At 67.5% G+C, this 56470-nt stretch carries 61 protein-coding genes and 1 tRNA gene (1 of these 62 cut by a window edge); 56 read left to right on the top strand and 6 right to left on the bottom strand.

The features are described from left to right. Nucleotides 1–76: 76 nt before the first annotated feature. Entirely contained in the window at nucleotides 77–1132 is a 1056-nt protein-coding gene (locus ACFWXC_RS20780; RefSeq protein ID WP_384480675.1) for a UDP-N-acetylmuramate dehydrogenase, read from the top strand. Nucleotides 1133–1191: 59 nt separating this feature from the next. Here ACFWXC_RS20780 and ACFWXC_RS20785 read toward each other — a convergent pair whose 3' ends face one another. Then, entirely contained in the window at nucleotides 1192–1821 is a 630-nt protein-coding gene (locus ACFWXC_RS20785; protein WP_384480677.1) for an NAD(P)-dependent oxidoreductase, read from the bottom strand. A gap of 160 nt (nucleotides 1822–1981) precedes the next feature. On the opposite strand from ACFWXC_RS20785, the gene ACFWXC_RS20790 reads away from it, so the two are divergent. Both ACFWXC_RS20790 and ACFWXC_RS20795 read left to right on the top strand, forming a co-directional pair. After that, nucleotides 1982–2605 (top strand): TetR/AcrR family transcriptional regulator, encoded by a 624-nt coding sequence (locus ACFWXC_RS20790; RefSeq protein WP_384480679.1) that lies wholly within the window; start codon nucleotides 1982–1984, stop codon nucleotides 2603–2605. A gap of 18 nt (nucleotides 2606–2623) precedes the next feature. Beyond that, nucleotides 2624–3292 (top strand): hypothetical protein, encoded by a 669-nt coding sequence (locus ACFWXC_RS20795; protein ID WP_384480681.1) that lies wholly within the window; start codon nucleotides 2624–2626, stop codon nucleotides 3290–3292. Between the two features lie 21 nt (nucleotides 3293–3313). Here the strand turns inward: ACFWXC_RS20795 and ACFWXC_RS20800 are convergent, their stop codons facing one another. Both ACFWXC_RS20800 and ACFWXC_RS20805 read right to left on the bottom strand, forming a co-directional pair. Then, complete coding sequence (locus tag ACFWXC_RS20800) at nucleotides 3314–4354, bottom strand: adenosine deaminase (protein ID WP_384480683.1); 1041 nt, start codon at nucleotides 4352–4354, stop codon at nucleotides 3314–3316. A gap of 167 nt (nucleotides 4355–4521) precedes the next feature. Then, entirely contained in the window at nucleotides 4522–5748 is a 1227-nt protein-coding gene (locus tag ACFWXC_RS20805) for a pyridoxal phosphate-dependent aminotransferase (RefSeq protein WP_384480685.1), read from the bottom strand. 262 nt (nucleotides 5749–6010) lie between these two features. Here ACFWXC_RS20805 and ACFWXC_RS20810 point away from each other — a divergent pair. The 16 genes from ACFWXC_RS20810 (at nucleotide 6011) to ACFWXC_RS20885 (ending at nucleotide 30014) form a co-directional block, all read left to right on the top strand. Beyond that, nucleotides 6011–6083: transfer RNA gene (locus ACFWXC_RS20810), tRNA-Trp, on the top strand. 108 nt (nucleotides 6084–6191) lie between these two features. Then, entirely contained in the window at nucleotides 6192–6479 is a 288-nt protein-coding gene (gene secE, locus ACFWXC_RS20815) for a preprotein translocase subunit SecE (protein ID WP_053661906.1), read from the top strand. Between the two features lie 80 nt (nucleotides 6480–6559). Continuing rightward, nucleotides 6560–7462 carry a transcription termination/antitermination protein NusG gene (gene nusG / locus ACFWXC_RS20820; protein WP_384480688.1) on the top strand — a complete coding sequence of 301 codons (903 nt, stop codon included), beginning with the start codon at nucleotides 6560–6562 and terminating at the stop codon, nucleotides 7460–7462. A 166-nt stretch (nucleotides 7463–7628) separates the two neighbouring features. Beyond that, nucleotides 7629–8063 (top strand): 50S ribosomal protein L11, encoded by a 435-nt coding sequence (gene rplK, locus ACFWXC_RS20825; protein ID WP_037858373.1) that lies wholly within the window; start codon nucleotides 7629–7631, stop codon nucleotides 8061–8063. Between the two features lie 81 nt (nucleotides 8064–8144). Further along, complete coding sequence (gene rplA, locus ACFWXC_RS20830; protein WP_189268819.1) at nucleotides 8145–8870, top strand: 50S ribosomal protein L1; 726 nt, start codon at nucleotides 8145–8147, stop codon at nucleotides 8868–8870. Between the two features lie 189 nt (nucleotides 8871–9059). Further along, entirely contained in the window at nucleotides 9060–9917 is an 858-nt protein-coding gene (locus ACFWXC_RS20835) for a hypothetical protein (protein ID WP_384480691.1), read from the top strand. Nucleotides 9918–10248: 331 nt separating this feature from the next. Continuing rightward, entirely contained in the window at nucleotides 10249–10779 is a 531-nt protein-coding gene (rplJ, locus tag ACFWXC_RS20840) for a 50S ribosomal protein L10 (protein WP_351693785.1), read from the top strand. Nucleotides 10780–10926: 147 nt separating this feature from the next. Beyond that, nucleotides 10927–11310, top strand: coding sequence for a 50S ribosomal protein L7/L12 (rplL, locus tag ACFWXC_RS20845; RefSeq protein WP_351694530.1), 384 nt, complete (start codon nucleotides 10927–10929; stop codon nucleotides 11308–11310). A gap of 554 nt (nucleotides 11311–11864) precedes the next feature. After that, nucleotides 11865–15350, top strand: a complete 3486-nt coding sequence (rpoB, locus tag ACFWXC_RS20850; protein WP_382528382.1) for a DNA-directed RNA polymerase subunit beta — start codon at nucleotides 11865–11867, stop codon at nucleotides 15348–15350. Between the two features lie 102 nt (nucleotides 15351–15452). Then, entirely contained in the window at nucleotides 15453–19352 is a 3900-nt protein-coding gene (locus ACFWXC_RS20855; RefSeq protein WP_384480693.1) for a DNA-directed RNA polymerase subunit beta', read from the top strand. Nucleotides 19353–19577: 225 nt separating this feature from the next. Continuing rightward, complete coding sequence (locus tag ACFWXC_RS20860; protein ID WP_384480695.1) at nucleotides 19578–21818, top strand: hypothetical protein; 2241 nt, start codon at nucleotides 19578–19580, stop codon at nucleotides 21816–21818. 667 nt (nucleotides 21819–22485) lie between these two features. Then, nucleotides 22486–22857, top strand: a complete 372-nt coding sequence (rpsL, locus tag ACFWXC_RS20865) for a 30S ribosomal protein S12 (protein WP_003948652.1) — start codon at nucleotides 22486–22488, stop codon at nucleotides 22855–22857. Nucleotides 22858–22859: 2 nt separating this feature from the next. Then, a complete protein-coding gene (gene rpsG / locus ACFWXC_RS20870; RefSeq protein WP_007384059.1) occupies nucleotides 22860–23330 on the top strand; it encodes a 30S ribosomal protein S7 in 471 nt (156 codons plus the stop codon). Nucleotides 23331–23369: 39 nt separating this feature from the next. Further along, on the top strand, nucleotides 23370–25496 hold the full coding sequence (fusA, locus tag ACFWXC_RS20875) for an elongation factor G (protein WP_384480697.1): 2127 nt from the start codon (nucleotides 23370–23372) through the stop codon (nucleotides 25494–25496). 156 nt (nucleotides 25497–25652) lie between these two features. Then, nucleotides 25653–26846 (top strand): elongation factor Tu, encoded by a 1194-nt coding sequence (gene tuf / locus ACFWXC_RS20880; protein ID WP_351693772.1) that lies wholly within the window; start codon nucleotides 25653–25655, stop codon nucleotides 26844–26846. Nucleotides 26847–27032: 186 nt separating this feature from the next. Continuing rightward, the gene (locus tag ACFWXC_RS20885) at nucleotides 27033–30014 is read left to right on the top strand and encodes a glycosyl hydrolase 115 family protein (RefSeq protein ID WP_384480700.1); all 2982 of its coding nucleotides are present in this window, start codon (nucleotides 27033–27035) and stop codon (nucleotides 30012–30014) included. A 30-nt stretch (nucleotides 30015–30044) separates the two neighbouring features. Here ACFWXC_RS20885 and ACFWXC_RS20890 read toward each other — a convergent pair whose 3' ends face one another. Continuing rightward, nucleotides 30045–30887: an FkbM family methyltransferase gene (locus ACFWXC_RS20890; RefSeq protein ID WP_384480702.1), complete on the bottom strand. Its 843-nt coding sequence runs from the start codon at nucleotides 30885–30887 to the stop codon at nucleotides 30045–30047. 896 nt (nucleotides 30888–31783) lie between these two features. On the opposite strand from ACFWXC_RS20890, the gene ACFWXC_RS20895 reads away from it, so the two are divergent. Then, entirely contained in the window at nucleotides 31784–32254 is a 471-nt protein-coding gene (locus tag ACFWXC_RS20895; protein WP_384480939.1) for a hypothetical protein, read from the top strand. Here the strand turns inward: ACFWXC_RS20895 and ACFWXC_RS20900 are convergent. Both ACFWXC_RS20900 and ACFWXC_RS20905 read right to left on the bottom strand, forming a co-directional pair. Continuing rightward, nucleotides 32240–32782 (bottom strand): isochorismatase family protein, encoded by a 543-nt coding sequence (locus ACFWXC_RS20900; RefSeq protein ID WP_384480705.1) that lies wholly within the window; start codon nucleotides 32780–32782, stop codon nucleotides 32240–32242. The genes ACFWXC_RS20895 and ACFWXC_RS20900 overlap by 15 nt on opposite strands. A gap of 30 nt (nucleotides 32783–32812) precedes the next feature. After that, on the bottom strand, nucleotides 32813–33157 hold the full coding sequence (locus tag ACFWXC_RS20905) for a hypothetical protein (protein WP_351748618.1): 345 nt from the start codon (nucleotides 33155–33157) through the stop codon (nucleotides 32813–32815). Nucleotides 33158–33235: 78 nt separating this feature from the next. Between ACFWXC_RS20905 and ACFWXC_RS20910 the strand changes: the two genes are divergently transcribed. The 36 genes from ACFWXC_RS20910 to ACFWXC_RS21085 form a co-directional block, all read left to right on the top strand. After that, nucleotides 33236–33883: a hypothetical protein gene (locus ACFWXC_RS20910; protein ID WP_384480707.1), complete on the top strand. Its 648-nt coding sequence runs from the start codon at nucleotides 33236–33238 to the stop codon at nucleotides 33881–33883. 14 nt (nucleotides 33884–33897) lie between these two features. Further along, a complete protein-coding gene (locus ACFWXC_RS20915; protein WP_384480709.1) occupies nucleotides 33898–34356 on the top strand; it encodes a hypothetical protein in 459 nt (152 codons plus the stop codon). A gap of 15 nt (nucleotides 34357–34371) precedes the next feature. Beyond that, nucleotides 34372–34980, top strand: coding sequence for an SMI1/KNR4 family protein (locus ACFWXC_RS20920; protein WP_384480711.1), 609 nt, complete (start codon nucleotides 34372–34374; stop codon nucleotides 34978–34980). A 17-nt stretch (nucleotides 34981–34997) separates the two neighbouring features. Next, on the top strand, nucleotides 34998–35312 hold the full coding sequence (locus ACFWXC_RS20925) for a hypothetical protein (protein WP_384480713.1): 315 nt from the start codon (nucleotides 34998–35000) through the stop codon (nucleotides 35310–35312). A gap of 115 nt (nucleotides 35313–35427) precedes the next feature. Further along, nucleotides 35428–40011, top strand: coding sequence for a DUF6531 domain-containing protein (locus ACFWXC_RS20930; RefSeq protein WP_384480715.1), 4584 nt, complete (start codon nucleotides 35428–35430; stop codon nucleotides 40009–40011). Nucleotides 40012–40019: 8 nt separating this feature from the next. Beyond that, complete coding sequence (locus ACFWXC_RS20935; protein ID WP_384480717.1) at nucleotides 40020–40610, top strand: hypothetical protein; 591 nt, start codon at nucleotides 40020–40022, stop codon at nucleotides 40608–40610. Between the two features lie 214 nt (nucleotides 40611–40824). Then, a complete protein-coding gene (locus tag ACFWXC_RS20940) occupies nucleotides 40825–41091 on the top strand; it encodes a hypothetical protein (protein ID WP_384480719.1) in 267 nt (88 codons plus the stop codon). A 451-nt stretch (nucleotides 41092–41542) separates the two neighbouring features. Then, nucleotides 41543–41851, top strand: coding sequence for a 30S ribosomal protein S10 (gene rpsJ, locus ACFWXC_RS20945; RefSeq protein ID WP_003948644.1), 309 nt, complete (start codon nucleotides 41543–41545; stop codon nucleotides 41849–41851). 16 nt (nucleotides 41852–41867) lie between these two features. Next, complete coding sequence (gene rplC / locus ACFWXC_RS20950; RefSeq protein ID WP_352223084.1) at nucleotides 41868–42512, top strand: 50S ribosomal protein L3; 645 nt, start codon at nucleotides 41868–41870, stop codon at nucleotides 42510–42512. A 7-nt stretch (nucleotides 42513–42519) separates the two neighbouring features. Continuing rightward, on the top strand, nucleotides 42520–43176 hold the full coding sequence (gene rplD / locus ACFWXC_RS20955; RefSeq protein WP_384480721.1) for a 50S ribosomal protein L4: 657 nt from the start codon (nucleotides 42520–42522) through the stop codon (nucleotides 43174–43176). Further along, nucleotides 43176–43595, top strand: coding sequence for a 50S ribosomal protein L23 (gene rplW / locus ACFWXC_RS20960; protein WP_382528428.1), 420 nt, complete (start codon nucleotides 43176–43178; stop codon nucleotides 43593–43595). Before rplD ends, rplW begins: the two co-directional genes overlap by 1 nt. A 38-nt stretch (nucleotides 43596–43633) precedes the next feature. Beyond that, entirely contained in the window at nucleotides 43634–44470 is an 837-nt protein-coding gene (rplB, locus tag ACFWXC_RS20965; RefSeq protein WP_189268841.1) for a 50S ribosomal protein L2, read from the top strand. Nucleotides 44471–44482: 12 nt separating this feature from the next. Then, complete coding sequence (gene rpsS / locus ACFWXC_RS20970; RefSeq protein ID WP_003948639.1) at nucleotides 44483–44764, top strand: 30S ribosomal protein S19; 282 nt, start codon at nucleotides 44483–44485, stop codon at nucleotides 44762–44764. Between the two features lie 44 nt (nucleotides 44765–44808). After that, nucleotides 44809–45156: a 50S ribosomal protein L22 gene (rplV, locus tag ACFWXC_RS20975; protein ID WP_003974262.1), complete on the top strand. Its 348-nt coding sequence runs from the start codon at nucleotides 44809–44811 to the stop codon at nucleotides 45154–45156. Continuing rightward, nucleotides 45156–45983, top strand: a complete 828-nt coding sequence (gene rpsC, locus ACFWXC_RS20980; RefSeq protein ID WP_217549193.1) for a 30S ribosomal protein S3 — start codon at nucleotides 45156–45158, stop codon at nucleotides 45981–45983. The genes rplV and rpsC overlap by 1 nt, the downstream gene beginning before the upstream one ends. 5 nt (nucleotides 45984–45988) lie before the next feature. Continuing rightward, nucleotides 45989–46408, top strand: coding sequence for a 50S ribosomal protein L16 (gene rplP / locus ACFWXC_RS20985; protein WP_030788270.1), 420 nt, complete (start codon nucleotides 45989–45991; stop codon nucleotides 46406–46408). Beyond that, a complete protein-coding gene (rpmC, locus tag ACFWXC_RS20990) occupies nucleotides 46408–46632 on the top strand; it encodes a 50S ribosomal protein L29 (protein WP_010036720.1) in 225 nt (74 codons plus the stop codon). The genes rplP and rpmC overlap by 1 nt, the downstream gene beginning before the upstream one ends. Further along, a complete protein-coding gene (gene rpsQ, locus ACFWXC_RS20995; protein ID WP_384480725.1) occupies nucleotides 46632–46922 on the top strand; it encodes a 30S ribosomal protein S17 in 291 nt (96 codons plus the stop codon). Before rpmC ends, rpsQ begins: the two co-directional genes overlap by 1 nt. Before the next feature lie 131 nt (nucleotides 46923–47053). Then, nucleotides 47054–47422 (top strand): 50S ribosomal protein L14, encoded by a 369-nt coding sequence (gene rplN / locus ACFWXC_RS21000; protein WP_003992364.1) that lies wholly within the window; start codon nucleotides 47054–47056, stop codon nucleotides 47420–47422. A gap of 2 nt (nucleotides 47423–47424) precedes the next feature. After that, nucleotides 47425–47748, top strand: coding sequence for a 50S ribosomal protein L24 (gene rplX, locus ACFWXC_RS21005; protein WP_030967306.1), 324 nt, complete (start codon nucleotides 47425–47427; stop codon nucleotides 47746–47748). Next, nucleotides 47748–48305 (top strand): 50S ribosomal protein L5, encoded by a 558-nt coding sequence (gene rplE / locus ACFWXC_RS21010; RefSeq protein WP_089099429.1) that lies wholly within the window; start codon nucleotides 47748–47750, stop codon nucleotides 48303–48305. Before rplX ends, rplE begins: the two co-directional genes overlap by 1 nt. A gap of 5 nt (nucleotides 48306–48310) precedes the next feature. Continuing rightward, a complete protein-coding gene (locus tag ACFWXC_RS21015; protein WP_003948630.1) occupies nucleotides 48311–48496 on the top strand; it encodes a type Z 30S ribosomal protein S14 in 186 nt (61 codons plus the stop codon). Nucleotides 48497–48709: 213 nt separating this feature from the next. Continuing rightward, nucleotides 48710–49108, top strand: coding sequence for a 30S ribosomal protein S8 (gene rpsH, locus ACFWXC_RS21020; protein WP_089099428.1), 399 nt, complete (start codon nucleotides 48710–48712; stop codon nucleotides 49106–49108). A gap of 24 nt (nucleotides 49109–49132) precedes the next feature. Beyond that, on the top strand, nucleotides 49133–49672 hold the full coding sequence (gene rplF, locus ACFWXC_RS21025) for a 50S ribosomal protein L6 (RefSeq protein WP_384480728.1): 540 nt from the start codon (nucleotides 49133–49135) through the stop codon (nucleotides 49670–49672). 3 nt (nucleotides 49673–49675) lie between these two features. Then, nucleotides 49676–50059 (top strand): 50S ribosomal protein L18, encoded by a 384-nt coding sequence (gene rplR, locus ACFWXC_RS21030; protein ID WP_089099426.1) that lies wholly within the window; start codon nucleotides 49676–49678, stop codon nucleotides 50057–50059. 36 nt (nucleotides 50060–50095) lie between these two features. After that, nucleotides 50096–50701, top strand: a complete 606-nt coding sequence (gene rpsE, locus ACFWXC_RS21035) for a 30S ribosomal protein S5 (protein WP_016645168.1) — start codon at nucleotides 50096–50098, stop codon at nucleotides 50699–50701. After that, nucleotides 50701–50883 carry a 50S ribosomal protein L30 gene (gene rpmD, locus ACFWXC_RS21040; RefSeq protein WP_006376032.1) on the top strand — a complete coding sequence of 61 codons (183 nt, stop codon included), beginning with the start codon at nucleotides 50701–50703 and terminating at the stop codon, nucleotides 50881–50883. The genes rpsE and rpmD overlap by 1 nt, the downstream gene beginning before the upstream one ends. A gap of 2 nt (nucleotides 50884–50885) precedes the next feature. After that, nucleotides 50886–51341, top strand: coding sequence for a 50S ribosomal protein L15 (gene rplO, locus ACFWXC_RS21045; protein ID WP_007443991.1), 456 nt, complete (start codon nucleotides 50886–50888; stop codon nucleotides 51339–51341). Between the two features lie 190 nt (nucleotides 51342–51531). Then, nucleotides 51532–52845 carry a preprotein translocase subunit SecY gene (secY, locus tag ACFWXC_RS21050; RefSeq protein WP_384480731.1) on the top strand — a complete coding sequence of 438 codons (1314 nt, stop codon included), beginning with the start codon at nucleotides 51532–51534 and terminating at the stop codon, nucleotides 52843–52845. Beyond that, complete coding sequence (locus ACFWXC_RS21055) at nucleotides 52845–53510, top strand: adenylate kinase (RefSeq protein WP_384480733.1); 666 nt, start codon at nucleotides 52845–52847, stop codon at nucleotides 53508–53510. The genes secY and ACFWXC_RS21055 overlap by 1 nt, the downstream gene beginning before the upstream one ends. A gap of 104 nt (nucleotides 53511–53614) precedes the next feature. Beyond that, entirely contained in the window at nucleotides 53615–54451 is an 837-nt protein-coding gene (gene map, locus ACFWXC_RS21060) for a type I methionyl aminopeptidase (RefSeq protein WP_384480735.1), read from the top strand. A 275-nt stretch (nucleotides 54452–54726) separates the two neighbouring features. Beyond that, complete coding sequence (infA, locus tag ACFWXC_RS21065) at nucleotides 54727–54948, top strand: translation initiation factor IF-1 (protein ID WP_003948620.1); 222 nt, start codon at nucleotides 54727–54729, stop codon at nucleotides 54946–54948. Nucleotides 54949–55009: 61 nt separating this feature from the next. Beyond that, nucleotides 55010–55123: a 50S ribosomal protein L36 gene (gene rpmJ, locus ACFWXC_RS21070; protein ID WP_003998809.1), complete on the top strand. Its 114-nt coding sequence runs from the start codon at nucleotides 55010–55012 to the stop codon at nucleotides 55121–55123. 208 nt (nucleotides 55124–55331) lie between these two features. Beyond that, entirely contained in the window at nucleotides 55332–55712 is a 381-nt protein-coding gene (rpsM, locus tag ACFWXC_RS21075; protein ID WP_020941684.1) for a 30S ribosomal protein S13, read from the top strand. Between the two features lie 70 nt (nucleotides 55713–55782). Continuing rightward, nucleotides 55783–56187 carry a 30S ribosomal protein S11 gene (gene rpsK / locus ACFWXC_RS21080; RefSeq protein WP_003956432.1) on the top strand — a complete coding sequence of 135 codons (405 nt, stop codon included), beginning with the start codon at nucleotides 55783–55785 and terminating at the stop codon, nucleotides 56185–56187. A 124-nt stretch (nucleotides 56188–56311) separates the two neighbouring features. After that, a protein-coding gene (locus tag ACFWXC_RS21085; protein ID WP_003966937.1) for a DNA-directed RNA polymerase subunit alpha crosses the window boundary here: on the top strand, nucleotides 56312–56470 show its 5' end (the start). 864 nt of this gene lie beyond the right edge of the window; 159 of the gene's 1023 nt are visible here — the first part of the coding sequence; the start codon lies at nucleotides 56312–56314; its stop codon lies beyond the right edge, outside the window.

The following is a 56470-nucleotide window of genomic DNA, read 5'->3' on the forward strand; positions in this document are numbered from 1 at the left end:
CCGGTGGACGGGGCCCCACGCGCGCGTGCGGCTCGTGACGGAGGGAGTGTCGGTGGCGTCTCGTAGTCTTGGGCGCGTGCAGGAACTCCACGACGCCCCCCTCGCCCCCCTCACCACCTTCCGGCTCGGCGGCCCCGCCACCCGGCTGGTCACCGCGACCACCGACGCCGAGGTGATCGCCGCCGTCCGCGAGGCCGACGACAGCGGCACCCCGCTGCTGGTCATCGGCGGCGGCTCGAACCTGGTCATCGGCGACAAGGGCTTCGACGGCACCGCCCTGCGCATCGCCACCACCGGCTTCGAAGCACGCGGTACGACGCTGGAGCTGGCGGCCGGCGGGGTCTGGACCGACGCGGTCGCCCGCACCGTCGAGGCGGGCCTCGCGGGCATCGAGTGCCTCGCCGGAATCCCGGGGTCCGCGGGCGCCACGCCGATCCAGAACGTCGGGGCGTACGGCCAGGAGGTCTCCTCGACCATCACCGAGGTCGTCGCCTACGACCGGCGGGCCGGTGAGACGGTGACGCTCGCCAACGAGGAGTGCGCGTTCTCGTACCGGCACAGCCGGTTCAAGGCCGACCCCGAGCGCTACGTCGTCCTGCGCGTGCGCTTCGGGCTGGAGGACGCGGCCGGGCTGTCGGCGCCGGTGCGGTACGCCGAGGTCGCGCGGGCACTCGGAGTGGCGCAGGGGGACCGGGAGCCGCTGGCCCGCGTACGCGAGACCGTGCTCGAACTGCGCGCCGGGAAGGGGATGGTGCTCGACCCCGAGGACCACGACACCTGGTCGGCGGGGTCCTTCTTCACCAACCCGATCCTCACGGACGAGCAGCTCGCCGACTTCCACGCGCGCGTGCGTGAGCGGCTCGGGGACGAGGCCGAGCCGCCCGCTTACCCGGCAGGCCAGGGGCGTACCAAGACCTCGGCGGCCTGGCTGATCGACAAGGCCGGGTTCGGCAAGGGGTACGGCAGCGGGCCGGCCCGGATCTCCACCAAGCACACGCTGGCGCTGACCAACCGCGGCGCGGCCACGACCGAGGATCTGCTGGAGCTGGCGCGTGAGGTCGTCGCCGGTGTCCACAAGGCGTTCGGTGTGACGCTCGTCAACGAGCCGGTGACCGTGGGCGTGAGCCTGTAGCGGCCGTACCGAGGGGTGCGGGGCCCGTTTGAGACACGGCCCCGCCCTTGCGGGTCGCTTCAGTACGCCACCCCCACCCCCTGCTTCACCGTCCCCGCGTCCTCGATCATCGACAGCATGGCGTGGGCCACGTCCGCTCGGGCGATGAAGCGGCCCTTCGGGGGAAAACCGCCGACCACCGTGCGGTAGGTGCCGGTGAGGGGCTTGTCCTGGAGGCGGGGCGGGCGGACCGACGTCCAGTCGGTGCCGCTGCCGGACAGCTCCGCCTCCATCTCGCGCAGGTCGTCGTAGACCGGCTTGAGGACCTTGGCGACCAGGCCGCGCGCGGTGCGGTCCAGGAGGCCGTCGGCCGGTTCCGGGCCCACCGGGGCCGCGCTGACCACCACGAGGCGCCTTACCTCCTCGGCCTGCATCGCGGCCAGGACCGTGCGGGTCAGGCGGGCGGCGACCCCGGCGTCCCCCCGGCCGCGCGGACCCAGGCCGGAGAGGACCGCGTCCCGGCCGGTGACCGCGGGGCGGACCGCCTCGGGGTCGGTGAGGTCCGCGCGGACCACCTCCAGGCCGGGGCCGGTCACGGTCAGCCTGGCGGGGTCGCGAACGACCGCGGTGACCCGGTGACCGGAGGCCAGCGCCTGGCGGACGATCTCCCGGCCGATCCCGCCGGTCGCGCCGAAGACGGTGAGGTTCATGACTGCTCCCGTGTGCTCATGCGTGCACGTACGCCAGGGGGTGGGTGAGTGTTCACTCACCCCTGTTCGTCTCCAGAGTGGGTAAGTACTCACCCACCCGTCAAGGCTCTTCGGGACATCCGTCGCACCCGCAGGAAAGGGCATGTGATCCTTGGGCGTCATGGAGCAGAAACCGGCCCGCGTCCGCATCCTCGACGCCGCTCACGAGCTGATGCGCACCGCCGGGCTCGCCCGCGCCACCACCAAGGAGATCGCCAGGGCGGCCGGCTGCTCCGAGGCGGCGCTCTACAAGTACTTCCCCAGCAAGGAAGAGCTGTTCGTGCACGTCCTGTCCGAGCGGCTGCCCCGGCTGATCCCGCTGCTCGGCGAGCTCTCCCACGAACCCGGCCGGGGCTCCCTGGAGGAGAACCTCACCCGGATCGCACGCCAGGCCGCCCTCTTCTACGAGGAGAGCTTCCCGATCGCCGCCTCCCTCTACGCCGAGAAGCAGCTCAAACACCGGCTCGACGAGCAGCTGCGGACGATCGGCGCCGGCCCGCATGTGCCGATCGAGGCCCTCGACGCCTACCTGCGCGCCGAACAGGCCGCCGGCCGGATCCGCCAGGGCGCCGACACCTTCGCCGCCGCCTCCCTGCTGCTCGGCGCCTGCGTCCAGCGCGTCTTCGCCTTCGAGGCCACCCCGACCGGCCGGCGCCCGCCGGTGGACACGTTCGCCGCCCGGCTCGTCCGCACCCTGCTCGCCGGAATCTCCGTTGCCGAGGAACCCGGCCGCCCGCGACCCTGATGCCATGAGGCACTGCGTATGCGGCTGAGACTCCGCGAGTTCCGGCCCCGCACCGGTCCGCACGAGCACCGCGTCGTCCAGCCCCGGCAGCCTCTGCGCCACACCTCCCTGCGCGGGCCCGCGCCCGTCGGCACCCTCACGGGCGACCACGACGGGCTCAACCGGCTCGCCGGGCTGTTCTCGTTCGCCGCCCACTCACCGCACACGATCGTCCATGTGCCGCTGCGGGACGGGGTGCCGCCCGACGAAGGGCAGGGACCGCTCGTCGATCTCGTCCTGGCCCACGGCTCGCTGGGCCTGCGCGCCTCGCGGTGGCCCGAGCTGCGCCGGCGGCTGCGGCAGGGCGGCAGCCCGCTCACCGTCCGCACCGACGAGGCGCGGACCGCGCGGGACGCCGCCGCCTGGCGCGCGCGGTGGCGGTACCACGACCGCCGGGACGAGCTACGGCACACCACCCACGCGAACACCTTCTTCCTTTTCGGCGGCCGGGACGCCTTCGCCGAGACCGCCATGTCCCTGGCCTACACGGCTGGCTGGGGGCCCTGGCAGAAACGAGTGGCCGAGGGACACTCGGCACTGCTGTCAGGGCTGTGGGGGCTGCGACAGCCGCCAGGTGGCGGGCACCCCGTCGAGGTCCTGGTCTGCTTCAAGGCGTACCCGCCCTACGCCCACTTCCGGCGCCCCTGATCCGGAGACCGGCACCCGTGATCAGGACACCGGCGCGGTGAGCCACGCGTCGACGCCCGCCAGCAGTTTCGTCTTCACGTCCTCCGGCGCCGCCGAACCCCGTACCGACTGCCGGGCCAGCTCCGCGAGTTCGGCGTCCGTGAAACCGTGGTGCACGCGCGCGATGTCGTACTGGGCGGCCAGGCGGGAGCCGAACAGGAGCGGGTCGTCGGCGCCGAGCGCCATCGGGACGCCCGCCTCGAAGAGGGTGCGCAGCGGAACGTCCTCGGGCTTCTCGTAGACGCCCAGCGCCACGTTGGAGGCCGGGCACACCTCGCAGGTGATGCCCCGGTCCGACAGGCGCTTGAGCAGCCTCGGGTCCTCCGCCGCCCGCACACCGTGCCCGATCCGGGAGGCGTGCAGATCGTCCACGCAGTCCCGCACCGACGCCGGGCCGGTCAGCTCGCCGCCGTGCGGGGCCGCCAGCAGGCCGCCCTCGCGGGCGATGTGGAACGCTCGGTCGAAGTCCCGCGCCATGCCCCGCCGCTCGTCGTTCGAGAGCCCGAAGCCGACCACACCCCGGTCCGCGTACCGCACGGCCAGCCGCGCGAGCGTGCGCGCGTCCAGAGGGTGCTTCATACGGTTCGCGGCCACCAGGACGCGCATGCCGAGACCCGTCTCCCTGGACGTCGTCTCCACCGCGTCCAGGATGATCTCCAGCGCCGGGATCAGCCCGCCCAGGCGCGGGGCGTACGACGTCGGGTCCACCTGGATCTCCAGCCAGCCCGAGCCGTCCCTGATGTCCTCCTCGGCGGCCTCCCGGACCAGGCGCCGGATGTCCTCGGGCTCTCTCAGACAGGAGCGCGCAGCGTCGTACAGCCGCTGGAAACGGAACCAGCCGCGTTCGTCGGTGGCTCGTAGTCTCGGTGGCTCGCCGCTGGTCAGGGCGTCGGTGAGCGCCTCGGGGAGGCGTACGCCGTACTTGTCGGCCAGCTCCAGGACGGTCGCCGGCCGCATCGAACCGGTGAAGTGCAGATGCAGATGAGCCTTCGGCAGCTCAGAGACATCACGTACGTGCTCCATTCCAGGATCCTGCCGTACGCGGCCGCCGTACCGGTAGCCGATTCCCCGTTAGTGGCCTTGCTCGCACACGTAAGCGGGCATCCGCGAACAGGCACACGCGTGCGGGCCGCCTCCCCGGAGGGAGACGGCCCGCACGCGCGCGTGGGCGCGCACCTTCGTGGAAGACGTCAGTCCTGGGCTTCCGCCAGCAGCTTCTGCAGCCGGCTCACGCCCTCGGCGAGGTCCTCGTCACCGAGCGCGTACGACAGCCGCAGGTAGCCGGGCGTGCCGAAGGCCTCGCCGGGTACGACCGCGACCTCGGCCTCCTCCAGGATCAGTCCGGCCAGCTCCACCGAGGAGGCCGGGCGCTTGCCGCGGATCTCCTTGCCGAGCAGCGCCTTGACCGACGGGTACACGTAGAAGGCGCCCTCGGGCTCCGGGCAGACCACGCCGTCGATCTCGTTGAGCATCCGCACGATGGTCCTGCGGCGCCGGTCGAAGGCCTCGCGCATCTTCGCCACGGCCTCCAGGTCGCCGGAGACGGCGGCCAGGGCGGCGACCTGCGCCACGTTGGAGACGTTCGAGGTGGCGTGCGACTGGAGGTTCGTGGCCGCCTTGACGACGTCCTTGGGGCCGATGACCCAGCCGACCCGCCAGCCCGTCATCGCGTACGTCTTGGCGACACCGTTGACGACGATGCACTTGTCGCGCAGCTCGGGCAGGATCGCCGGCAGCGAGGTGAACTTCGCGTCGCCGTAGACGAGGTGCTCGTAGATCTCGTCGGTCAGCACCCACAGGCCGTGCTCGACGGCCCAGCGGCCGATCGCCTCGGTCTCGGCCTCGCTGTAGACCGCGCCGGTGGGGTTGGACGGGGAGACGAAGAGCACGACCTTCGTCCTCTCCGTGCGCGCCGCCTCCAGCTGCTCCACGGAGACGCGGTAGCCGGTCGTCTCGTCCGCGACGACCTCCACCGGGACACCGCCGGCGAGACGGATCGACTCCGGGTACGTCGTCCAGTACGGGGCCGGGACGATGACCTCGTCGCCCGGGTCCAGGATCGCGGCGAAGGCCTCGTAGATCGCCTGCTTGCCGCCGTTGGTGACGAGGACCTGGCTCGCGTCCACCTCGTAGCCGGAGTCGCGCAGCGTCTTCGCGGCGATCGCGGCCTTCAGCTCGGGCAGACCGCCGGCCGGCGTGTACCGGTGGTACTTCGGGTTCTTGCAGGCCTCGATCGCGGCGTCGACGATGTAGTCCGGGGTCGGGAAGTCGGGCTCACCGGCGCCGAAGCCGATCACCGGGCGCCCGGCGGCCTTCAGGGCCTTGGCCTTGGCATCCACGGCGAGGGTGGCGGACTCGGAGATCGCGCCGACTCGGGCGGAGACCCGGCGCTCGGTGGGAGGGGTTGCAGCGCTCATGGGGCCCATCGTTTCAGACCGGAAACCTGCCTGGCACGCCGGTTTCACAGACTGAACAACCACGGGCCGGACCGTGAACAAGCGTGCGGATCCGGTCCCCGGCCAGGACGATCTTCCGTACGGTCGCCCCGGACTGCCATTTTCTGTTCGACGCGGCGCCGCGGACCACGTACACTCACTCCTCGTTGGCCTTCAGCAGGCGCGACCGAGCGGGTGCACTCCGAGCACTCGGCCGGATGCGGTACGTTGGGGGACACAGCAAAGGGTCGTAGCTCAATTGGTAGAGCACCGGTCTCCAAAACCGGCGGTTGGGGGTTCAAGTCCCTCCGGCCCTGCTACACACACCGCCAGGATGTGTGCGCATGTACGTACAAGTATTGCACCGCCGTGCGGCTCAGGAACCGGGCGCGGCACGGCCACGACCCGGGATCAGGTGAGGATGAATGACGGACGCCGTGGGCTCCATCGATACGCCTGATGCCCAGGACGAGGTATCGGAGTCCAAGAAGAAGGCCCGCAAGGGCGGTAAGCGTGCCAAGAAGGGCCCGCTGAAGCGCCTTGCCACCTTCTACCGCCAGATCGTCGCGGAGCTCCGCAAGGTCGTCTGGCCGACTCGCAACCAGCTGACGTCGTACACCACCGTGGTGATCTTCTTCGTCGCCATCATGATCGCTCTGGTGACCGTGATTGACTATGGACTCAACCACGCTGCCAAGTACGTCTTCGGCTGAGCACAGAGCGAAGGGCGCCGTGGTGCCGGCGCCCCTTTTCGCATGTTCCACCCCTATGTATCCAGGAAGAAGCAGCCATCGTGTCTGACCCGAACCTGAACGACGACGCCACCGAGCCCCGCGGGCAGGCGGCCGAGGCGGTCGACGACGAGCTCGACATCGTCGAGGGCGCGGACGAGCAGGACGAGTTCGAGGCTGCCGAAGCCGAACTGGGGGAGCCGGCCGAGGAGACCGCCGTCCACGTCGAGGACGAGGACGAGGATGTCGACGCGGAAGACGCCGACGAGGCTGACGAGTCTGCCGAGGAAGACGCCGACGAGGTCGAAGAGGCCGCCGAGGCCGCTGAGGAAGAGCCCGCCGAGCCGGTCGACCCCGTCCAGGCGCTCCGCGAGGAACTGCGGCTGCTGCCGGGCGAGTGGTACGTCATCCACACCTACGCCGGCTACGAGAACCGCGTGAAGACCAACCTGGAGCAGCGCGCCGTCTCGCTGAACGTCGAGGACTACATCTTCCAGGCCGAGGTGCCGCAGGAAGAGGTCGTCCAGATCAAGAACGGCGACCGCAAGACCATCAAGCAGAACAAGCTGCCCGGTTACGTCCTCGTCCGTATGGACCTGACGAACGAGTCCTGGGGTGTCGTCCGCAACACCCCGGGTGTCACCGGCTTCGTCGGCAACGCCTACGACCCCTACCCCCTGACCCTGGACGAGATCGTCAAGATGCTCGCGCCGGAGGCCGAGGAGAAGGCGGCGCGCGAGGCGGCGGAGGCCGAGGGCAAGCCGGCGCCGCAGCGCAAGGTCGAGGTCCAGGTGCTGGACTTCGAGGTGGGCGACTCGGTGACGGTGACCGACGGTCCGTTCGCCACGCTGCAGGCGACGATCAACGAGATCAACCCCGACTCCAAGAAGGTCAAGGGTCTGGTGGAGATCTTCGGGCGCGAGACGCCGGTCGAGCTGTCGTTCGACCAGATCCAGAAGAACTAGCCTCTTCCGGAAGAAGCTTCCGACCAGGTCAGGCGCGCTGTTCCAGCCGCCTGACCTGCTCGGTTTTTGGCCGCGCATCTATACCCGTTATCGTTGTGCGGTATGCCTGCGTTCGGGTTGGTCCCCTCGCGTAGGCAGGACCCGAAATGAAAGGACCCGGAGAGCTATGCCTCCCAAGAAGAAGAAGGTCACGGGGCTTATCAAGCTCCAGATCAACGCCGGTGCGGCGAACCCGGCCCCGCCGGTCGGCCCCGCGCTCGGTCAGCACGGCGTCAACATCATGGAGTTCTGCAAGGCCTACAACGCCGCGACCGAGTCGCAGCGCGGTTGGGTCATCCCGGTGGAGATCACGGTCTACGAGGACCGTTCCTTCACCTTCGTCACCAAGACCCCGCCGGCCGCGAAGATGATCCTCAAGGCCGCTGGTGTCGAGAAGGGCTCCGGCGAGCCGCACAAGACCAAGGTCGCCAAGATCACCGAGGCGCAGGTCCGCGAGATCGCCCAGACCAAGCTGCCCGACCTCAACGCCAACGACCTGGACGCCGCGTCGAAGATCATCGCCGGCACCGCCCGCTCCATGGGCATCACGGTCGAGGGCTGACCCCCACCTTCGTAGAACCACCGTGGCAGGGCCTGCTCGGCCCGTACACCACGACTCCTTCAGAACCCACAGGAGCAAGTTGTGAGCAAGCGCAGCAAGGCCCTTCGCGCTGCGGACGAGAAGATCGACCGGGAGAAGCTGTACGCCCCGCTCGAGGCCGTCCGTCTCGCCAAGGAGACCTCCACGACCAAGTTCGACGGCACTGTCGAGGTCGCCTTCCGTCTGGGTGTCGACCCGCGCAAGGCCGACCAGATGGTCCGTGGCACCGTGAACCTCCCGCACGGCACCGGTAAGACCGCCCGGGTCCTGGTCTTCGCGACCGGTGACCGTGCCGAGGCCGCGCGTGCCGCGGGCGCCGACATCGTCGGCGCCGACGAGCTGATCGACGAGGTGGCGAAGGGCCGTCTGGACTTCGACGCCGTCGTCGCCACCCCGGACCTCATGGGCAAGGTCGGCCGCCTCGGCCGCGTCCTCGGCCCGCGTGGTCTGATGCCGAACCCGAAGACCGGCACCGTGACCCCGGACACCGCCAAGGCTGTGACCGAGATCAAGGGCGGCAAGATCGAGTTCCGCGTCGACAAGCACTCGAACCTGCACTTCATCATCGGCAAGACGTCCTTCGAGGACGACAAGCTGGTGGAGAACTACGGCGCCGCGCTGGAGGAGATCCTCCGTCTGAAGCCGTCCGCCGCCAAGGGCCGCTACATCAAGAAGGCCGCGGTCAGCACCACCATGGGTCCCGGTATCCCGGTCGACCCGAACCGCACCCGCAACCTCCTCACCGAGGAGGACCCGGCCGCCGTCTGAGCCCCGCGCTCGGTCCGGCAGCCGCGTCAGGGACGCGTCGGCAACAGGACGGGCCCCGCAATCCGAGAGGGTTGCGGGGCCCGCTCCGTTTTCCGGGTACGCCGGCCCGGCCTTGGCGGACTTCGGCCACGGCTGTCAGTGGCCTGGGTTAGCGTCGGGGGTGCGGAACTCGTAGGGGGGTGGGCCGAGATGACGAGGTCGAGTGTGCGCCGGGCGGCCCTGGCGTTCGCGGTGGCGACCGCGCTGACCGGGGTGGCCGCCTGTACCTCCACGGCAGACCCGGACACCGGCGGCGGCACCGCCCACCAGGCGCGCGCCATGTCCGCCCTCCGCTCCGCCGAGCGGTCCACGCACCAGGCCCGGTCGGTGCGGGTCCGCTCCACCACGGCGCTGGGCTCCCTGATGTCCACCGAGGCCGAGGGCACCCTCGGCTGGACGGACGGCCTCACCGGCACGCTCACCATCACCTACACCGGCGGCAGCACCGCCGACCTGATGCGCCGGCTCGACTCCACCTCCCTGGAGACCCGGTACCTCCGGGACGCCTACTACGCCAAGGTCGGCCCCGCCTTCGCCCGGCAGCTGGGCGGCAAGCACTGGATCAAGTACCCGTACGACTACCTCGCCACCCTGGGCGGCGGCTCGGGCGCGATGATGACCGACCTGATGCGCAACACCACGCCCAACCAGTCGGTACGGCTGCTGCTCGCCTCCGGGGACGTGCGCAGGACGGGCGAGGAGCAGGTCTCCGGCGTCCACACCACCCACTACTCGGGCACGGTGAGCGTCTCCGACCTGAGCGGCGAGAGCGAGCTGCGCGACCAGCTCACCCAGGCCGGCGTCGGCACCGAGACCGTCGACATCTGGGTCGACGACAAGGACCTGCTGGTCAAGAAGATCGAGAAAGCCGCCACGGCGAACGGCGCGATGACCCAGACCGCCTACTACAGCGACTACGGCGTGAAGGTCACCGCCGAGCGGCCCCCGGCCGGCGACACCGAGGACTTCAGGACGCTGCTGAAGAAACAGGGCGGCACCGCCTCCTGAGCGCCGAGGAGCGCGCCGAGGGGCGCCGAGCGCCCAGGGCCGCCCAGGAGCGCCGGGCGGAGCCGATTTGCTTGACAGTGCACCGATCCCGTACGCTCCTGACGAAGCCAAAGACCGCTGGTCGTTGCCGTGTGCTCGTAAGAGCGTGCGGTGGCCGAAGGATCCGCTGAACCGCGGACGACCCGCGCAGGTGACTGTGGAAGTGCTCCCGGGACACATGCTCACGTATGTGTGTTCGGTCGAGCTACGCCCCGTGCGCCTGCGCCGGGGCGTTTCGTTTTTCCAGCCCCTTCTGAGCGGTCCTCATCACCCGGAAGGAGGCCGACGCTCTATGGCAAGGCCCGACAAGGCTGCCGCGGTAGCCGAGCTGACGGAGCAGTTCCGCAGCTCGAACGCCGCCGTGCTGACCGAGTACCGGGGTCTCACCGTGGCGCAGCTCAAGACGCTGCGCCGTTCGCTCGGTGAGAACGCCCAGTACGCCGTGGTGAAGAACACGCTGACCAAGATTGCGGCCAACGAGGCCGGGATCTCGACGCTCGACGACCTGTTCAACGGTCCGACGGCGGTCGCCTTCGTCACCGGTGACCCGGTGGAGTCGGCGAAGGGTCTTCGTGACTTCGCCAAGGACAACCCGAACCTCGTCATCAAGGGCGGTGTCCTTGACGGCAAGGCGCTGTCCGCCGACGAGATCAAGAAGCTTGCGGACCTCGAGTCCCGCGAGGTTCTGCTCGCCAAGCTGGCGGGCGCCATGAAGGGCAAGCAGACGCAGGCTGCTCAGCTCTTCCAGGCGCTTCCCTCGAAGCTCGTCCGCACCGTGGACGCGCTCCGTGCCAAGCAGGACGAGCAGGGCGGTGCCGAGTAATTCGGCTCCCGAAATGACCGCCGCCTGAGGCTTCCCGCCCGAGGCAGAGGTCGTTAGCGGGCCGAACGTCTACGCAGTAACGCCGCAAGGCGTACGCCCGCCAGACATGTACATCCGGCACCAGCCGAAATTAGTGGAAGGAAAGCCATCGTGGCTCTCACCCAGGACGAACTGCTCGCCGAGTTCGAGGGCATGACCCTCATCCAGCTCTCCGAGTTCGTGAAGGCGTTCGAGGAGAAGTTCGACGTCACCGCCGCCGCCGCGGTTGCCGTCGCGGGCCCGGCCGGTCCGGCCGCCGCCGCCCCGGTCGAGGAGGAGAAGGACGAGTTCGACGTCATCCTCACCGGTGCCGGCGAGAAGAAGATCCAGGTCATCAAGGTCGTGCGTGAGCTGACCTCGCTCGGCCTGAAGGAGGCCAAGGACCTCGTGGACGGCGCCCCGAAGCCCGTCCTCGAGAAGGTCGCCAAGGACGCCGCCGAGAAGGCCGCCGAGTCCCTCAAGGGCGCCGGCGCCTCCGTCGAGGTCAAGTAAGGCCTCTGAGGTCGATCAGACCTCTGTGCGCTGAAACACGTCCTTCGGGGCTGTAACGCGCGGACCGCGAAGAGCGATCATCCATCCGGGTGGTCGCTCTTCGGCGTTCCTGGGAGGCCGACCACGGTTACCTTGCACCCGCCCCGGCGGGGGGTATGGTGATCTTCGTCGTGTCCCTGGCGCACCGGGTTTGCGCAGGGGGGCCTTGACGAACCGCACGCAGCGCGCAATTCTCAGGACGCGTCGCCAGAACGGTCCGAATCCGAGGCATGGATCGGCGACGAAGAGGGCAGTATCAACGTGCGTTGAGGGCAGGCATGACGCAGGCGTTGACGATGGCGAGGGTCTCAGAAAATGGAGACTGGACATCAGTGTGCCAAGTGGCTACACTGACCCTTTGCGCTGCCTGTTAGCTGTCCCCTGCCCGTCACCAGGGGTCTGCCCTCACCCGAATGCCGACGACCGAACCTCCTCTGAACTGGGGTTTCTGTCTCTGTGTCCGGGAAGGGACCGGGGAGCGCGTAGTGAGTCCGAGCCCTCGGAAGGACCCCCTCTTGGCCGCCTCGCGCACTGCCTCGAACGCGAATACGAACAACGGCGCCAGCACCGCCCCGCTGCGCATCTCTTTTGCAAAGATCAAGGAGCCTCTCGAGGTTCCCAACCTGCTCGCGCTGCAGACCGAGAGCTTCGACTGGCTGCTCGGCAACACCGCCTGGCAGAGTCGGGTCGAGGAGGCTCTGGAGTCCGGTCAGGACGTCCCCACCAAGTCCGGTCTGGAGGAGATCTTCGAGGAGATCTCCCCGATCGAGGACTTCTCCGGGTCGATGTCGCTGACTTTCCGCGACCACCGTTTCGAGCCGCCGAAGAACAGCATCGACGAGTGCAAGGAGCGCGACTTCACGTACGCCGCCCCGCTCTTCGTCACGGCCGAGTTCACCAACAACGAGACCGGTGAGATCAAGTCCCAGACGGTCTTCATGGGCGACTTCCCGCTCATGACGAACAAGGGCACCTTCGTCATCAACGGCACCGAGCGTGTCGTGGTGTCGCAGCTGGTCCGTTCGCCGGGTGTCTACTTCGACTCCTCGATCGACAAGACGTCCGACAAGGACATCTTCTCCGCCAAGATCATCCCCTCCCGGGGTGCCTGGCTGGAGATGGAGATCGACAAGCGCGACATGGTCGGTGTCCGTATCGACCGCAAGCGCAAGCAGTCCGTGACCGTCCTCCTGAAGGCGCTCGGCTGGACGACCGAGCAGATCCTCGAGGAGTTCGGCGAGTACGAGTCGATGCGCGCCACCCTGGAGAAGGACCACACCCAGGGCCAGGACGACGCGCTGCTCGACATCTACCGCAAGCTGCGTCCGGGCGAGCCCCCCACGCGTGAGGCCGCGCAGACGCTGCTCGAGAACCTGTACTTCAACCCGAAGCGCTACGACCTCGCCAAGGTCGGCCGCTACAAGGTCAACAAGAAGCTGGGCGCGGACGCCCCGCTGGACGCCGGCATCCTGACCGTCGAGGACATCATCTCGACGATCAAGTACCTGGTGAAGCTGCACGCGGGCGAGACCGAGACGGTCGGCGACAGCGGTGGCTCGATCGTCGTCGAGACCGACGACATCGACCACTTCGGCAACCGTCGTCTGCGCAGCGTCGGCGAGCTCATCCAGAACCAGGTCCGTACGGGTCTGGCGCGTATGGAGCGCGTCGTGCGTGAGCGCATGACCACCCAGGACGTCGAGGCGATCACGCCGCAGACCCTGATCAACATCCGGCCGGTCGTCGCCTCCATCAAGGAGTTCTTCGGCACCAGCCAGCTGTCCCAGTTCATGGACCAGAACAACCCGCTGTCGGGTCTCACCCACAAGCGCCGTCTGTCGGCGCTTGGCCCGGGTGGTCTCTCCCGTGAGCGGGCCGGCTTCGAGGTCCGTGACGTGCACCCGTCGCACTACGGCCGTATGTGCCCGATCGAGACGCCTGAAGGCCCGAACATCGGTCTGATCGGCTCGCTCGCCTCCTACGGTCGCGTCAACGCGTTCGGTTTCGTCGAGACCCCGTACCGCAAGGTCGTCGACGGCCAGGTCACCGACGAGGTGGACTACCTGACCGCCGACGAAGAGGACCGATTCGTCATCGCGCAGGCCAACGCCGGCCTCAACGACGACATGCGCTTCTCCGAGAACCGCGTCCTGGTCCGCCGCCGTGGCGGCGAGGTCGACTACGTCGCCGGTGAAGACGTGGACTACATGGACGTCTCGCCGCGCCAGATGGTGTCGGTCGCGACCGCCATGATCCCGTTCCTGGAGCACGACGACGCCAACCGCGCCCTCATGGGCGCGAACATGATGCGCCAGGCCGTGCCCCTCATCAAGAGCGAGTCCCCGCTCGTCGGCACCGGCATGGAGTACCGCTCCGCCGTCGACGCCGGTGACGTGGTCAAGGCCGAGAAGGCGGGTGTGGTCCAGGAGGTCTCCGCCGACTACATCACCACCGCCAACGACGACGGCACCTACATCACCTACCGCCTGGCCAAGTTCGCCCGCTCCAACCAGGGCACCTCGGTCAACCAGAAGGTCATCGTCAACGAGGGCGACCGGATCATCGAGGGCCAGGTCCTGGCCGACGGTCCGGCCACCGAGAACGGCGAGATGGCCCTCGGCAAGAACCTGCTCGTGGCCTTCATGCCGTGGGAGGGTCACAACTACGAGGACGCGATCATCCTGTCGCAGCGCCTCGTGCAGGACGACGTCCTCTCCTCGATCCACATCGAGGAGCACGAGGTCGACGCCCGTGACACCAAGCTCGGCCCCGAGGAGATCACCCGGGACATCCCGAACGTCTCCGAGGAGGTCCTCGCCGACCTCGACGAGCGCGGCATCATCCGGATCGGTGCCGAGGTCGTCGCCGGTGACATCCTCGTCGGCAAGGTCACGCCCAAGGGCGAGACCGAGCTGACGCCGGAGGAGCGCCTGCTGCGCGCGATCTTCGGTGAGAAGGCCCGTGAGGTCCGTGACACCTCGCTGAAGGTCCCGCACGGCGAGATCGGCAAGGTCATCGGCGTCCGCGTCTTCGACCGCGAGGAGGGCGACGAGCTGCCGCCCGGCGTCAACCAGCTGGTCCGGGTGTACGTCGCCCAGAAGCGCAAGATCACCGACGGTGACAAGCTGGCCGGCCGGCACGGCAACAAGGGTGTCATCTCCAAGATCCTGCCGATCGAGGACATGCCGTTCCTGGAGGACGGCACCCCGGTCGACATCATCCTCAACCCGCTGGGTGTCCCGTCCCGAATGAACCCGGGACAGGTCCTGGAGATCCACCTCGGCTGGCTCGCCAGCCGCGGCTGGGACGTCTCCGGCCTCGCCGACGACTGGGCCCAGCGCCTCCAGGTCATCGGCGCCGACCAGGTCGCCCCGCGCACCAACGTCGCCACCCCGGTCTTCGACGGTGCCCGCGAGGACGAGCTGGCGGGTCTGCTCCAGCACACCATCCCGAACCGCGACGGCGACCGCCTGGTGCAGCCGTCCGGCAAGGCGCGGCTGTTCGACGGCCGCAGCGGTGAGCCGTTCCCGGACCCGATCTCCATCGGCTACATGTACATCCTCAAGCTGCACCACCTGGTCGACGACAAGCTGCACGCCCGGTCGACCGGCCCCTACTCGATGATCACCCAGCAGCCGCTGGGTGGTAAGGCCCAGTTCGGTGGCCAGCGGTTCGGCGAGATGGAGGTGTGGGCGCTGGAGGCTTACGGCGCCGCGTACGCCCTCCAGGAGCTGCTGACCATCAAGTCCGACGACGTCACCGGCCGCGTGAAGGTCTACGAGGCCATCGTCAAGGGCGAGAACATCCCCGAGCCCGGCATCCCCGAGTCCTTCAAGGTCCTCATCAAGGAGATGCAGTCGCTCTGCCTGAACGTGGAGGTGCTGTCCAGCGACGGTATGTCCATCGAGATGCGTGACACCGACGAGGACGTCTTCCGCGCGGCGGAGGAGCTCGGCATCGACCTGTCCCGGCGCGAGCCGAGCAGCGTCGAAGAGGTCTGACGGGAGTCCGGTAGGGGCCTCGCCACCGCGCGTGGCCCCCGCCGACCCCCAGGCCCCCGTATCAGACCAAAGACTCACAACCCTGAGAGGGATTGACGCATAGTGCTCGACGTCAACTTCTTCGACGAGCTCCGGATCGGCCTGGCCACCGCTGACGACATCCGTCAGTGGAGCCACGGCGAGGTCAAGAAGCCCGAGACGATCAACTACCGCACGCTCAAGCCGGAAAAGGACGGGCTCTTCTGCGAGAAGATCTTCGGCCCCACCCGGGACTGGGAGTGCTACTGCGGCAAGTACAAGCGTGTCCGCTTCAAGGGCATCATCTGTGAGCGCTGCGGCGTCGAGGTGACCCGCGCCAAGGTGCGCCGTGAGCGGATGGGCCACATCGAGCTCGCCGCCCCCGTCACGCACATCTGGTACTTCAAGGGTGTCCCGTCGCGCCTGGGCTACCTGCTCGACCTCGCCCCGAAGGACCTGGAGAAGGTCATCTACTTCGCGGCGTACATGATCACGTTCGTCGACGAGGAGCGCCGCACCCGCGACCTGCCCTCCCTGGAGGCGCACGTCTCCGTGGAGCGCCAGCAGGTCGAGAACCGCCGGGACTCCGACCTCGAAGCCCGTGCCAAGAAGCTCGAGACCGACCTGGCCGAGCTCGAGGCCGAGGGCGCCAAGGCCGACGTGCGCCGCAAGGTGCGCGAGGGTGCCGAGCGCGAGATGAAGCAGCTGCGCGACCGTTCGCAGCGCGAGATCGACCGCCTCGACGAGGTGTGGACCCGCTTCAAGAACCTCAAGGTCCAGGACCTGGAGGGCGACGAGCTGCTCTACCGCGAGCTGCGTGACCGCTTCGGCACGTACTTCGACGGCTCGATGGGTGCCGCGGCGCTGCAGAAGCGCCTGGAGTCCTTCGACCTCGACGAGGAGGCCGAGAAGCTCCGCGAGATCATCCGTACCGGCAAGGGCCAGAAGAAGACCCGTGCGCTCAAGCGCCTGAAGGTCGTCTCCGCGTTCCTGCAGACCAGCAACAGCCCCAAGGGCATGGTGCTGGACTGCGTGCCGGTCATCCCGCCGGACCTTCGCCCGATGGTGCAGCTGGACGGTGGCCGCTTCGCGACCTCCGACCTGAACGACCTGTACCGCCGTGTGATCAACCGCAACAACCGCCTGAAGCGCCTTCTCGACCTCGGTGCGCCCGAGATCATCGTGAACAACGAGAAGCGCATGCTCCAGGAGGCCGTCGACGCGCTCTTCGACAACGGCCGTCGCGGTCGCCCGGTCACCGGTCCCGGTAACCGTCCGCTGAAGTCCCTCAGCGACATGCTGAAGGGTAAGCAGGGTCGATTCCGTCAGAACCTGCTCGGCAAGCGGGTGGACTACTCCGCGCGTTCCGTGATCGTCGTCGGTCCGCAGCTGAAGCTGCACCAGTGCGGTCTGCCGAAGGCCATGGCGCTGGAGCTCTTCAAGCCGTTCGTGATGAAGCGCCTGGTCGACCTGAACCACGCGCAGAACATCAAGAGCGCCAAGCGCATGGTGGAGCGCGGCCGCACCGTCGTGTACGACGTCCTCGAAGAGGTCATCGCCGAGCACCCGGTGCTGCTGAACCGTGCGCCCACCCTGCACCGTCTCGGCATCCAGGCCTTCGAGCCGCAGCTGGTCGAGGGCAAGGCCATCCAGATCCACCCGCTCGTCTGCACCGCGTTCAACGCGGACTTCGACGGCGACCAGATGGCCGTGCACCTGCCGCTGTCCGCGGAGGCGCAGGCCGAGGCCCGCATCCTGATGCTGTCCTCGAACAACATCCTCAAGCCCGCCGACGGCCGTCCGGTGACGATGCCGACCCAGGACATGGTCCTCGGTCTGTTCTTCCTCACCACCGACGGCGAACTGCGTGACACCAAGGGCGAGGGCCGGGCGTTCGGCTCCACGGCCGAGGCGACCATGGCGTTCGACGCCGGCGAGCTGGCGCTGCAGTCGGCGATCGACATCCGCTTCCCGGTGGGCACCATCCCGCCGCGCGGCTGGACCCCGCCGGTCGTGGAGGAGGGCGAGCCGGAGTACCAGACCGGTGACACCTTCCGGCTGCGCACCACCCTGGGCCGCGCGCTCTTCAACGAGCTGCTGCCCGAGGACTACCCGTTCGTCGACTACTCGGTGGGCAAGAAGCAGCTCGGCGAGATCGTCAACGACCTGGCGGAGCGCTACCCCAAGGTCATCGTGGCGGCGACGCTCGACAACCTGAAGGCGGCCGGCTTCTACTGGGGCACCCGCTCCGGTGTCACCGTGGCCATCTCCGACGTCGTCGTCCCCGAGGCGAAGAAGGCGATCGTCGCGGGCTACGAGGCGCAGGACGAGAAGGTTCAGAAGCAGTACGAGCGCGGTCTGATCACCAAGGAAGAGCGCACGCAGGAGCTCATCGCGATCTGGACCAAGGCGACCAACGAGGTCGCCGAGGCGATGAACGCGAACTTCCCCAAGACGAACCCCATCTTCATGATGGTTGACTCGGGTGCCCGAGGAAACATGATGCAGATGCGGCAGATCGCCGGTATGCGTGGTCTGGTGTCGAACGCGAAGAATGAGACCATCCCGCGTCCGATCAAGGCGTCCTTCCGTGAAGGCCTCTCCGTCCTCGAGTACTTCATCTCCACGCACGGTGCCCGTAAGGGTCTCGCCGACACCGCCCTGCGTACCGCCGACTCGGGTTACCTGACCCGTCGTCTGGTGGACGTCTCGCAGGACGTCATCATCCGCGAGGAGGACTGCGGCACCGAGCGCGGCCTCAAGCTGCACATCGCGGAGGTCGGCGCGGACGGTGTGCTGCGCAAGGCGGAGAACGTCGAGACCAGCGTGTACGCACGTGCGCTGGCCGAGGACATCGTCGTCGACGGCGTGGTGCTGGCCCCGGCCAACACCGACCTCGGTGACGTCCTCATCGACGAGCTGGTGGCCCGTGGCGTCTCGGAGGTCAAGACCCGCTCGGTCCTGACCTGTGAGTCCGCCGTCGGCACCTGCGCCATGTGCTACGGCCGTTCGCTGGCCACCGGCAAGCTGGTCGACATCGGTGAGGCGGTCGGCATCATCGCCGCCCAGTCCATCGGTGAGCCCGGTACCCAGCTGACGATGCGTACCTTCCACACCGGTGGTGTGGCCGGTGACGACATCACCCAGGGTCTGCCGCGTGTCGTCGAGCTCTTCGAGGCCCGTACCCCGAAGGGTGTCGCCCCGATCTCCGAGGCCCAGGGCCGCGTGCGGATCGAGGAGACCGAGAAGACCAAGAAGCTCGTCATCACCCCGGACGACGGCAGCGACGAGACGGCGTTCCCGATCTCGAAGCGCGCCCGGCTCCTGGTCAGCGAGGGCGAGCACGTCGAGGTGGGCCAGAAGCTCACCGTGGGTGCCACCAACCCGCACGACGTGCTGCGCATCCTGGGCCAGCGTGCCGTCCAGGTCCACCTGGTCGGCGAGGTCCAGAAGGTCTACAACTCGCAGGGTGTGTCGATCCACGACAAGCACATCGAGATCATCATCCGGCAGATGCTCCGCCGCGTGACGATCATCGAGTCCGGCGACGCCGAGCTGCTGCCCGGCGAGCTGGTCGAGCGCTCGAAGTTCGAGCACGAGAACCGTCGTGTGGTCCAGGAGGGCGGTCACCCGGCCTCCGGTCGTCCGCAGCTCATGGGTATCACCAAGGCCTCGCTGGCCACGGAGTCCTGGCTGTCGGCGGCGTCCTTCCAGGAGACGACGCGAGTCCTCACCGACGCGGCGATCAACGCCAAGTCCGACTCGCTCATCGGCCTCAAGGAGAACGTCATCATCGGTAAGCTCATCCCGGCCGGTACGGGTCTGTCCCGCTACCGCAACATCCGGGTCGAGCCGACCGAGGAGGCGAAGGCCGCGATGTACTCGGCCGTCGGCTACGACGACATCGACTACTCGCCGTTCGGCACGGGCTCCGGCCAGGCCGTTCCGCTGGAGGACTACGACTACGGTCCGTACAACCAGTAGTAGTGGGTTCTGAAGGGCGGTCACCCCGTTGCGGGGTGACCGCCCTTCGGCGTGTTCGGACTCGTCACGCCGGTCAGTCTGAATCACGGGAAAAACGAGCAACGACCTTATTCGGATGATCAATAGTGATCCCGCTTCACCATTAAGTGGAGGATTTATCCGCTAAGCCATCGTGAAAGCTAGGGTATTAATCCCATACATGAAGGTCTCAACTGGGAGGGATCGATGCTCACCATCGAAGCGAACCTCGCCGATTTTCCAGTCCCTCGTCGATGGACACAGCGATCCAGCTCCATCCCCTGGGTCCCTGGCAACGTGGATCAGATGATCCCGAACTTACGTCACCTATTGCGCGACATCGAGTGTGACGGGGCGGTGGAAAGGCCGTTCACCTGGCCCGTTACCGGTGCGGAAACAACAATCAAGGCGGCCGTGCACAGTCTTGGCTCCTGCGGACTCATCGTCAAAGGCAGGGACACGCTGCGTCTGTCGCACGAAGCCCGGGTCTTCCTGGACCGTGAGGACGCCGACTACTTGGGCGCGGTTCTTCACGCGAACGTCCGCTTCGTGGGCGAGATGTTGCGCGAGATTGATTCAGGAAGGAGTCACACCGAGCTCAACAAGGCGGCGGAGATTTCATACGGGCTGAAATGGGGAACCCTCGACCAAGTACGTCGGCGCTCGAGTTGGTTGCGCGCCCTCGGTCTTGCGGAGCTGTGGGATCACAGTAATCAGGTGGTACTGACCGATCGCGGCCGTTCGCTGCGCGATGCCCTTCAGCTCACACAGACGAACGAAATCCCGGGGTTCACGGACCTGTATCAGAAAGCGCCCGAACTGAAGCCTGCAGGGCCGCTTACGCTTGCGGCACTCGAAAGGCTCGACCAGAACGCACTGGCTCACCGCAAGCCGCAGTTGGGGTATCTCGCCGGCGGGAGTTCTCTGGAAAATTTCCGTATTCTCGCAGACCTGGCCTCCCCGTCCACGACCAAGGACGACTACATTCAGCAATGCGTCGACCAGTTCACCGTCAAGAAATCCTCGGCCGAGCAGACACTGTGGTCACTCAGAGCCTTGAACATCCTCGAGCAGGTCGGCATGCACACCTTCGCCCCAGCTCCGGTGGCCGTCGAGTGGCTGGATTCAGGGAACCCGCTTGACCTCGTGCGCATCCTGCATTGCAAGGTCGCGCTGGTCGGCGAGGTCCTCTCGGCTCTGCGCGAGGAGTCGGAAACCGGGGCGGTTTTGCGCTGGCTGACCCTCAGATTCCCTGGTCACCGGCTCTCCCGCGGGGAGCTGACACGCCGGTTTGCCATTCTTAACGACGCGGAACTCATCGAGCGCATCGGCCATACCCGGTATCGGATCACCCCTCTGGGTGAACTGTTCCACGCTGCCCTTCCCTACCTGGAGCGGGCCGAAGCCCACTCCTCGTCTCATCGCGAAAGCCAGGAAGCCGGGCCGGCGGATACCTCGTCCGCGGAGATGGGCAACCATGTGCAAGAGGTCCTCGATGCGGCCTTCGACAGCGCCAACCCCCGACGGTTCGAGGAAGCCGTAGCGGTCGCCTTCCGCCTCTTGGGCCTGGAAGTCGAACAGCATGGTGGACCTGGAAAGACGGACCTGCTCGTGGTCTTCTGGATTTCTCCCACGAGGCGCTGCCGTGTGACTGTCGAAGTGAAGACGGACTCGGCTGGTGTGGTCCACGAGAACGACATCAAATTCGACGCTCTGGAGGAGCATCGGAAGATTCACAGGGCGGAACGGGTCATCGTGGTGGGGCCAGACTTCGGTGGTCGCCTGCCGCAGTGGGCCAAGAAGAAAAACATCCCACTCATCTCCGCGGGCAACATCGCGGAGTGGCTCAATCGTTCACGCGGTGCGCGACTCTTTCCTCAGGAGTTGTTCGACATCATCCTGTCCGGGTCTGCGCACTCTGTCTGGACTTCTGCCACACGCAGTCTCGAAGCCGTCGGGCAGGTGTCGAGCGCTCTCTGGGAGAGTGGTAATGACGAGAATGACATCGAATTCAACGAGGGCGCGCTGACCGCTCGCGACATCTGGCGCATGAGTAAGGGCACGGAGAGAAATCCCCTCAGCCCTCGTGAGATCGAGGATGCACTTTCGCTCCTGAGCAATCCACTACTGGCAGCCTCCGTCAGGACGAAGAACGGTGAATTCATCGCGACAGCACCGCCCCAACTCGTCGCGGCTCGACTGCGTACCTTCGCCGACGCCCTGGAGGACGGCCTTCCCGGACTTGCCGGGTCGTCCGCCTCGGACCACCACGTGCTCTCGGCGGAGCAGGAGGAAGCCGCGGTACGGAATCCCGAGCGGGCCACTCCTGACGTCGCCCCGGAACAGGTGCGGCGTTGGGCCAAGGTGAACGGGCGGCCGGTCAGTTCCAAGGGCCGCCTGCCGAACAGTCTCGTCGCCGAGTACCTGGCCGCGGCCGACGGCACCTGAACGGCACCCGTCACGGAATCCCCGTCTCGGAGATTCACGCAGGGCGGGGACGGCTCCGCCGCCACTGCGGCCGTGGTGAAGAACACGGTGTTGCTTGTCGACGAAGGGGAGTGGACGGAGAGGAGGATCGCGGAGTCGTGGAGACGCCACTGCGCGCCCGCCGGCGTGCGGGCCGCTGCCCGTGGTCTCCGAGACCGCTCGGATCAGGCCCGGACCAGCGGGAAGAGCGCGATCGAGTTCTGTTCGGCAGGGCACGGACCGTCCCCAGGGGGATGTCCCAGGGGGCGCTCCGGGCACCCGGCGAGTGGAAGACCTGACCGTCTTGCGCAGCCCGGGACTCCGCGCCCGCTCCCGTTCGCGTGTCGTTGGCTTTCGTGGTATATCGGAGACCACGGATAAAACCGCAGCTCAGGCCCTCCCCAACCGGTCCCGCTTCTTTTGTTTTGACCGAAGTGATTGCGCTGGGTACGCTCAGACCTTGTGCCTGGGGTGTGCCCTGATCCTCGTGCGTGCCTTCAAACCGCACCGGAGTGACGAAGTGGCCACCGCGATCCGCGCCCCCTTCTGCCGTTCGGCAGGAGTCCGCGGAATCCGACACACCCGACCGCGTGGGTCGGCGACGTTCCAGGTTAGCTTCACCATTCGGCACACAGAAACCGGAGAAGTAGTGCCTACGATCCAGCAGCTGGTCCGGAAGGGCCGGCAGGACAAGGTCGAGAAGAACAAGACGCCCGCACTCGAGGGTTCCCCTCAGCGTCGTGGCGTCTGCACGCGTGTGTTCACGACCACCCCGAAGAAGCCGAACTCGGCCCTGCGTAAGGTCGCGCGTGTGCGTCTGACCAGCGGTATCGAGGTCACTGCTTACATTCCGGGTGAGGGACACAACCTGCAGGAGCACTCCATCGTGCTCGTGCGCGGCGGCCGTGTGAAGGACCTGCCCGGTGTTCGCTACAAGATCATCCGCGGCTCCCTTGACACCCAGGGTGTCAAGAACCGCAAGCAGGCCCGCAGCCGCTACGGCGCCAAGAAGGAGAAGTAAGAATGCCTCGTAAGGGCCCTGCCCCGAAGCGCCCGGTCATCATCGACCCGGTCTACGGTTCTCCTCTTGTCACCTCGCTCATCAACAAGGTGCTGCTGAACGGCAAGCGCTCCACCGCCGAGCGCATCGTGTACGGCGCCATGGAGGGCCTGCGCGAGAAGACCAGCAACGACCCGGTCATCACGCTCAAGCGCGCGCTGGAAAACATCAAGCCGACCCTTGAGGTCAAGTCCCGCCGTGTCGGTGGCGCCACCTACCAGGTGCCGGTCGAGGTCAAGCCCGGCCGCGCCAACACCCTGGCGCTGCGCTGGCTGGTCGGCTACTCCCGCGCCCGTCGCGAGAAGACCATGACCGAGCGTCTGCTCAACGAGCTTCTCGACGCTTCGAACGGCCTCGGTGCGGCCGTCAAGAAGCGCGAGGACACCCACAAGATGGCCGAGTCCAACAAGGCCTTCGCGCACTACCGCTGGTAGTCGCTACCCACATCGAGACCGAGAGAAGACTGAAGCCTTATGGCTACCACTTCACTTGACCTGGCCAAGGTCCGCAACATCGGGATCATGGCCCACATCGACGCGGGCAAGACGACCACTACCGAGCGGATCCTGTTCTACACCGGTGTGTCGTACAAGATCGGCGAGGTTCACGACGGCGCCGCCACCATGGACTGGATGGAGCAGGAGCAGGAGCGTGGCATCACGATCACCTCTGCTGCCACCACCTGTCACTGGCCGCTGGAAGACGTCGACCACACGATCAACATCATCGACACCCCGGGCCACGTCGACTTCACCGTCGAGGTGGAGCGTTCGCTCCGCGTGCTCGACGGTGCCGTGACGGTGTTCGACGGCGTCGCGGGTGTCGAGCCCCAGTCCGAGACCGTTTGGCGTCAGGCGGACCGCTACGGCGTGCCGCGTATCTGCTTCGTCAACAAGCTCGACCGGACCGGTGCCGAGTTCCACCGCTGTGTCGACATGATCAGCGACCGACTTGGTGCGACGCCGATCGTCATGCAGCTCCCGATCGGTGCCGAGGCCGACTTCAAGGGCGTCGTCGACCTGGTCACGATGAAGGCGCTCGTGTGGTCCGCCGAGGCGGAGAAGGGCGAGATGTACGACGTCGTCGACATCCCGGCCACCCACACCGAGGCTGCCGAGGAGTACCGCGGCAAGCTCGTCGAGACCGTCGCCGAGAACGACGACGAGATCATGGAGCTGTACCTGGAGGGCCAGGAGCCTTCCGTGGAGCAGCTGTACGCCGCGATCCGCCGTATCACCATCGCGTCCGGCAAGTCCAAGGACGTCACGGTCACCCCGGTGTTCTGTGGCACCGCGTTCAAGAACAAGGGTGTTCAGCCCCTGCTCGACGCGGTCGTGCGCTACCTGCCCTCCCCCCTGGACGTCGAGGCCATCGAGGGCCACGACGTGAAGGACCCGGAGGTCGTGGTCAAGCGCAGGCCGTCCGACGACGAGCCGCTGTCCGCCCTCGCGTTCAAGATCATGAGCGACCCGCACCTGGGCAAGCTCACCTTCGTCCGGGTGTACTCGGGCCGCCTGGAGTCCGGCACGGCCGTGCTGAACTCCGTCAAGGGCCGCAAGGAGCGCATCGGCAAGATCTACCGCATGCACGCGAACAAGCGTGAGGAGATCGAGTCGGTGGGCGCCGGCGACATCATCGCCGTCATGGGTCTGAAGCAGACCACGACCGGTGAGACGCTGTGCGACGACAAGCAGCCGGTGATCCTGGAGTCCATGGACTTCCCGGCGCCGGTCATCCAGGTCGCCATCGAGCCCAAGTCGAAGGGCGACCAGGAGAAGCTGGGCATCGCGATCCAGCGCCTGGCCGAGGAGGACCCGTCCTTCCAGGTCCACTCGGACGAGGAGACCGGCCAGACCATCATCGGTGGTATGGGCGAACTGCACCTCGAGGTGCTGGTCGACCGTATGCGCCGTGAGTTCAAGGTCGAGGCCAACGTCGGCAAGCCGCAGGTCGCCTACCGCGAGACGATCCGCAAGGCCGTCGAGCGCGTGGACTACACCCACAAGAAGCAGACCGGTGGTACCGGTCAGTTCGCCAAGGTGCAGATCGCGATCGAGCCCATCGAGAGCGGCGACGCCTCGTACGAGTTCGTGAACAAGGTGACCGGTGGCCGTATCCCGAAGGAGTACATCCCTTCGGTGGACGCCGGTGCGCAGGAGGCCATGCAGTTCGGCATCCTCGCCGGTTACGAGATGACCGGTGTCCGCGTGATCCTGCTCGACGGTGCCTACCACGAGGTCGACTCCTCCGAGCTCGCGTTCAAGATCGCCGGTTCGCAGGCCTTCAAGGAGGCCGCGCGCAAGGCGTCTCCCGTGCTCCTTGAGCCGATGATGGCCGTCGAGGTCACCACGCCCGAGGACTACATGGGTGAGGTCATCGGCGACATCAACTCCCGCCGTGGTCAGATCCAGGCCATGGAGGAGCGGGCCGGTGCCCGCGTCGTGAAGGGCCTCGTGCCCCTCTCGGAGATGTTCGGTTACGTCGGCGACCTGCGCAGCAAGACGTCCGGCCGGGCCAGCTACTCCATGCAGTTCGACTCCTACGCCGAGGTTCCGCGGAACGTCGCCGAGGAGATCATCGCGAAGGCCAAGGGCGAGTAACGCACCGCGCTACGACGCTTTAGGCTTGACCCCGGAGCCTCACGGGCCGTTCCTCCGCATTCGTGGCGGAATGGCCCGGGGCCCGGGAACCAACAGCAAAGATCACCTGGCGCCGATCGAATCAAGGCGTACAGAACCACTCCCAGGAGGACCCCAGTGGCGAAGGCGAAGTTCGAGCGGACTAAGCCGCACGTCAACATCGGCACCATCGGTCACATCGACCACGGTAAGACGACCCTCACGGCCGCCATTACCAAGGTGCTGCACGACGCGTACCCGGACCTGAACGAGGCCACCGCGTTCGACAACATCGACAAGGCGCCCGAGGAGCGTCAGCGCGGTATCACCATCTCCATCGCGCACGTCGAGTACCAGACGGAGACCCGTCACTACGCCCACGTCGACTGCCCGGGTCACGCGGACTACATCAAGAACATGATCACCGGTGCCGCGCAGATGGACGGTGCGATCCTCGTCGTCGCCGCCACCGACGGCCCGATGCCGCAGACCAAGGAGCACGTGCTCCTGGCCCGCCAGGTCGGCGTGCCGTACATCGTTGTCGCCCTGAACAAGGCCGACATGGTGGACGACGAGGAGATCCTGGAGCTCGTCGAGCTCGAGGTCCGTGAGCTCCTCTCCGAGTACGAGTTCCCGGGCGACGACCTGCCGGTCGTCAAGGTCTCCGCGCTCAAGGCCCTCGAGGGCGACGCCGAGTGGACCCAGTCCGTCCTCGACCTGATGAAGGCCGTCGACGAGTCCATCCCGGAGCCCGAGCGTGACGTCGACAAGCCGTTCCTGATGCCGATCGAGGACGTCTTCACGATCACCGGTCGTGGCACCGTCGTCACCGGTCGTATCGAGCGTGGTGTCCTCAAGGTCAACGAGACCGTCGACATCATCGGTATCAAGACCGAGAAGACCACCACCACGGTCACCGGCATCGAGATGTTCCGCAAGCTGCTCGACGAGGGCCAGGCCGGTGAGAACGTCGGTCTGCTCCTCCGTGGCATCAAGCGCGAGGACGTCGAGCGCGGCCAGGTCATCATCAAGCCGGGTTCGGTCACGCCGCACACCGAGTTCGAGGCGACCGCGTACATCCTGTCCAAGGACGAGGGTGGCCGTCACACGCCGTTCTTCAACAACTACCGCCCGCAGTTCTACTTCCGTACCACGGACGTGACCGGCGTCGTGACCCTCCCCGAGGGCACCGAGATGGTCATGCCGGGCGACAACACCGACATGAAGGTGGAGCTGATCCAGCCCATCGCCATGGAGGAGGGCCTGAAGTTCGCCATCCGTGAGGGTGGTCGCACGGTGGGCGCCGGCCAGGTCACCAAGATCAACAAGTGATCTCGGCCCGCAAGGGCTGACCCGGTAGGTATCTGAGAGGCCCGTACGACTCCGGTCGTACGGGCCTTTCGGTGTGTCCGGCGTCCCGAAACTATTCGGCGCGTACGACCCCTGGCTCCCGGGAGCCACTCGCCCCACCATTTGTCATGCCGCTGACCAAATTCGGGTGGAGGGGTGGGGTGCGCCATGTCTGTGCGCCGTAGAACCGTGCTGGGTGCCGCTGCCGTACCGGTGCTCTCGCCGGGGATCGCGTGGCCGGACGCGGCCGGCGGTGGGCCGCGGGTGACGGACCCCGGGGCGTACATCTCCTTCACCGGCGGGGCGTTCTCCCTCGTCGGCGCCCCGGTCGTGGTGAGCGCCCAGGAGCACCCCGGAGTCGTACGGGTGGCGGGCGACCTTCGTGCCGACATCGAGCGGGTGACCGGCGTCCGGCCGGGCTCGACGGTCGCCCGGCACGTGGTGCTCGTCGGCACGATCGGCCGCAGTCCGCTGATCGACGGCCTGGTGGCGTCCGGCAAGCTGGACGTGACGGGGGTCCGGGGCCGTTGGGAGACCTCGCTCCAGGCGGTGGTCGAGCATCCGCTGCCCGGCGTGGAGAAGGCCTTCGTCATCGCGGGCAGCGACCCGCGCGGCACGATCTTCGGGGCGTACGACGTCTCGTACGGCATCGGGGTCTCGCCCTGGTACTGGTGGGACGACGTACCGCCGGTCCACCGCGACCGGGTGTGGGTGCTGCCGGGCCGCCACACCCAGGGCACGCCGGCGGTGAAGTACCGCGGGTTCTTCATCAACGACGAGAACCCGGCGCTCGGGACCTGGGCGCCGGCCCATTTCGGGCCCGGCAAGGCCCCCGGCCACCCGGGCGGCTTCAATGCGGACTTCTACGCGCGCGTCTTCGAGGTGCTGCTCCGGCTGAAGGGCAACTACCTCTGGCCGGCGGTGTGGGGGCGGGCGTTCGCGGAGGACGACCCGGAGAACCACCGCAGGGCCGCCGAGTACGGCGTTGTCATGGGCACGTCTCATGAGGCGCCGATGATGCGGGGGATCGAGGAGTGGAACCGCCACGCGGCCAACGGGACCGACCCCTACGGGGGCACCGGCGAATGGTCGTACCTCCGCAACCCGACGGCCATCAGGGCCTACTGGCGGGCCGGCATCCAGCGGATGGCCGACCAGGGCTTCGAGGGCGTGGTCACCCTCGGCATGCGCGGCAACGGCGACACCGGCCTCCCCGACGGCGACGGCATCGAGCTGATGCGGGAGATCATCGCGGCACAGCGGGGGATCATCGAGGAGGTCACGGGCCGGCCGGCCGCCGAGACCCCCCAGGTGTGGACGCTCTACAAGGAGGTCCAGCGCTACTGGGACCGGGGGCTGCGGGTCCCCGACGACGTCACCGTGGTCCTGACCGACGACAACTGGGGCAACATCCGCAAGCACCCGTCCCCGGCGGAGCCCCGGAGCGGCGGACACGGCCTGTACTACCACTTCGACTACGTCGGTGCCGGCCGCAACTACAAGTGGGTCGACACGGCCAACCTCCGCAACGTCTGGGACCAGCTCCACCAGGCGCACGCCTACGGCAACCACGGCCTGTGGGTGGCCAACGTGGGCGACCTGAAGGGCAACGAACTGCCGACCCAGTTCTTCCTCGACTACGCCTGGAACCCGGACCGTTGGGACATCGACCGGCTGGCTGAGTGGGAACGGGGATACGCGCGCCAGAACTTCGGCGAGGAGGCGGCCCGGGAGGCAGCCGAAGTGCTCGCCGCCTACGGCCGGTTGCAGGCGCGCCGCAAGCCGGAGCTGCTCAACCGCCGGATCACGCTCGCGGACGACGGCCAGGTGGTGTACGACGACCGGCAGACGCCCTTCTCCTTCGAGCACCGTGAGCTGGAGCGGGTGACGCAGGAGTGGCGGGAGCTGGGGAGAAGGGCGACGCGGATCGAGCGGCGGCTGCCGGCGGCGGTACGGGACGCGTGGTTCGAACTGGTCGGGTACGCGGTGACGGCGACCGCCAACCTGTACGCGCTGCGGGAGGCCGAGTTCACGAACCTGCGCTACGCCCGTGAGGGCAGAGCGGCGGCCAACGACCGTGCGGCGGAGGCGGAGCAGGGCCTGCTGCGGGACTTCGCCCTGGCCGAGCGCTTCAACTCCGCTGTGGCGGGCGGCAAATGGCAGGGCTTCCAGACCCAGCCGCACATCGACTACGGGGACGTGGACCGGTACGGCCCCAACGCGCCCTGGCAGCAGCCGGAGAAGGACAACGTGGCCCTGCCGGACGTCCTGTTCCCGGCGGTACGGCGGATCGAGGTGCCGGAGGCCGCGGGGCTGGGGGTGTCGGTGGACGGGGGCGGAGACGGGGACACGCCCGGTCTGCCGTCGTTCAGCCCGTACCAGACCCGGCCGCAGCAGTACGTCGAGGTGTTCAACCGGGGCCGTACCCCCTTCGACTACCGGGTGGAGACGTCGGTGCCCTGGCTGCGGGTGGACCGTCCCCGGGGCCGGGTGGCGCGGCAGGTCCGGGTGGAGGTGCGGGTGGACTGGTCCCGGGCACCGGCCGGCCGGTCCGCGGGATCGCTGACGGTGAGCGGGGCGGGGGAGTCGGTGACGGTGGGGTGCGTCGCGGAGAAGCCGTCGGCGCGAGGGCTGCGGGGCTTCGTCGAGGCGGGCGGCTATGTGGCGATCGACGCGGAGCACCACGACCGTGCGGTGGGCGGCTGGCGCCGGCTGGAGGGGATCGGCCGGACCGGCGCGGGGATGGCGGCGTGGCCGGTGACGGGGGGCTGGGGAGACGCGTGGCCCCTGCTGGAGTACGAGGTGACCCTGCTGTCGGCGGGGGAGGTGACGGTGTGGGCGTACCTGTCCCCGCGGAATCCGGCCCTGCCGGCGACGGCCGGCCTGCGCTACGCGCTGTCCTTCGACGACGACCGTCCCCAGCCGGTGGACATCACCGCGGGCGCGGACGACGGCCTGCTGAACGTGGTGTGGGCGCGCAACACGTCGGACAACGTGAACCGGACGGCGACTCGCCACACGGTGGGATCGGGCGTCCACCGCCTGAAGTTCTGGGCGGTGGATCCCACGGTGGTGGTGCAGCGGCTGGTGATCGACACGGGCGGGCTGACACCGACGTGTCTGGGGCCGCTGGAGAGCCGGCGGGTCTAGGCGATGCGCCGGCCGCCCGCGGGGACGGCCTCAGTCCTTAGGGGCGAAGAGCAGGTTCCGGGTGCGCGGGGGGCGGGGCTCGTACCAGGGCACCAGCGTGCCGTCGGCCTCGGTGATCCAGTGGGCGTCGTAGCCGAGCGGCTCGAACTCGCCGAAGAGGTCGTCGAGGGGGGCGTTGACCAGGGCCTCGATCACCAGGGCCGGCCGGTCGCGCTTCAGCACCTGGCGGGCCCCGTGCAGCACGGACATCTCGTGGCCCTCCACGTCGATCTTGACGAGGTCCAGCTTGGTGTCGGCGAACACCTCGTCGAGCGTGACGAGCTGGATGTGCTGGAGCCGGGCGTCGGCGGCGACGCCCTCCAGGGTCGACCCGGTGGACAGCAGGTTCCCGGAGAAACGGACGCTGATGTCGGCCCAGCCCGGTTTGCTGGAGACGCCGGCCTGGTGGAGTTTGACGTTCTGGACGCCGTTCGACCGGACGTTCACGGACAGCCGCGAGTGAATCTGATCGACCGGCTCGAAGGAGTGCACCTTCGCTTTCGGATTGGCGTGTGCGGCGATCATCGAGAAGTAGCCGACATGGGCACCGACGTCCGCGATCGTCGCGCTCCGCGCGGCCAGCCGGGACCAGGTGCCGAGGGTTCCGGGCTCGTAGCCGAACGTCCCGTTCCACAGGGTGTCCATGGCGACCGCATCGTCGTTCACGCAGAACATCACAAACGGCGGACAGTACGGCGACTCGATGTCGACGTAGCCGCGGTACGGGAACTTCTTGCGGTGTTCGCGGATGATGTCCTTGGTGGTGACCGGCCTGACCGATGGTGCGTGGGCCAGCATGCGGGCGTTGGCGGCTTCGACCTCGGAAATACGCATTGGGCGATGGTAAAGCCAGGGTGAGAAAATGTCACAGGGTTTGGAAATGATCAGAAAGGGCACCTCACAGGTTTTCGTGGGCGGCATTTTCGGAGGTTGTTCATTCTTAATAACCCGGAATTAACCCGTCCTTTTGCTTGGGGTGCAGGCGCTCGCGCCGCGTGGACCGACGGCCTTCATCTGACGACTGCTGGGGGAGACATGATCCGCACGACCACGGCCGGCGAATGAGGTACGCCCGCGAGTTGTTCGCGCCGCTCGGCGGTGTGGTGGCGGTAGGCGCGCTGAACGCGACCGGCACCTGGTCGTTCGCGGATGTCTCGGTCGGCGCGTTCCTGGAGGGCAGACGGCGGCAGTGGGACCGCCTCTTCGCCGCCGTCTGCTCGCTCTGCGCGTTCGACGGTGACGAGGCCAGGGCGACCGCCGACGAGATGGGCTACTTCCGCGACTACGAGCTGTCGCCGCCGGACCTCGTCCTGTGGTCCGCCGCACTGACGGGGGCCGAGAGCCTCCACGACCCGTCGCCGCCGGTCGTCCGCCGTATGTGCCGCATGGCGGCCGATCTCCAGCTGACCGAGTTCCTGGACCTGTTGGTGGCGGTGGCCCTCGACGCCGGCACGGACGCGGCCCAGGGCGCACCCCAGGTCACCGAGATCCTCACCGCCGCCTGCGACCTGGCGGACCCGGCCGGGAACACCGCCCCTTCCCACGTCCACCGCATGTGGCGAGTCGCCCGCCTGCCGTCGACGCTCCGCCCGGACTCACCCACTCCGGACCACGTCAAGGCGGGTCTCCGGTCCTACGACAGGACGCTGGAGGAACTGCTCGGCGGTCCACCGGAGCGCAGCTACCGCTATGTCGGCCCCGCCGGACTCGCCGTCACGGCACGGCAGTCCATGGCCCCCGGAACCCGGATCGCGTCCGTCGCCGACTTCGAGTCGTGGGCCGGACGGCAGTCACCGGCGGACCTTGCCGAGCCGTTCACGTACGTCGTCGGCCTCGACGGGCGGCTGCGGCTGGCCCCCCGCCGCAGCGAGCACGTGGCCTGTGCGGGCGGAGCGCCCGTACTCGGCGCCGGAGAGATCACCTTCGTACGCGAGCCGGGTCGGTGGGCGGTGGGTGAGGTGAGCAACCAGTCGACGGGTTACTGCCCCGACGTCACGTCCTGGCCGGCCGTGGCCCGCGCCCTCGACGGCATCCCGCTCCGCCGCCCCGCCGCCTTCACCCACGAGGTGGTGTTCCGCCGCTGCCCGGCCTGCGCGGAGCACAACATCGTCCGAGAGGCCGACTTCGTCTGCGTCTTCTGCGGCGGTGCACTGCCGGAGGCCTGGAACGTGGACGACGCCGACGGCTCAGCTCGCCGGTGAGGCGTCGAAGCGGATCTCCGCCGCCGGAGCGACCGCGACCGACCGTCCCGCGTACTGGATGACCGAGAAGATCCCGTTGTGGTGGGCGACGATCTGCGCGGCCGTCGGTTCGGCGCCGGCCGGGCGTTCGATCGTCGTGTGGCCGTCGGCGACGAGGACGAGGTCGTAGCCGTGGGAGAGGGCGCTGCGGCTGGTGGAGTCGACGCAGTAGTCGGAGGCGCAGCCGGTGACGACGAGACGGTGTACGGCCAGCCCGGCCAGGACCTCACCGAGCGCCGTGCCGAGGAAGGAGTCCGCGCTGTCCTTGTCGAGGACGACGTCCCCCGGCCGGGGCGTCAGCGTCGGATGGACTTCGAGCCACTCCGGGGGCACCTCGGTGAACCGCTGCCGTAGGTAGACGACCGGTACGCCGGCCGCGCGGGCCCGCTCCGCGAGCCCGGCGACCCTGTCCAGGCAGGCCTCGCCGTCGTGGGCGTCCTTCAACAGGGCGCGCTGCATGTCGATGATGAGCAGTGCGGTGTCCGGCATACGGAGAGACCTGTCCAGGGAGAGCGCGTGCTACTCCGCCTTGTTCCCGCCACCGCCCTGCTGCTGTTCCTCCGGCCGTACCGCGTCCTTCGCCTTCTTCGCGAGGTCGTCGTCCAGCTTCTTGAACTCGCGGACCACGGTGTCGGACATGTCGGCGAGCGAGTCGATCTGCTTGGTGATGTCCTCGCGGCCGTCGTGCCAGTTGGACTCGAAGTCGTCGAGGGCGTCGTAGACCGTGCCGCTGCCGACATCGTCCTTGTAGGACTCGAACATCTTCTTGGTGTGGTTGAGACGTTCCTTGATGGAGCGCAGCTGACGGCCGTAGTCCTCCAGCTCGCTCAGCGGTATCGCGAGATCGCTCTTGCCCTTGCCCACGTGACCGTCCCCCGTTCGCGCATCTCGTAGTCTGGCCGCTGCGTACATCACACCATCGGACGGGGGACGGCGTACACCATGGCCCGCTATATGGAGACGCTCACCATCGAGCGCGGCGGATTCCGGATCAAGGTGCCGGAATCGTGGTGGGAGTTCGACGTACGGCCGGAGTCGCGGGACGACTCCATCCGGCGGATGGTGAACGAGCGGGTGGCCCAGCACCCGGAGCTGGCGCAGTACCGGGACACCTACGTCGGCTTCCTGCGCAAGTCCGCGGCCGACGCGTGGAAGTCGGGCGCGATGTACTGCGGTTGCATGGCGGAGAGCTTCGGCGGGGACACCCCGATCACGGGCTCGGTCACGGTGTCGCTGGTCGGCGGCCGGACGCGCGAGGGCGCGCCGCTCTCCAACGACCCGGCCGCCATCGCCGCCCAGCTCGCGCCGAAGGAGGCGCACCGGGAGGGCGACTCCTGGCGCAAGGTGACGACCGTCGACATCCCCGGGGTGGGCCCGGCCGCCCGGACGTACGGCATCGAGGACATCCCGATCCCCGAGGACAGCCTCAACCGCACGATCCGCGCGGTCCTGATGCAGACGTTCATCCCGGTCCCCGGCCAGGAGGGCAAGGTCGCCCTGGTCGCCGGCAGCAGCCAGGTCCTGGACCTGGCCGACTCCTTCTTCGACATCTTCGACGCGGTCACCTCGACTTTCCGCTTCGCGGACTGAGCGGGCCGGTTTCCTTGGACTGGGGGACCGGCGAGGGACTGCTGGCGCTAGGTGACCCTGCCGAGTGGGATGCCGCGTTCGAGCGCGGCGAGGATCATCTCGGTACGGCGGTGATCGGGCTGGCGTTCCACTGCCCGCTGGAGGCGGCGTCGCCCCGGATCCTCAAGGTGATGGGGTTCCCGGACGGCCTCCAGCGGACCAACGCCTTCGTCGCTGCCGGGCACGCGGCGCGGCTGAACGGCGGTCTGACCCCGGAGCTGTTCGCGGCCTTGCGGGCCGAGGGCCTCGGCAGCGTTGCGGAGCACCCGATCAGGGACACGCTGACCTTCGTGCCGTTCCGGGACCTGCCGCCCTGGTTCAGGCGCCTGCGGGTGTACGTGACGGTGCGGAACAAGCTGGAGTACTGGTGGCTGCGCTCCGTGGACGCCATCGAAGACGGCCGGCGGATCCTGCGCGGTCACCGCCACCGCTGAACGGACGGAGACGCCGTGACGACGACCGCACGCGAAGAGCTGCTACGACTCGTACCGCCGCAGCCGTCGACGGATGCCACCGTGGACGCCGTCGACTGGGAAGGGGTGGAGGACGAGCTCGGAATCTCCCTGCCCGACGACTACAAGTGGCTGTCGGAGCGGTACGGGCCGGGCGGTTTCGACAACTTCATGACCATCCTGCATCCGCATTCACGGTTCTGGCCGACACGCCTGGTCGACGCCACCGAACGAGCCGCCGAGCTGCTGGAGCAGATGCCGGAGGACTTGCAGCAGAGAATCCCGCACCGGATCGATCGACTTCTGGCGGTCGGGAAGACCGACAACGGCGACACGATCTACTGGGTCACCGAACCCCAAGCAGCCCCGGACGAATGGACCGTCACGGCGAACGGGGCACGCAACACCAAGTGGCCCCACTTCGACGGCGGACTCGTGGAGTTCCTCGTGGCCGTCCTCTCCGGCGCAACCCGCATGGACGTGTTCCCCAGCGACTTCCCCAGCGCCCGTCCCGCCTTCGCACCGCAGCCGGATCCGGCCACTGTCCGCCGCCGCCCGAAGACGCAGCGGCCCGACCACCCGACGCGAGAACGGGCACCGGAATGAGAACCGAGGAATTTCTTGTGGCGCTGGACCGGGGAATGCTGGAGTTCTTCCGGGAGATCACCGAAGTACTGGTGACCAGGTTCGGTGTTTCTCCCGGAGAGGCGGTGGCGCGGGTCAACGCGGCCTTGGAAGGCGCGGAGACAGGACCCTATCCGGATCTCATGTGCCATGAGTTTCCTGAGTTCTGGGCCTACGGGCTCTACTTCGACCCCAAGGAGGGGAGGACACCGGACGGGGATCCCGAAGAGGACCTGTCCGGCTGGGACGTGCGTCCGGCGCCGCCGAAGGGTTCACGCTTCTGGACCGTCGGCGACCGCCCTGGCGCCGCCTGAGGCCCGGTCCACGGCCCAGCCTGACCGCCGGTCTTCACCTCGAACGGCCGTTCCTTGTAAGTTCGCGTGTGCACAGGCTTGTTGACGGGACGCACGCGACGGGGGTTGCGGGGTTATGGCGGGGTATCGTCCGGCGGACTGGCATCCACTCGATCTCGACCGGGACCCGACCCCGGGTGACCCGCAGCGTGTCCGTTCCCTCGCCCAGCAGCTGCACGACTTCGCCGACGACGTCTCCGACGCCCTGCGTCTGGTCAAGGGCATGGCCGGCGAGGAGACCCTGCTGGAGTGGGCGGGCAAGTCGGCGGAGGTGTTCAAGGAGCAGTTCAAGGACGTTCCGAAGAACCTGAAGAAGCTGAAGAAGTCGTACGAGATGTGCGGCGACGCGCTCGCGGACTACTGGCCGAAGCTGGAGCGCGCGCAGGCCCTGGCCGACAAGGCCCTGGCCAAGGCTAAGGAAGCCCAGAGCGACCTCAGCTCCGCCAAGTCCCGGCTGTCGTCGGCCGATTCGTGGGTGACCCGCGCCGGCAAGGAAGCCGACAAGTACAAGGACGATCCCACCGGCAGCAAGTCGGACGGTGACAAGCCGGACGAGGCGAAGGTGCGGGCCGCCACCCGGGACGTGCAGAGCGCCAAGTCCGCGCACACCCAGGCCCAGTCGGACGTCACCACCGCCCAGAACGCCCTCGATGCCGCGAAGAAGATGGCCGAGGACGCCCGGAAGATGCGGGACGACGCGGCGGGTGAGGCGAAGCGGAAGATCGACGAGGCGTCCGACGCGGGGATCCCGAACCGGCACTGGTGGCAGGACGTCGGTCACTGGTTCGAGGACAACTGGGACACCATCGTCACCGTCTGCAAGGTCGTCGTCGCGGTCGTCGGCATCATCGCGCTGATCATCGGCGGGCCGATCCTCGGTGCGATCGTGCTGGTGGCGGCCCTCGTCGTGCTTGCCGACACGCTCTACAAATACTCCAACGGGCAGGCATCCCTATGGGACGTGGCGTTCGCGGCGCTGGACTGCATACCCGGCGGCAAAGGCATCACCAGCCTCGGCAAGCTCGCCAAGGGAATGAAGGGGCTGAAGAACCTCAAGGGCGGGCTGAAGGGCATGGAGCTGGGGGTGAAGGGGCTCGGGCGGAGTACCCGTGCCCTGGGTCGGCAGATGAAGAAGCTCTTCACCTGCGGCGACCCCATCGACATGGCCACCGGCCAGATGGTCATGTCCGCCACCGACGTCCAGCTGGACGGCGTACTTCCGCTGGTGCTCGAACGCCACTACCGCACCGGAGGCCGGAGCGGACGACTGTTCGGAGCGAGCTGGACCTCCACCCTCGACCAGCGGCTGCTGCTCGATGCCACCGGGGTGCGGTTCGCGACCGCGGACGGGATGGTGCTCCAGTATCCGAGGCCGGAGCCGGGCATGGACCTGCCTCCCGTGGAGGGTCCGTACTGGCCTCTGAGCTGGGACGGGACCCCGGGCGGTGATCTGACCGTCCACCAGCCCGAAAGCGGGCTGACCCTGTTCTTCCGTCCGGTTCCCGGCGGCGCCGAGGATGAACTGCCCCTGGTCGCCCTCCGTGACCGTAACGACAACAGCGTGACCGTCTCCTACGACGCGGACGCAATGCCCACGGAGGTCCGCCATCACGGTGGCTATCGGATCGGCGTGACCACGTTGCGTCGACGGATCACCGCCCTGGCCCTGCTCAACGCCTCCGAACAGCCCGTTCTCCTGCGCTACGGCTACGACACCGACGGCAATCTCGCGGAGATACGTGACTCCTCGGACCGTCCGCAGCGATTTCACTACGACGACCGGCGCCGGATCACCGGCTGGGAGGACCGCGCCGGAGCCTGGTACCGGTACATGTACGACGACCAGGACCGTTGCGTGGCCACGCGGGGCGTCGACGGCGTCCTCGACTATTCCTTCGCGTACGAGGACGAGACACGGGAGACCACCGCCGTCAACTCGCTCGGGCATACCACCCGATACCGGTTCAACGATGCCTACCAGTTGCTGGCCGAGACCGACCCGCTCGGTCATACGGTCCTCCAGGAGTGGGACCGACGTGACCGGTTGCTGTCACGCACCGACGCGCTGGGCCGGACGATCCGTCTCGACTGGGACCCGGCGGGCAATCTCGTCGAAGTACGCCTGCCGGACGGGGCCACGTCCACCTGGCGGTACAACGACCTGAACCTGATGGTCGAGACGGTGGGATACGGCGGCTCGGTCATCCGGCAGGACTGGGACGAGCGGGGCAACTGCACGGCGCTGACCGCCGAGGACGGAGCCGTCACGCGCTTCACACGCGACCCGAGCGGAGCTCTGGCTTCGGTGACGGACGCGCTGGGCGCGGTGACCTCCTTCGTCAACAACCCCGCGGGCCAGCCAGTCGCAGTGACGAACCCGCTCGGCGCGGTGACCCGGGCCGCCTACGACCCCTTCGGGCGGCGCGCCGGCATCGTGGACCCGATGGGTGCCACAACCCGCTTCACCTGGACCGTCGAGGGCCGTCTGGAGGCCAGAACCGACCCGGACGGGGCAAGCGAGTCCTGGACGTACGACGGTGAGGGCAACATGCTCACCCGCACCGATGCGGTCGGCCGGACCACTCGGTGCGCCTACGGGCCACTGGGCGTGCTCTCCGCGCGCATCGCGGCCGACGGGGCCCGCCACACGTTCGTGCACGACACCGAACTGCGCCTGGTCCAGGTCGTCGGACCGCACGGACTGACCTGGGACTACACCTACGACACCGTCGGCCGGCTCGTCAGGGAGTCGGACTTCGACGGCCGTGCCATCGACTACGCCTATGATTCCGCGGGCCAACTCATCAGTCGTACCAACGCGTTGGGCCAGTCGACCGTGTTCGCCTACGACATCGCCGGCAATCAGTGCCGGAAGACGGTGGACGGCAGAACGACCCGCTACGCCCACGACGCCGCCGGGCGCGTCCTGGAGGCCGCAAGCCCGGACGTGACCCTGACGTACGTCTACGATCCGATCGGCCGGATCACCGGCGAGACCGCGGACGGACGTGCACTCACGACCGCGTACGACGCCCTGGGCCGCCCTGTCCGGCGCGCGACCCCGGGCGGTGCCGTCACCACGTACGCCTATGACGCGGCGGGAAACCGGACGGAGCTGACGGCGTCGGGCCGCACGCTGTTCTCGGAGTACGACGCACTCGGGCGGGAGACCGCCCGCAGCATGGGCACCGCGGGACTCGCGCTCCACCAGAGCTGGGACGCCAACCATCGCCTCACCGCTCAGAGCCATACCGCCCCCGGCACCCGGCGCCGGACCATCGACCGCGGCTACACGTACGGGCCGGACGGCCTCCCGACCTCGGCATCCGACCTGCACACCGGACACCGTCGCTTCGACCTGGACGCGGGGGGACGCGTCACTGCGGTGCTCGCGACGGACTGGACCGAGACCTACGCCTACGACCCGGCGGGCAACCAGGCCCGGGCCACATGGCCCGACCGGCAGCCCGCCGCCGAGGCCCGCGGCGACCGGGACCGGTCCGGCACCCGCGTCACCCGCGCCGGCTCCGTCCACTACGAGTACGACGCCGCGGGACGGATCGTCCTACGGCGTCGTACCAGGTTGTCGCGCAAGCCCGACATCTGGCGGTACGCCTGGGACGGCGAGGACCGGCTCACGAGCGTCACCACGCCGGACGGCACCGTGTGGCGCTATGTGTACGACTCCCTGGGGCGGCGCGTCGCCAAGCAGCGGCTGGCCGCCGTCGACGGAACGGACGCCCCGGCCGCCGTGCTGGAAGAGATCCGTTTCACCTGGGACGGACCGCACCTCGTGGAGCAGACGTCGTACGGCGCCGACAGCGACCGGGAAGTGACCCTCACCTGGGACCGCGACGGTCTGGTCCCTGTCGCACAGACGGAACGCACCGTCCTTGCCGAGGCCCCGCAGGACCTCATCGACGAACGCTTCTTCGCCGTCGTCGGCGATCTCGTCGGAACTCCGACGGAACTCGTCGACGAGGACGGGGAGATCGCCGGGAGATCGACCGCCACCTTGTGGGGCCTGGCGACATGGGAGCCGTCCGGCGCGGGCACGCCCCTTCGCTTCCCCGGTCAGTACTTCGATCCCGAGTCCGGGCTGCACTACAACAACCTGCGGCACTACGACCCGGCCACGGCCGCGTACCTCAGTCCGGACCCGCTGGGGCTGGAGGCCGGACCCGACGCCCATGCCTACGTACCCAATCCCCTGCTGTGGGTCGACTATCTGGGCCTGATCTGCCACTCCAAGATTCTCCGGGGGAACATGGAGGCAGAGGGCGTCGTCTTCCAGGCGGGACAGGCCGCGGCCCACATCGTGCCGTCCACGCTGAACCGGGTGGTCGGGCGCACCGCGGACAGCCGCGCGATCCTGTCGAGGTACGGAGTCGATATCGACGAGGCGGCGAACGGCATCCCCTTGGGGCACGCGCGCCCGCACAACTTCACGCACACCGACGCCTTCCTGCTGCGCCTGAACCAGCACCTGACGGACGTGGAGGCGCAGGGAATCGCTGCGGGGCTCAGCAAGGCGAAGATGGGCGACCTGATCCGTTCGGAATTGCGGACCGTCGGGCAGCAGGTCAAGCATGAACTCTCACCCGGTCAGATGGTGAACGGCGGCCCGGCGCCGACCGCACGCTGGACAAGGCTCCCCTAGAAGGCGGCATGACTACTGAAGGCATCGAAGAGCACCGCTCCGTATACCGCCTCCTGCCGAGCATGGCCGATTTCCAGCTCCTCCACTTCGGAGACGAGGTCGTGGACCTCCTGCGCTGGCAGCGCGGCGGCTCCGACGGGCCGCATCCCATGCAGTTCGCGGCGGAGTGGGTGGGTGATCCGGGGTGGCCGAAGAACGAGTTCCCCAACGGAGGCCCCAGCTTGCCGGTCCTGAGCCGCCGTATCGCCGATCTGCTGCAGGGCGACCTGCAGGGGGCCGGAAAGCTGCTGCCGGTGGCGATCAAGGACGCGGACGACGACTACCTGCTGTACCTCGTCGAGCGGGTGGCCGACTGCCTGGACAGCGAGAAGTCCTCGCCTCCCGACGCGATCGGCCGGATCAGGGAGTCGGTCTTCCGGGCGGACGACATCCCCGCCGACGTCCCGGCCTTCCGTACCACCGCCTTTCCCACGGCCGTCTGCTGGAACGGCTGGGCCGCGCGACTGCTGAGCGGGCTGCTCGGGGAGCAGCTGGAGTGCCGGCTGGTGTGGTCGCAGGACCCCGGGCAGGTACCGCACCCTGATCCCTGGGGATTCTGAGCAGCTTCGAGATCATGGTCGACGTAAGCGCTGAATTGAGTCAGCTGGCCGATCTGGACGGGCTCACCGGGCAGGCTGTGGAGGAAGTTCTCGTCGGCGCGGGGTGGGCGGGGGAGCGCAGGAATCCCGCGAAGGCGTGGGCGACCACCTGGCGGCGCGACGGTGCGAGCGCGTGGGTTCAGGGTGACGTGCCCGTGGAGATGCCCTGTCCGAGTTGCCGGGTGTCGTCTCGCAGCTGACGTCCGGAGCTCTCGGACCCCGGCTCCGGGCATCCGACCGGGACCTGACCGGCGGCGAGGACTTCGTCGACCACCGGGCGTGGACGGTCGCGGACAAGGCCGTGCTGGCCGGGGTCAAGCACGGTGACACCGACGCGCCCGTCCAGCTCGTCGTCGTACTGCGTGCAGACGACCCGGATGCCGACGACGCCGATGCCGACGACACCGATGACGAGGACGGCGAGGACGAAGACTGGCTGTGAGTGGCCCGGCGCCCGGATCGACCTCGTGTTTGACCTACGTCACCCTGGGGGTATTCTCTCCGGCCCGATTGGCCAGGCCCCTGCCCGCTGTGGCAGACTGTCGGAGTTGCTCGGTCGAGCGTTGATGCTGTGCGCCTCCCGCCGGGAGGACCGGAAGCGAGTCCCACAGTACTCGTCGTCCTAACTGCCTTACGGCAGCACTGGGGCGGACGTACGGGAATCTTTCGGGAAGTGCGGTGCGGCACCGGCCAGGCACCCGGTGGGCCTTCCGCCCCCGGCTTGCGGTTCCGGAAGGGCCGTGTGCATTCCCCGCAGGGATGTTCGAACAAGGGGCATCTGTGTCAGCGGGAGCGCGACACGCCCGACCGCGTGGGTCGGAGAGAACGAAGGCAGCAGCAGGGAATCCGCCGGGTTCCAGAGCGTTAAACAGAGACAGGACTACTGAGTAGCCATGGCGGGACAGAAGATCCGCATTCGGCTCAAGGCCTACGACCACGAGGTCATCGACTCCTCGGCGAAGAAGATCGTCGAGACGGTGACCCGAACTGGTGCGTCGGTCGCGGGCCCGGTGCCGCTGCCCACTGAGAAGAACGTGTACTGCGTCATCAAGTCGCCGCACAAGTACAAGGACTCGCGCGAGCACTTCGAGATGCGCACCCACAAGCGCCTGATCGACATCCTCGACCCGACCCCCAAGACCGTTGACTCTCTGATGCGACTCGACCTCCCGGCCGGTGTCGACATCGAGATCAAGCTCTAGGGCCGGTGATCTGAGAATGGCTAAGCAGATCAAGGGCATCCTGGGCGAGAAGCTCGGCATGACGCAGGTGTGGGACGAGAACAACCGTGTTGTTCCGGTCACCGTCGTCAAGGCCGGCCCCAACGTCGTCACCCAGGTCCGTACCAACGACGTCGACGGCTACGAGTCGGTCCAGATCGCCTTCGGCGAGATCGACCCGCGCAAGGTGAACAAGCCCCTCAAGGGTCACTTCGCGAAGGCCGACGTCACCCCCCGTCGCCACCTCGTCGAGATCCGGACGGCCGACGCCACCGAGTACACCCTCGGTCAGGAAGTCACCGCCGAGGTCTTCGAGGCCGGCGTGAAGGTCGACGTCACCGGCAAGAGCAAGGGCAAGGGCTTCGCCGGTGTCATGAAGCGTCACAACTTCAAGGGCCTCGGCGCCGGTCACGGCACCCAGCGCAAGCACCGCTCTCCCGGTTCCATCGGTGGCTGCGCCACCCCGGGCCGCGTGTTCAAGGGCCTCCGCATGGCGGGTCGCATGGGCAACGAGCGGGTCACCACCCAGAACCTGACCGTCCACGCCGTTGACGCGGAGAAGGGTCTGCTGCTCATCAAGGGCGCGGTTCCCGGTCCGAACGGCGGCCTCGTCCTGGTCCGCACCGCGGCCAAGGGGGCCTGAGGTACCGATGAGCACTGTTGACATCCTTTCGCCTGCGGGCGAGAAGACCGGCACCGTCGAGCTCCCCGCGGAGATCTTCGGCGTGGAGAACATCAGCATCCCGCTGATTCACCAGGTCGTCGTCGCGCAGAACGCCGCTGCCCGTCAGGGCACGCACAAGACCAAGACCCGCGGTGAAGTCCGTGGTGGCGGCAAGAAGCCGTACCGCCAGAAGGGCACCGGCCGCGCCCGTCAGGGTTCGACCCGCGCCCCGCAGTTCGCCGGCGGTGGCGTCGTCCACGGCCCGCAGCCGCGTGACTACTCGCAGCGCACCCCGAAGAAGATGAAGGCCGCCGCTCTGCGGCACGCCCTCACCGACCGGGCGCGTCACAACCGCATCCACGTCGTCTCCGGCGTGATCGAGGGCGAGAACCCCAGCACCAAGGCCGCTCGCACGCTGTTCGGCAAGATCTCGGAGCGCAAGAACCTGCTCCTGGTCGTCGACCGCGCCGACGAGGCCGCGTGGCTGTCCGCCCGCAACCTGCCCCAGGTCCACATCCTGGAGCCGGGCCAGCTGAACACGTACGACGTGATCGTCTCGGACGACGTGGTCTTCACCCAGGCCGCCTTCGAGTCCTTCGTCGCCGGCCCGAAGGCCAACGACACCGAAGGGACCGAGGTCTGATGGCTACCCGTCACCCGAGCATCGCCTCGAAGGCCGCCAAGGCCGCCAAGGCCGCGCGCGTCGCCAAGGCGCGCCGCCACGAGGCCGAGGGCAAGAACACCGTCGAGACCCCGCTGAGCAAGTCCTTCACGGACCACCGTGACGTGCTGCTCAAGCCGGTCGTCTCGGAGAAGAGCTACGCGCTTCTCGACGAGGGCAAGTACACGTTCGTCGTCGCCCCGGGCGCCAACAAGACCCAGATCAAGCAGGCCGTCCAGGCGGTCTTCGACGTCAAGGTCACCGGGGTCAACACCCTCAACCGCCAGGGCAAGCGCAAGCGCACCAAGACCGGTTTCGGTCAGCGCGCGGGCTCCAAGCGCGCGATCGTGACCCTCGCCGAGGGCGACCGTATCGACATCTTCGGCGGTCCGACCGCGTAAGCGGGTCGGATCGTCCGATATCGGACGAGGACTGAGAAATGGGAATCCGCAAGTACAAGCCGACTACGCCGGGCCGTCGTGGCGCCAGCGTCGCCGACTTCGTCGAGGTCACGCGGTCCACGCCGGAGAAGTCGCTGGTCCGCCCGCTGCACAGCAAGGGCGGCCGTAACAACGCCGGTCGTGTGACCGTTCGCCACCAGGGTGGCGGACACAAGCGCGCCTTCCGAGTGATCGACTTCCGTCGTCACGACAAGGACGGCGTGCCGGCGAAGGTCGCGCACATCGAGTACGACCCCAACCGCACCGCGCGCATCGCGCTGCTGCACTACGCGGACGGCGAGAAGCGCTACATCCTCGCCCCGCGCAACCTGCAGCAGGGCGACACCGTGGAGAACGGTCCCGGGGCCGACATCAAGCCGGGCAACAACCTGGCCCTCCGCAACATCCCGGTCGGTACCACGATCCACGCGATCGAGCTCCGTCCCGGTGGTGGCGCCAAGTTCGCCCGTTCCGCGGGTGCCTCGGTGCAGCTGCTCGCCCGTGAGGGCGCCATGGCGACCCTCCGTATGCCGTCCGGCGAGATCCGCATGGTGGACGCGCGCTGCCGCGCCACCGTCGGTGAGGTCGGCAACGCCGAGCAGTCGAACATCAACTGGGGCAAGGCCGGCCGCAAGCGGTGGCTGGGCGTTCGCCCGACCGTCCGTGGTGTCGTCATGAACCCGGTCGACCACCCGCACGGTGGTGGTGAGGGCCGGACGTCCGGTGGTCGTCACCCCGTCTCCCCGTGGGGCAAGAAGGAAGGTCGTACTCGTTCGCCCAAGAAGGCGTCGAACAAGTACATCGTCCGCCGCCGCAAGACGAACAAGAAGCGTTAAGGACTGGTTGAGATGCCTCGTAGCTTGAAGAAGGGGCCCTTCGTAGACGACCACCTGATCAAGAAGGTGGATGTCCAGAACGAAGCCGGCACCAAGAACGTCATCAAGACCTGGTCCCGTCGCTCGATGATCGTCCCGGCCATGCTCGGCCACACGATCGCGGTGCACAACGGCAAGACCCACATCCCGGTGTTCGTCACCGAGTCGATGGTCGGCCACAAGCTCGGCGAGTTCTCGCCGACCCGCACCTTCCGGGGCCACGTCAAGGACGACCGGAAGTCGAAGCGCCGCTAGTAGCGGATCGCATTCAGACACGTAAGTAACTGAGAGGGACAACCATGGAAGCCAGGGCCCAGGCGCGGTACATCCGCGTTACGCCCATGAAGGCCCGCCGCGTGGTGGACCTTATCCGTGGCATGGACGCCACGGAGGCTCAGGCTGTTCTGCGATTCGCTCCGCAGGCAGCCTCCGTGCCGGTCGGCAAGGTGCTCGACAGCGCCATCGCCAACGCCGCGCACAACTACGACCACACCGACGCCGACAGCCTCTTCATCTCCGAGGCGTACGTCGACGAGGGTCCGACCCTGAAGCGGTTCCGTCCGCGTGCTCAGGGCCGTGCCTACCGGATCCGCAAGCGGACCAGCCACATCACCGTGGTCGTCAGCAGCAAGGAAGGAACCCGGTAATGGGCCAGAAGGTTAACCCGCATGGGTTCCGGCTCGGCATCACCACGGACTTCAAGTCCCGGTGGTACGCCGACAAGCTGTACAAGGACTACGTCAAGGAAGACGTCGCCATCCGTCGGATGATGACGTCCGGCATGGAGCGCGCCGGTATCTCGAAGGTCGAGATCGAGCGCACCCGTGACCGTGTCCGCGTGGACATCCACACCGCGCGTCCGGGCATCGTCATCGGCCGCCGCGGCGCCGAGGCCGACCGCATCCGCGGTGACCTGGAGAAGCTGACCGGCAAGCAGGTCCAGCTGAACATCCTCGAGGTCAAGAACCCGGAGACGGACGCTCAGCTGGTGGCCCAGGCCGTCGCCGAGCAGCTGTCCTCTCGCGTCTCCTTCCGTCGGGCCATGCGCAAGAGCATGCAGTCCGCCATGAAGGCCGGCGCCAAGGGCATCAAGATCCAGTGCGGTGGCCGCCTCGGCGGCGCCGAGATGTCCCGTTCGGAGTTCTACCGCGAGGGCCGCGTGCCCCTGCACACGCTCCGCGCGAACGTGGACTACGGCTTCTTCGAGGCCAAGACGACCTTCGGCCGCATCGGTGTGAAGGTCTGGATCTACAAGGGCGACGTCAAGAACATCGCCGAGGTCCGCGCCGAGAACGCCGCTGCCCGCGCCGGCAACCGCCCGGCCCGTGGCGGTGGCGCTGGTGACCGCCCGGCCCGTGGTGGCCGTGGTGGCGAGCGGCGCGGTCGCAAGCCGCAGCAGGCTCCCGCTGCCGAGGCCCCCCAGGCCGAGGCCGCTGCCGCTCCGGCTGCTGAGAGCACCGGAACGGAGGCCTGACCGACATGCTGATCCCCCGTAGGGTCAAGCACCGCAAGCAGCACCACCCGAAGCGTCGTGGTGAGGCCAAGGGCGGTACCACGGTCGCGTTCGGCGAGTACGGCATCCAGGCCCTCACGCCGGCGTACGTGACCAACCGCCAGATCGAAGCGGCTCGTATCGCGATGACCCGCCACATCAAGCGTGGCGGCAAGGTCTGGATCAACATCTACCCGGACCGCCCGCTGACGAAGAAGCCTGCCGAGACCCGCATGGGTTCCGGTAAGGGTTCTCCGGAGTGGTGGATCGCGAACGTGCACCCGGGCCGGGTCATGTTCGAGCTGTCCTACCCCAACGAGAAGATCGCCCGTGAGGCCCTGACTCGCGCAGCCCACAAGCTGCCGATGAAGTGCCGGATCGTCAAGCGCGAGGCAGGTGAAGCGTGATGTCGGCCGGTACCAAGGCGTCCGAGCTGCGCGAGCTGGGCAACGAGGAGCTGCTGAACAAGCTCCGCGAGGCCAAGGAAGAGCTGTTCAACCTCCGCTTCCAGGCGGCGACGGGTCAGCTCGAGAACCACGGTCGGCTGAAGGCCGTCCGTAAGGACATCGCGCGGATCTACACCCTGATGCGTGAGCGCGAGCTGGGCATCGAGACGGTGGAGAGCGCCTGATGAGCGAGAGCAACGTGACCGAGAACACCACGACCGAGGCGCGCGGTTTCCGCAAGACCCGTGAGGGTCTCGTCGTCAGCGACAAGATGGACAAGACCGTCGTCGTCGCCGTCGAGGACCGCGTCAAGCACGCGCTGTACGGCAAGGTCATCCGCCGTACGAACAAGCTCAAGGCGCACGACGAGCAGAACGCCGCGGGCGTCGGCGACCGTGTCCTCCTCGCGGAGACCCGGCCGCTGTCCGCCACGAAGCGCTGGCGCATCGTCGAGATCCTCGAGAAGGCCAAGTAGGTAGTTCCCGTAAGGGAATTACAAAAAGTACGTTCCTGCGGGGCATTCCTCGCAGGACAGTTCCGCCAGGCTCGGCAGGGGTTCCGTAACAGGACCCCTGCCGGGAACCGGCAGACACACAGGAGATAGACGTGATCCAGCAGGAGTCGCGACTGCGCGTCGCCGACAACACTGGTGCGAAGGAAATCCTTTGCATCCGTGTGCTCGGTGGCTCCGGTCGCCGCTACGCGGGCATCGGTGACGTCATCGTCGCCACCGTCAAGGACGCGATCCCCGGCGGCAACGTGAAGAAGGGTGACGTCATCAAGGCGGTCATCGTTCGCACCGTCAAGGAGCGCCGCCGTCCGGACGGCTCGTACATCCGCTTCGACGAGAACGCCGCTGTCATTCTCAAGAACGACGGCGACCCTCGTGGCACCCGTATCTTCGGCCCGGTGGGCCGTGAGCTGCGCGAGAAGAAGTTCATGAAGATCATCTCGCTGGCTCCGGAGGTGCTGTAAGCATGAAGATCAAGAAGGGCGACCTGGTCCAGGTCATCACCGGCAAGGACAAGGGCAAGCAGGGCAAGGTCATCGCGGCCTACCCCCGCGAGGACCGCGTCCTGGTCGAGGGTGTCAACCGGGTCAAGAAGCACACCAAGGCCGGTCCGACCGCTCGCGGTTCGCAGGCCGGCGGCATCGTCACGACCGAGGCGCCCGTCCACGTCTCCAACGTCCAGCTGGTCGTTGAGAAGGACGGCAACAAGGTCGTCACGCGTGTCGGTTACCGCTTCGACGACGAAGGCAACAAGATCCGCGTTGCCAAGCGGACGGGTGAGGACATCTGATGGCTACCACCACTGCTCCGCGTCTGAAGCTGAAGTACCGCGAGGAGATCGCGGGCAAGCTGCGTGACGAGTTCAAGTACGAGAACGTCATGCAGATCCCCGGCCTCGTCAAGATCGTGGTCAACATGGGTGTCGGCGACGCCGCCCGTGACTCGAAGCTGATCGACGGCGCGATCCGCGACCTGACCACCATCACCGGTCAGAAGCCGGCCGTCACCAAGGCCCGTAAGTCCATCGCGCAGTTCAAGCTGCGTGAGGGCCAGCCGATCGGTGCCCACGTCACGCTCCGTGGCGACCGCATGTGGGAGTTCCTGGACCGCACCCTGTCGCTCGCGCTGCCGCGCATCCGCGACTTCCGTGGTCTGTCCCCCAAGCAGTTCGACGGCCGTGGCAACTACACCTTCGGTCTCACGGAGCAGGTCATGTTCCACGAGATCGACCAGGACAAGATCGACCGCACCCGGGGTATGGACATCACCGTGGTGACCACGGCGACCAACGACGCTGAGGGCCGCGCGCTCCTTCGTCACCTCGGCTTCCCGTTCAAGGAGGCGTGAGCGAGATGGCGAAGAAGGCTCTGATTGCCAAGGCTGCTCGCAAGCCGAAGTTCGGTGTGCGTGGCTACACCCGCTGCCAGCGCTGTGGCCGCCCGCACTCCGTGTACCGCAAGTTCGGCCTGTGCCGCGTGTGCCTTCGTGAGATGGCTCACCGTGGCGAGCTGCCGGGCGTGACCAAGAGCTCCTGGTAATCCCCCTTTTAGGGATTCCGGAGGCTCTCGGTAAGCAATGGGCGTGTCAGGTGCCCACCCCTTGATGGCTTAGGCTTGGAGGGTTGGGCGCCTGACGGTCGCCCGTACGACTTACTACGCCGTAGGTCCACCGCGCCGCACCCGCCCCGTCTCGGATCGGGGAGAGGGATGGCGCACCAGGAAACCCCGGCGAGAGAGGCCACAGGCCAATTCATGACCATGACTGATCCGATCGCAGACATGCTGACGCGTCTGCGGAACGCGAACTCGGCGTACCACGATTCCGTGACGATGCCGGCGTCCAAGATCAAGTCTCACATCGCGGAGATCCTCCAGCAGGAGGGCTTCATCACGGGCTGGAAGGTCGAGGACGCCGAGGTCGGCAAGAACCTCGTCCTGGACCTGAAGTTCGGTCCCAACCGTGAGCGCTCCATCGCGGGCATCAAGCGGATCTCCAAGCCCGGTCTCCGGGTGTACGCGAAGTCCACCTCCCTGCCCAAGGTGCTGGGTGGCCTCGGCGTGGCGATCATCTCCACGTCCCACGGGCTCCTCACCGACAAGCAGGCCGGCAAGAAGGGCGTAGGCGGAGAAGTCCTCGCCTACGTCTGGTAGCAGAAGGGAACGGAGGAAACAGCTATGTCGCGTATCGGCAAGCTCCCCATCGCGGTTCCCGCCGGCGTGGACGTCACCATCGACGGTCGCACGGTGAAGGTCAAGGGCCCCAAGGGCGAGCTGACCCACACCATCGTGGCTCCGATCGACATCGCCAAGGGCGAGGACGGCACTCTCGCGGTGACCCGCCCCAACGACGAGCGTCAGAGCAAGGCCTTGCACGGCCTGTCCCGCACGCTGGTGGCGAACATGATCACCGGCGTGACCCAGGGTTACGTGAAGAAGCTCGAAATCAGTGGTGTCGGTTACCGCGTGACCGCCAAGGGTTCGAACCTTGAGTTCGCGCTCGGTTACAGCCACCCGATCCTGGTCGAGGCCCCCGAGGGCATCTCCTTCAAGGTGGAGAACCCGACCCGCTTCCAGGTCGAGGGCATCGACAAGCAGAAGGTCGGCGAGGTTGCGGCCAACATCCGCAAGCTGCGCAAGCCCGACCCGTACAAGGCCAAGGGCGTCAAGTACGAGGGCGAAGTCATCCGCCGCAAGGTCGGAAAGGCGGGTAAGTAAGCCATGGCATACGGACAGAAGATCCTCAAGGGCGACGCCTACAAGCGCGCCGCGATCAAGCGCCGTCACATCCGGATTCGCAAGAACATTTCCGGTACGGCGGAGCGTCCTCGTCTGGTCGTTACCCGCTCGAACCGCCACATCGTGGCCCAGGTGATCGACGACATCAAGGGTCACACCCTGGCGTCGGCGTCCACGCTGGACACCTCGGTCCGTGGTGGCGAGGGTGACAAGTCCGCGCAGGCCAAGCAGGTCGGCGCCCTGGTCGCCGAGCGTGCCAAGGCCGCCGGTGTCGAGGCCGTGGTGTTCGACCGTGGTGGTAACCAGTACGCCGGGCGCATCGCCGCCCTGGCGGACGCCGCCCGCGAGGCCGGGCTCAAGTTCTGAGCCGCTTGTAGCTAGCGGAAAGAGAGAGGTAATCCAATGGCTGGACCCCAGCGCCGCGGTGGCGGTGCCGGTGGCGGCGAGCGGCGGGACCGGAAGGGCCGTGACGGCGGCGCTGCTGCCGCCGAGAAGACCGCGTACGTTGAGCGCGTTGTCGCGATCAACCGCGTCGCCAAGGTTGTGAAGGGTGGTCGTCGCTTCAGCTTCACCGCGCTGGTCGTGGTGGGCGACGGTGACGGCACCGTGGGTGTCGGTTACGGCAAGGCCAAGGAGGTGCCGGCCGCCATCGCCAAGGGTGTTGAGGAGGCCAAGAAGCACTTCTTCAAGGTCCCCCGTATCCAGGGCACCATCCCCCACCCCATCCAGGGTGAGAAGGCCGCGGGCGTCGTCCTGCTCAAGCCGGCTTCGCCGGGTACCGGTGTTATCGCCGGTGGTCCCGTGCGTGCCGTGCTGGAGTGCGCCGGCGTTCACGACATCCTGTCGAAGTCCCTGGGCTCCGACAACGCGATCAACATCGTGCACGCGACCGTGGCGGCCCTCAAGGGCCTGCAGCGTCCCGAGGAGATCGCGGCCCGCCGTGGTCTGCCCCTCGAGGACGTCGCCCCCGCGGCTCTGCTTCGTGCGCGTGCGGGAGCGGGTGCGTAATGGCTCGCCTCAAGGTCACGCAGACGAAGTCGTACATCGGCAGCAAGCAGAACCACCGTGACACCCTGCGGTCCCTTGGTCTCAAGGGGATCAACACCGTGGTCGTCAAGGAGGACCGCCCCGAGTTCCGCGGAATGGTGCACACCGTCCGCCACCTCGTGACGGTTGAGGAGGTCGACTGATCATGGCGGAGAACAACCCGCTCAAGATCCACAACCTCCGTCCCGCCCCGGGCGCCAAGACCGCCAAGACCCGTGTGGGTCGTGGTGAGGCGTCGAAGGGTAAGACGGCCGGTCGTGGTACCAAGGGTACGAAGGCCCGTTACCAGGTTCCGGAGCGCTTCGAGGGTGGCCAGATGCCCCTCCACATGCGTCTTCCGAAGCTGAAGGGCTTCAAGAACCCGTTCAAGACCGAGTTCCAGGTCGTGAACCTCGACAAGCTGGCCGCGCTGTACCCGGAGGGTGGCGAGGTCACCGTCGAGGGGCTCGTCGCCAAGGGTGCCGTTCGCAAGAACAGCCTCGTCAAGGTGCTCGGCCAGGGTGAGGTCTCCGTGGCGCTGCAGGTGACGGTCGACGCCGTCTCCGGCTCCGCCAAGGAGAAGATCACCGCCGCCGGCGGCACCGTCACCGAGCTCGTCTGAGCATCTCGGACGTCATCGATGACGTAAGCGATCCCGACCGGGGATACCCTCACTGTGGGGTATCCCCGGTCGGTCGTTCCTAGGGGGGCGTGGTCGCCGGTAAGGTGGCCTGCGCTGTTCTTTTTCCTCATTCGTCGAACCTCAAGACCGTCACCCTTGACGCAGTTGCGCGGGGGTCGCAGGAGGCACCGTGCTCACCGCGTTCGCCCGGGCGTTCAGGACGCCCGACCTGCGCAAGAAACTGCTCTTCACGCTGGCCATCATCGTGGCCTACCGGGTCGGCACCCATGTCCCGATCCCCGGCGTCAACTACAAAGCCGTCCAGACGTGTGTGAACGAGGCCTCCGGCAACCAGGGCCTGTTCGGTCTCGTCAACATGTTCAGCGGTGGCGCGCTGCTCCAGATCACGATCTTCGCGCTCGGCATCATGCCGTACATCACCGCCAGCATCATTCTTCAGCTGCTGACCGTGGTCATCCCGCGTCTGGAAGCCCTGAAGAAGGAGGGCCAGGCAGGTACGGCGAAGATCACCCAGTACACCCGTTACCTGACGGTGGCCCTTGCCATCCTGCAGGGCACCGGCCTGGTGGCCACCGCCCGCAGCGGCGCCCTCTTCTCCGGCTGCACGGTCGCCTCCAGCATCGTGCCGGACCAGGCGATCTTCACCACCATCACGATGGTGATCTGCATGACCGCCGGTACGGCCGTCGTCATGTGGCTCGGTGAGCTGATCACCGACCGCGGCATCGGCAACGGCATGTCGATCCTGATGTTCATCTCGATCGCCGCGACGTTCCCGTCCGCGCTGTGGGCCATCAAGAAGCAGGGCACCCTGGCGGGCGGCTGGATCGAGTTCGGCACCGTCATCGCGGTCGGCCTGATCATGGTCGCCCTGGTGGTCTTCGTCGAGCAGGCCCAGCGCCGGATCCCGGTCCAGTACGCCAAGCGCATGATCGGCCGCCGGTCCTACGGCGGCACGTCCACGTACATCCCGCTCAAGGTGAACCAGGCCGGTGTGATCCCGGTCATCTTCGCCTCGTCGCTGCTCTACATCCCGGCACTCGTGGCGCAGTTCGCCGGCGGCAACTCGGGCTGGAAGCAGTGGATCTCCACGAACCTGACCAAGGGTGACCACCCGATTTACATCACCCTGTACTTCTTGCTCATCGTTTTCTTCGCGTTCTTCTATGTCGCCATCTCCTTCAACCCCGAAGAAGTAGCCGACAACATGAAGAAGTATGGTGGCTTCATCCCGGGCATCCGGGCTGGCCGACCGACCGCTGAGTACCTGTCGTACGTGCTCAACCGGATCACCTGGCCGGGTTCGCTGTATCTGGGTCTGATCGCTCTCGTGCCGACGATGGCGTTGGTTGGCTTTGGGGCAAGCCAGAACTTCCCGTTCGGTGGTACCAGCATCCTGATCATCGTGGGTGTGGGCCTCGAAACGGTGAAGCAGATCGAGAGCCAGCTTCAGCAGCGCAATTACGAAGGGTTCCTCCGCTGATGCGAATCGTCCTCGTCGGGCCGCCGGGAGCCGGTAAGGGAACGCAAGCCGTTCGCCTCGCCGAGAAGCTGAAGATCCCGCACATCTCCACGGGCGACCTGTTCCGGGCCAACATCAGCCAGCAGACGGATCTCGGGAAGCTCGCGAAGTCCTACATGGACGCCGGCAACCTCGTCCCCGACGAGGTCACCATCGCCATGGCCAAGGACCGCATGGAGCAGCCGGACGCCACCGGCGGCTTCCTGCTGGACGGGTTCCCGCGCAACGTCTCGCAGGCCGAGGCGCTCGACGAGGTGCTCAAGAACGAGGGCATCAAGCTCGACGCGGTGCTCGACCTCGAGGTCCCGGAGGACGAGGTCGTCAAGCGGATCGCGGGCCGCCGCATCTGCCGCAACGACTCGTCGCACGTCTTCCACGTCACGTACACCCCGCCGAAGGTCGAGGGTGTCTGCGACGTCTGCGGCGGCGAGCTGTACCAGCGCGACGACGACTCCGAGGACACCGTCCGGACGCGGCTGGAGGTCTACCACACACAGACCGAGCCCATCATCGACTACTACAAGTCGCAGGGCCTGGTCCGTACGATCTCCTCGCTGGGCCCGGTGGACGAGATCACCCGGCGGGCGCTGGACGCGCTGGGGTGGGACGAGGACGACAAGAAGTAGTTCCACGGCGGTTCCGGCCGCGGTGCCCCCTCGGGTGCCGCGGCCGTACTGTTGTACAGGTATCCGGTTGACGTTGACGTGAGTGACGGAGAGCGCAGGCCCCCATGGTGCAGATCAAGTCCCCCGAGCAGATCGCCAAGATGCGGGCGGCGGGCCTGGTCGTAGCGGCCATCCACGCGGCCACCCGCGAGGTGGCGGTCCCCGGTGCCAGCACCAAGGATCTGGACGAGGTGGCCCGCAAGGTCCTCGCCGAGCACGGCGCCAAGTCGAACTTCCTCGGGTACGGCGGTTTCCCGGCCACCATCTGCACGTCCGTCAACGACGTGGTCGTCCACGGCATCCCCGCGGAGAACGTCGTCCTCAAGGACGGCGACATCATCTCCATCGACTGCGGTGCGATCGTCGACGGCTGGCACGGTGACGCGGCCTACACGGCCTTCGTGGGCTCCGGTCACGCTCCGGAGCTGATCGAGCTCTCCCGGGTGACCGAGGAGTCGATGTGGGCCGGTATCGCGGCGATGAAGCAGGGCAGCCGGCTGGTCGACGTCTCCCGGGCGATCGAGACGTACATCCGCCGCCAGCCGAAGCCGGGCGGCGGCCGGTACGGGATCATCGAGGACTACGGCGGCCACGGCATCGGCACCGAGATGCACATGGACCCGCACCTGCTGAACTACGTCGACCGGCGGCGGGGGAAGGGGCCGAAGCTGGTCCCCGGGTTCTGCCTGGCCATCGAGCCGATGGTGTCGCTGGGGACGCCGCGGACCGAGGTGCTGGAGGACGACTGGACGGTCATCACGACCGACGGGACGTGGTCCTCGCACTGGGAGCACAGCGTCGCGCTGACCGAGGAGGGTCCGCTGGTGCTGACGTCTCCCGACGGAGGTAAGGCCAAGCTGGCCGAGCATGGGATCACGGCTGCGCCGGATCCGATGGGCTGAGCATATTTTTCGACGCTGCGGCTGGGTGGGGGCTTCGCGCGCCCGCGCGGCGGAGCCGCATATCGAAACAGCCCCGCGCCCCTGAAGGGGCGCGGCAATCTCGCGCGCTTAATGATCTGCTCTGTGGGGCAGACTTCACCGATTCGTCTTTCCGGGTGCGCTGACGTAGACTGACTCGTCGGCTCTCGTGCACCCGCATGTCCGCATGCGCCCGTGGGATATCCCAAGCGGGACGCGTGGGAGTCGATCAAGGTAGTCGATTCGAAGGGCGAAGCGTGGCCAAGAAGCAAGGTGCCATCGAGATCGAGGGCACTGTCGTCGAGTCTCTTCCGAACGCGATGTTCAAGGTCGAGCTCCAGAACGGCCACCAGGTCCTGGCACACATCAGCGGCAAGATGCGTATGCACTACATCCGCATCCTCCCTGACGACCGGGTCGTGGTGGAGTTGTCTCCGTACGACCTGACGCGTGGCCGGATCGTCTACCGATACAAGTAGATCTTGCCCAGGTCCCGTGTGAGCGGGGCTGCCGGCAACTGACCCGGAGAACCTCAATCCCATGAAGGTCAAGCCGAGCGTCAAGAAGATCTGCGACAAGTGCAGGGTGATCCGCCGTCACGGTCGGGTCATGGTCATTTGCGAGAACCCGCGCCACAAGCAGCGCCAGGGCTGACGCACGACCGATCCCTCTGCATCCATCGCAGAGATTCGCGCGACGCAAGCTGAATTTGTTCATACGCAGGGCCCGAGCCCCACACGGCTCGACACCCCCGGTTCGGAGGCCGGGGACCCAGGTCGTACCTACTCTTTGAAATACAAGAGGCCGGCGGCTGGGAGCCGGTCCTGCGGAAGACCTCCGAAGATCACCAGGAGCCATTGAAGTGGCACGCGTTTCCGGTGTTGACATCCCGCGCGAAAAGCGTGTGGAAGTCGCCCTCACCTACGTGTTCGGCATCGGCCGTACGCTCTCCCAGCTGACGCTGGCCGAGACCGGCATCGACCCGAACACCCGCGTCCGTGACCTGACTGAAGAGCAGCTGGTCGCGATTCGTGAGTACGTCGACAACAACATCAAGACCGAGGGTGACCTCCGTCGCGAGATCCAGGCCGACATCCGCCGCAAGGTCGAGATCGGCTGCTACCAGGGTCTGCGTCACCGCCGCGGCCTGCCCGTCCGCGGTCAGCGCACCAGCACCAACGCCCGCACCCGCAAGGGCCCGCGTCGCGCCATCGCCGGCAAGAAGAAGCCGGGCAAGAAGTAGTCCGCAGCGGACAACGCTTCATCAGCGGTCTTCGCTGTAGGACCGACCACCTCCCCGTAGGAGTTACTAGATGCCCCCCAAGGGTCGTCAGGGCGCTGCCAAGAAGGTGCGCCGCAAGGAAAAGAAGAACGTCGCTCACGGCCACGCGCACATCAAGAGCACGTTCAACAACACGATCGTCTCCATCACGGACCCGTCCGGCAACGTGATCTCCTGGGCCTCCGCCGGCCACGTCGGCTTCAAGGGCTCCCGGAAGTCCACGCCGTTCGCCGCGCAGATGGCCGCCGAGTCGGCTGCCCGCCGCGCGCAGGAGCACGGCATGCGCAAGGTCGACGTGTTCGTGAAGGGCCCGGGTTCCGGTCGTGAGACCGCCATCCGTTCCCTGCAGGCCACGGGCCTCGAGGTCGGCTCCATCCAGGACGTCACCCCGACCCCGCACAACGGCTGCCGTCCGCCGAAGCGCCGCCGCGTCTGACGCGACGCCTTCGGGCCTGAGGTTTCCGGGCGGTACGGCTCCGTAAAGGGGCCGTATCGCCCGTACCCTTGCAGTACCAGTAGGGCGTCAAATAGCGGGCGCCCGCAACTGAAGGATCCACACCATGCTGATCGCTCAGCGTCCCTCGTTGACCGAAGAGGTCGTCGACGAGTTCCGCTCCCGGTTCGTGATCGAGCCGCTGGAGCCGGGCTTCGGCTACACCCTCGGCAACTCCCTCCGCCGGACTCTTCTGTCCTCGATCCCGGGTGCGGCGGTCACGTCC

Origin of the sequence: Streptomyces sp. NPDC058683, assembly GCF_042716195.1 — a bacterium.
In the GTDB taxonomy this organism is placed as follows: domain Bacteria; phylum Actinomycetota; class Actinomycetes; order Streptomycetales; family Streptomycetaceae; genus Streptomyces.

Coding starts and splice junctions, on each gene's coding strand:
- ACFWXC_RS20785 (WP_384480677.1), bottom strand. CDS start 1,821: ATGAACCTCACCGTCTTCGGCGCGACCGGCGGGATCGGCCGGGAGATC.
- ACFWXC_RS20790 (WP_384480679.1), top strand. CDS start 1,982: ATGGAGCAGAAACCGGCCCGCGTCCGCATCCTCGACGCCGCTCACGAG.
- ACFWXC_RS20795 (WP_384480681.1), top strand. CDS start 2,624: ATGCGGCTGAGACTCCGCGAGTTCCGGCCCCGCACCGGTCCGCACGAG.
- ACFWXC_RS20800 (WP_384480683.1), bottom strand. CDS start 4,354: ATGGAGCACGTACGTGATGTCTCTGAGCTGCCGAAGGCTCATCTGCAT.
- ACFWXC_RS20805 (WP_384480685.1), bottom strand. CDS start 5,748: ATGAGCGCTGCAACCCCTCCCACCGAGCGCCGGGTCTCCGCCCGAGTC.
- secE (WP_053661906.1), top strand. CDS start 6,192: ATGACGGACGCCGTGGGCTCCATCGATACGCCTGATGCCCAGGACGAG.
- rplK (WP_037858373.1), top strand. CDS start 7,629: ATGCCTCCCAAGAAGAAGAAGGTCACGGGGCTTATCAAGCTCCAGATC.
- ACFWXC_RS20835 (WP_384480691.1), top strand. CDS start 9,060: ATGACGAGGTCGAGTGTGCGCCGGGCGGCCCTGGCGTTCGCGGTGGCG.
- rplJ (WP_351693785.1), top strand. CDS start 10,249: ATGGCAAGGCCCGACAAGGCTGCCGCGGTAGCCGAGCTGACGGAGCAG.
- ACFWXC_RS20860 (WP_384480695.1), top strand. CDS start 19,578: ATGCTCACCATCGAAGCGAACCTCGCCGATTTTCCAGTCCCTCGTCGA.
- rpsG (WP_007384059.1), top strand. CDS start 22,860: ATGCCTCGTAAGGGCCCTGCCCCGAAGCGCCCGGTCATCATCGACCCG.
- fusA (WP_384480697.1), top strand. CDS start 23,370: ATGGCTACCACTTCACTTGACCTGGCCAAGGTCCGCAACATCGGGATC.
- ACFWXC_RS20885 (WP_384480700.1), top strand. CDS start 27,033: ATGTCTGTGCGCCGTAGAACCGTGCTGGGTGCCGCTGCCGTACCGGTG.
- ACFWXC_RS20890 (WP_384480702.1), bottom strand. CDS start 30,887: ATGCGTATTTCCGAGGTCGAAGCCGCCAACGCCCGCATGCTGGCCCAC.
- ACFWXC_RS20895 (WP_384480939.1), top strand. CDS start 31,784: ATGGCCCCCGGAACCCGGATCGCGTCCGTCGCCGACTTCGAGTCGTGG.
- ACFWXC_RS20900 (WP_384480705.1), bottom strand. CDS start 32,782: ATGCCGGACACCGCACTGCTCATCATCGACATGCAGCGCGCCCTGTTG.
- ACFWXC_RS20910 (WP_384480707.1), top strand. CDS start 33,236: ATGGCCCGCTATATGGAGACGCTCACCATCGAGCGCGGCGGATTCCGG.
- ACFWXC_RS20930 (WP_384480715.1), top strand. CDS start 35,428: ATGGCGGGGTATCGTCCGGCGGACTGGCATCCACTCGATCTCGACCGG.
- ACFWXC_RS20935 (WP_384480717.1), top strand. CDS start 40,020: ATGACTACTGAAGGCATCGAAGAGCACCGCTCCGTATACCGCCTCCTG.
- rpsJ (WP_003948644.1), top strand. CDS start 41,543: ATGGCGGGACAGAAGATCCGCATTCGGCTCAAGGCCTACGACCACGAG.
- rplC (WP_352223084.1), top strand. CDS start 41,868: ATGGCTAAGCAGATCAAGGGCATCCTGGGCGAGAAGCTCGGCATGACG.
- rplD (WP_384480721.1), top strand. CDS start 42,520: ATGAGCACTGTTGACATCCTTTCGCCTGCGGGCGAGAAGACCGGCACC.
- rplW (WP_382528428.1), top strand. CDS start 43,176: ATGGCTACCCGTCACCCGAGCATCGCCTCGAAGGCCGCCAAGGCCGCC.
- rplB (WP_189268841.1), top strand. CDS start 43,634: ATGGGAATCCGCAAGTACAAGCCGACTACGCCGGGCCGTCGTGGCGCC.
- rpsS (WP_003948639.1), top strand. CDS start 44,483: ATGCCTCGTAGCTTGAAGAAGGGGCCCTTCGTAGACGACCACCTGATC.
- rplV (WP_003974262.1), top strand. CDS start 44,809: ATGGAAGCCAGGGCCCAGGCGCGGTACATCCGCGTTACGCCCATGAAG.
- rpsC (WP_217549193.1), top strand. CDS start 45,156: ATGGGCCAGAAGGTTAACCCGCATGGGTTCCGGCTCGGCATCACCACG.
- rplP (WP_030788270.1), top strand. CDS start 45,989: ATGCTGATCCCCCGTAGGGTCAAGCACCGCAAGCAGCACCACCCGAAG.
- rpmC (WP_010036720.1), top strand. CDS start 46,408: ATGTCGGCCGGTACCAAGGCGTCCGAGCTGCGCGAGCTGGGCAACGAG.
- rpsQ (WP_384480725.1), top strand. CDS start 46,632: ATGAGCGAGAGCAACGTGACCGAGAACACCACGACCGAGGCGCGCGGT.
- rplX (WP_030967306.1), top strand. CDS start 47,425: ATGAAGATCAAGAAGGGCGACCTGGTCCAGGTCATCACCGGCAAGGAC.
- rplE (WP_089099429.1), top strand. CDS start 47,748: ATGGCTACCACCACTGCTCCGCGTCTGAAGCTGAAGTACCGCGAGGAG.
- ACFWXC_RS21015 (WP_003948630.1), top strand. CDS start 48,311: ATGGCGAAGAAGGCTCTGATTGCCAAGGCTGCTCGCAAGCCGAAGTTC.
- rpsH (WP_089099428.1), top strand. CDS start 48,710: ATGACCATGACTGATCCGATCGCAGACATGCTGACGCGTCTGCGGAAC.
- rplF (WP_384480728.1), top strand. CDS start 49,133: ATGTCGCGTATCGGCAAGCTCCCCATCGCGGTTCCCGCCGGCGTGGAC.
- rplR (WP_089099426.1), top strand. CDS start 49,676: ATGGCATACGGACAGAAGATCCTCAAGGGCGACGCCTACAAGCGCGCC.
- rpsE (WP_016645168.1), top strand. CDS start 50,096: ATGGCTGGACCCCAGCGCCGCGGTGGCGGTGCCGGTGGCGGCGAGCGG.
- rpmD (WP_006376032.1), top strand. CDS start 50,701: ATGGCTCGCCTCAAGGTCACGCAGACGAAGTCGTACATCGGCAGCAAG.
- rplO (WP_007443991.1), top strand. CDS start 50,886: ATGGCGGAGAACAACCCGCTCAAGATCCACAACCTCCGTCCCGCCCCG.
- ACFWXC_RS21055 (WP_384480733.1), top strand. CDS start 52,845: ATGCGAATCGTCCTCGTCGGGCCGCCGGGAGCCGGTAAGGGAACGCAA.
- map (WP_384480735.1), top strand. CDS start 53,615: ATGGTGCAGATCAAGTCCCCCGAGCAGATCGCCAAGATGCGGGCGGCG.
- rpmJ (WP_003998809.1), top strand. CDS start 55,010: ATGAAGGTCAAGCCGAGCGTCAAGAAGATCTGCGACAAGTGCAGGGTG.
- rpsK (WP_003956432.1), top strand. CDS start 55,783: ATGCCCCCCAAGGGTCGTCAGGGCGCTGCCAAGAAGGTGCGCCGCAAG.